This is a genomic window from Trichocoleus sp. ST-U2 (genome assembly GCF_039961875.1).
In the GTDB taxonomy this organism is placed as follows: domain Bacteria; phylum Cyanobacteriota; class Cyanobacteriia; order Cyanobacteriales; family FACHB-T130; genus FACHB-T130.
Window position 1 is genome coordinate 1 of the sequence record NZ_JAMPJY010000039.1, and the last position, 57,671, is coordinate 57,671.

A 57,671-nucleotide genomic window follows, 5' to 3' on the forward strand; every position below is an offset into this window, starting at 1 on the left:
TGACGGGCGGCTTGTCAGCGTTACTGTTAAACCGAAGGTCTTTAAGAAGCTAGAACAGGCACAAGCCGAGTACCCCATGTGGGTGGCGGCGATCGCTGGAAAGATGGGTCAAACGAGTGAAAACGGCTTTGTGCTAGTAGAGCCAAACATCCAAGTTTTTGAGAAGAAGCCAAAGGAGCCGAAAGAGACACTTGGGACGGAGTGAGGAGCGAGTGCGACAAACATTAATTTAAGAATTGGTCGAAAAGCAAGCGCACGGTTGATGAAATTCTTGCTACATTGAAGCGTCAATCTTCACCTTCGCGCGATCGCCGCTATCAGGACGTAGTAGCGAGATCGCACAAGAATTTAAACATCTAGATAAGTCGATCGAGATTTCAGATACTGGGCAAGAGATTCTTCAACAATCTGGCTCATCTCCTGTTCATCCGACACCGCGACGGACTTCAGTTGCCGATGTAATTCCTTGGGAAGGTAAACAGTCGTGCGGATATAGTTGGGGTCTTTACTTTTAGATAGTTTGGTACTTTTGGTCGGCTCGGTCTCAGGCGCAGGTACCTTTTTAGCGGCATTGAATAGCTCGTCAAAACGGCTCATGGCAGTATCTCCTTCCCAACAGCGGTATAGCAGCGCCAAGCATTTTTAGCATAGGGATCTTTCACATCGCAGACTGGAACCCCTTCTAAGGCAGCCCGTTGGAAGACTGCTAGCCGTCGAATTTCCGATTTAAAGATAGGTAGAGAGGCATTTTCAATCGTAGCTCTCGTTTCTACTCCAACTTTGCTGGGATGAGGAGGAATCAGAGTTAGCAAAATTCGGTAGTTAGAAGTAAGGGCATGCAGCGCCGCCACCATTTGCAGCATGGCACTCAGAGCCAGCGCATCAGGCGAAGTGGGCAAGACCAGTAGGTCGCAGCCCTCAGCCAAGGTTTTGAGTTCCTCTGGAGCAGGTCGGGCGGGTGTATCAAGCACAATATGTTCGTACTGTTTGGCAAAGCGGATTGCCTGCTTTTCATCCACAACCTTAAACGGCAATTTCTCTTGACTAGCCCACTCACTAGCACTGCGGTTAAGATCCCCATCTACCACAAGAGTTGGAGCATGCTGTTGGAGGTAGGCAGCCAAATGTAAGGCCGTGGTTGTTTTCCCCACCCCTCCTTTAAATGAAGCAACCGTCACAATCATGGGATGCGGCAATGAGTCCTGATGGACAGATTCTATCGCAGTTCAAAGTGAAAAGCCTCTAAATGCTTAAATGCTTGAATGTTTAAAAGCTTAGAGCAACTGTCACAATCATGGGATGCGGCAATGAGTCCTGATGGACAGATTCTATCGCAGTTCAAAGTGAAAAGCATCTAAATGTTTAAATGTCTGAATGTTTAAATATTTAGATGTTAAGATATTTGAATGCTTAGATGTTGAGCTGCCCATGACTGTCTCAAGTCTCAGCAGGAAGCGATCGCACGGCAAGATAGCCGCCGAGACTGCCGCTTCAATTCGCACTTCAAGACGCTTGACTCTGAACTTTAAACACTTCTTAAAGATGAACCATTTCTCATCCAGTCTCGAACCATCTATAGCCAAGTACATCGGGCACCTTCCTCGTCAAAGCCTTCTGAAATATGCTCAGACAGAAGACCAGAAAGCTTACTGGGGTCATCTAGCTGCTTTCTATTTCTTTGTTTCTCACTGCTGGCAGGCAAAGCTTCAAGGAAATGACCCTTTCATTGAAGCGGTTGAGGACCAGACCGTCAACCAGTGGTACTACGACGCGATTTGGGCACGGGCGAATTTACTCCAGAACTTGTGGAAGCTGATTGAAAGCGGACACCCGTGGATTAGTAAAGCGTTCGCTAACCAGGAATATGACTGTCCCTTCACAAGTGCACCTGACCTGTTCTGCCACATTATTGAAATGCAGGCCAATTATACTTTCAGCCGCTGCCTCAAGCCTTATCACAACGTTTCTACCCCAGAACGACTTAAAGCCTGGAAAATTCTTTGTAAGCTTGTTTCTACTAACGAGCTGAAAGCTCCCCAACGTAAAGTACTCAAAAGTCTCACTTCTCAATATCATGGCAATTCCTGGTTGCTGGTTTCCTTAGCAGTAATCTGCACTGTTGCGGATTCTGGCAACCAAGAACTTCTCCAGAAGCTAAACGATTACTGCACAGCAGCAGTGCGAGACATGGAAGTGACTGTCACGGGACTATCCAGAAAACGCAGTTCTAAGAATTTTGAGAAATTTTACTCCTTCACTTGGCACCACGGAAATATCGTTCCCGCCAACAAGACTGGTGGAACTTATTCGCTTTAACAAAACTTTACAACAGGGTGCAACCTAGTTAGGACTAAACAGTTGCCCCTTAGAATGAGTCAGTCGCTAAAAAATTTACTTAAGCCAACTTCAAGCTTCCTTCTTAAATCGTTGATTCTGCACCAGGGAAATTTTGCCAAAAATTTTCCTAAATCGCTGCGGCGATCTGGGAATTCAACCGGGTTGCTTAAAGTCCAAATTGTCTGTCCAACCCAAAAAAAGCTATCAACTCTAACTCAGGAGAATCTCATGAAAGTCAATCGAAACGGTCAGGCCAAAGTTTTAACTCCAGAAGAACGAGAACTGCTGCTAACTAAGGGATTCCTTTGCCAGCGAGATCGGACTCTGAATGAACTTTGTTATTACACAGCTTGTCGGATTTCAGAAGCACGACAAGCTCGATACACAGATATCTTTGATGGAGATAAAGTTCGAGAGACTATCGTCATTAGGAAATGCATTACTAAAGGTCAACAGGCTACTCGCTGCATTCCCACTCATCCGAAGCTAATCCCATCTTTAGAAAAATACATCCAAGACTCTATAGAACTTATAAAGATTAAACAGATTATCGGACAATGGGATTACAAGAGCTTGCATTGTGGTCAGGTTTTTGACAGCGAGCAGAGAATTATTTGCCCGAAATGTGCTAGTTACGAGATTACAACCGCTGGAATGAGTCGGGATAAACAAATGTATAAATGTAAAAGCTGTTTGTATCGCTTTCAAACAAAAACAGCTTTCGTGGATCATCCTGAATTGAGAGATAACATAATTCGTTTGGGAGTTTATAACTCAATGAGTTACGGTTTTCTTTTCATGAACCCTAACAACCCTTATTTATTCCCTGGCGCAGAAGGAAAAGGGTGTCTCGCTTTGAACACAGTCACTGGAATCTTCATGAATGGTTGTAAGCGAGTGAATGTAGTTGGAGCTTCTACTCATAGTTGGCGACGGACAGCACTAACAGAGATAAATAAAGCTGGGGTGCCTCTCAGAGTGACTCAAAATATTTCTGGACATACCCGGCTCACCCATCTCCAAAAATATTTAGAAGTTTCTAGAGAAGAAGTTGAACAGGCTGTGCTTCTTTTACCTTAACCTGATGCTTCGGTTCAATGAAGTAATTGTGCCATTAAAAGCTCTGTAAAATTACCCCAAGTTTTTTAGGAATCAAGGAGCCATAAACTTATGTTGATTGACAGAAATGGTCAAGCCAAAGTTCTCAGTTATCGAGAAATTTAACAGGTTAGATGAAGTAATTGTACCATTGAAAGCTCTGTAAAATCGCCCCAAACTTTTTTAGGAATCAAGGAGCCATAAACTTATGTTGATTGACAGAAATGGTCAAGCTAAAGTTCTCAGCCATAAAGAAATTCAACAGTTATTTGAGCAAGGATTCAGATTAACGAGAGATAAAGCTCTATTTGCCACCTGCTTTTATACAGCTTGTCGAGTTTCTGAAGCCCGCCAAATGCATTTCGTTGACGCTTTTCATCAAGAAATCGTGCGAGATGACATTATCATTCGTAAAGCGAATACCAAAGGAAAACAAGCAACTCGGACAATTCCTACCCACCCTCATCTTAAAGAGATTCTCCAGCGGTATCGGCAAGATTCTTTAGAATTATTGCGACTGCGAGAATTATTTGGAAGATGGAGCCACCGGAACTTAAATTCGGAAGGAAAACTGGTTTTGAACAATCTACTTCAATGTCCTGTTTGCGAGGCTAAGCATTTTAGTAAGCAAGGATGGTATAGAGATAAAGAACAAGTTTACCTCTGTAAAAAGTGCAACCATTATTTTCATGAATCAAAACTCATCAAATGTCAACTTGATGCCAACATTCCGCCAACCATAGAGTATGACCCTTTAGGGGTAACTAGCACATTAAATTATGGATTTTTGTTCGCCGAACTCAACAATCCATTTTTGTTTCCAGGATGGCAAGGGAAGGGATGTCTTAGCCTCAGAAAGGCTATCAACGTTTTTGAGATGGCTTTTGACAAACTAGACATTTCTGGGGCTTCCTCTCATAGTTGTCGGCGGACATCGCTCACCATCATGCACAGCGAAGGAGTCATCCTTCGAGTGCTACAGGAAATCAGCGGACATAAAGACTTAGGAGCTTTGCAGAAATATCTGGAAGTTTCTCCCGACCAAACACGGGCTGCCATTCATGTTTTGGGGTAAATCAATATCACAGATAAACCTGATTGTCAATGACCAGCTATAAGGCGACTTCTAAGAACACGAGGCTGAAACGCTTTCCCTGTAAGGGTTTCAACTTTAGAGATATTTTTAAGGATATTTTAACAATTCTGTGTCAAATCCAGAAAAGCATACTTTACGGTTAAGAAAGCTTTTGAACAAAAACAACTGGTTTTGTGACAGCAGCTACACAGTTTGATGTTCCGTCAATTTAGTAACAAAACTTGAAGGGGTTAATGATGGGTAATTCTGGTCGGGGTGGTGCAAGAGCGGGTGGGGGTCGTCCTTCACGGTGGAAAAATAAGCCGACAATTACAATCCGAGTGCCGGAAGTTTTCGCTGAAACGCTGTTGGAAATTGCTGAAAATCTAGATCGGGGAATTGAGGATACCCTTGTAATTGACTGTAAGTCAATGAATGTTAGTCGGCAAACCAAAAAAGAACAGCTAGCTTTATCACAACTCCGTATTTACAAACATTCTGGGCACAAAGTCCTACGATTGGAGGAATTAATTAGTGTCTTACAGAGCAGTCGTGACTAACGCTGCTTCATGACTCCAGGCAGAATAAAATTGAAAGTCATTTTCTGACGCAGTAGTTAAAATTGCTTCTAAAAAGAGTAACGTGTCTAGTCTAATTTAGTAGGCTTACTGAGGATTGAAAAGCTGGAAAGGTAGGTTTTTTCACATTTGTTTAACCTAGCTACGACACGCTTTACCGATCTTCACAGGGTTGGCACCAAGGCTAGTATAGTCTATTGCCCTAGTGGGAGTATTTGCTGGGAGTAGTAGTACTCTCTGCGTACCGGGAGTTCGAGCAACGGGTTTGGTTAGTAACCTCAGTCATGTTATGCGACACGATGGCTAAATGGCTCAATTACGACAAATCACAGCGACGTAGCTGGACAGACGTTCCGATTGTTCTCCAACTACAGGACTTACAAAGCGAATATTCAGAGATTTATCAGCAGGAAAAACAGCAACTTACACAGAAGAAATGGAAGCATAAGAAGCTAACTCATGAGGAAGCTCGGCAGGCTGTTCAATACATCCAAAGCCTGTGCGCTCCAAATTATGGAAAACATAATCAACAAACTGGAGAGTTTCTCAGCCACGGGACTCGACGTCTCTTTTGTGCCCTCAGTTCAAGAGGTTCAACAGAGGGTCGAAGATCGAGGCGGCGATCGTCCTCTTGACTTCACGACATCTAGGAGCGTGTTGTTCCTACCAAAAAATTCGCAAGCAACTGTTTCCAAAGGCGGAAAGCAGCATAACCGGGCATTAGCTCGGCTACGAGTGCGAATCCCTGCATGTGATTCGCCACTTTAAGGTTTTTCGCATTTTTTCAGGTCGCTATCGTAACCGCCGCCAACGGTTTGGTCTGCGTTTAAATCTGATAAATCTGATTGCTGGCTTGTTAAACTACGAACTGGCACATGCTTCACGATTTATGCAGGGGGTCTATTGTATGTAGTAATTTTTGGTGATTTCATAGGCAATGGTTATTAATTGCTTGACGAATTGGTGTGTTGGGTCGTCCATAATCATCGAAGGGAAAAATTTTGAGATGGAATTGTGTGTTGGAGTGTCAACAATACAATTACCTAAGTTGGTTATGTGATGCCATGAGTGCTGCGTGCAGAATGAACTAATGCGTTGCTCTACCTTTTATCTGGTTCAGGCGACTTCTTTTATCCGAAGCGTCTTTTTGTTACGAAACTTTATACTCAAAAAGTCAAAGGTTCCTAAGGTCAACGTTATGGCCTGTAAAGGAAACACCCAGAATCTTTGAACAACCTAACCGGACGCTCTTGGTGGTTCTGCTTTGGCACTCTCAATACTCACTTATACTTGATACGGACACAGACGCTCCCCGTGTTTGAAAGTCTTAAGTGCCTGAGTGTCACGGCGCGTGACCTGAGTCTAAGCCACCTGACGGAAATTCGGACTGGTAGGTAATTACTGGCAAATCATCTTCGGACTATCCTCTTCAAAGAACGGTGCTCTCTTAAGTCTTAGCTAGACTCAAAAGCTTCCGCAGGAATTTCTCTCAACAGCAGTAGTTGACACAAGATCGGATGTTCCGCTCGTACTAAGTGCCTTTGAAAATCTTATGTAACAATAAACGACGTTTTGCATAAAATTCGTGTTTCGCATCTGAGAAACAAATAGAGGTTCGTATCGGCTGTTCAATAACCTTTGGTGTCTTAAATGAATAAGACGGCGTTTGATGAACTAGATGAGCAACTTAAACAACTAGCCAAGAGCGCCCAGCAGCATCCACCGTTGGCTCAAGGACGGCAGCTAGCTTTAAGGAAGCTCCTGAATGGAATTCTACAATCAGGCAGGCTTTGCCGTCCGCAGGGGGGTCAATTTTCAGGTGTTTATGAAGATATTTATGATGAGGCACGACAAGAACTGTTACTTTATATTTGCCAAAACATTGACAAGTACGACCCGGAACGTGGAGGCGTGATGGCATGGGCCAATGTTCTCTTGGAGCGGCGATTTTTTAAAGAAGCCATTCCGAAAATCTTAGGCAGCCCCGGCATTCAAAAAATGACCCTTGCAGACTTGGATAATTTTGCAGTACCGCAATCCCCTCCAGTTCTCAATGAAATTCTTACCGAATATATAGAATCAGACCCAGAAAAGCTTTTTCAAAAGGAACATATAGAAAATCATCCAAAAGCTAACTTCCAAGCCTTAGTAAGACGGCGACTTTTGGGAGATTCCTGGAAACAAATTTCAGCAGAGTTTGGCATAAAAATTCCAACCATCAGTAGTTTTTACTACCGTTGTTTAAATAAATTTTCTGCGAATTTGAAAGAATATTATCTCAATAATATTGTTTAATTCAGAGACAAAAAATGATGGAAAACCTATCGGAATATTTAACTTTCACCGTACCTCTAAGCTCGGATGCCCACCGCTTCGCCGAACAGTTTCGCAGACAACAAAGCAATCAGAAGAAAGCCAAACAGGTTTATCTCAATACGTTGGCGGTATCTGCCGTGAATTTCTACCTACGTTGTATGGGAATAAAGACTGATTGGGAAGCTAGTCAGAGCCGTAACCCAGTGATGCAAACCTTTATGGATGTCGCCGATTTGTCCATCCCCAATAAGGGTAAATTAGAGTGTTGTCCCGTCTTGCCAGATACCTCTGTCATCCAGATTCCGCCGGAAGTTTGGTCAGATAGAATTGGTTATGTCGCCGTACAGTTTGACAAATCGTTGAGAGAAGCGACGCTATTAGGATTTACTCCAACGGTTCCAGAAAGCGGTGAGTTACCTGTGGAGTGTTTGCGATCGCTTGAAGATTTGCTCTTACACATTCATCAGATTGGGCAATCCTTAGAAGCAGAGAAAAAACTCGCTTCAATTGTTGCTTGTGACTCTCAACCAGTTAACCTAAGCCAATGGTTCCAGAATATATTTGAGACGGGTTGGCAGTCTATATCAGCACTTTTAGGCACAGACGAACAGAATTTAGGCTTTAGCCTGAGAAGTGCATCCAGTGCGAGTGAAACTAGCGTGAAGCGGGCGAAGCTGATTGACTTGGGGCTAAAACTAGGGAGTCAATCCGTAGCACTGTTGGTAGCTCTAGCACCGGAGGACGAACAGAACGTGGGTATTTTAGTGCAGGTACACCCAATAGGGGGAGAAACTTATCTGCCACCCAACCTCAGACTAGGTTTGCTCTCTGAATCAGGAGAAACTCTTCAGGAAGTACAATCTCGTTTCCAAGATAACTACATTCAACTGAAGCGATTTCAGGGAGGAGCGGGAGAAAGCTTTAAACTGCAAGTGGCTTTCGGTGATGTCAGTATGAAAGAGGCTTTTGTAATCTGACCGCTCTTTTGCCAGACACCAATGAATAAGTTAGTTGTTTTGAGCCTAGGCAATGGTGATTTGGGGAATGGCTTTGGAGCCGTTACAGCCCAGCTTTGGGAACAAAGCGATCCTAATCCTATGAAGTTCACAGGATGTTTATCAGCAGCGCCAGAAATTCCCGAACTCTACAGACATTGGCAGTTGCTCTATAAGGCTCTGTATCAACGTCTGGATTGGTGTCCTCGTATCAAAATTCAAGAAGCCGATGTAACTAATGTTTCTGAGGTTGAATTTAGCGATTTATGCCAGCGGTTGTCAAACAGCATCAATGCTTGGCTCAACTCGGAACCGTTTGGCAACATTAACCAGCAGTTACGAACGCACTTAGACCGAGACGAAGAAATTCGTTTCATCATTGAAACTAACGATAACCTTTTGCGGCGGCTTCCTTGGCATCTATGGAAATTCTTTGAAGATTACCCCAAGGCTGAAGTCGCCTTGAGCGCCCCGGAGTATCAACCCCCAAAAAAATCTAACGTACAAACTCCCGGTTCTAAAGTAAGGATTTTAGCAATTCTTGGTAATAGCCAAGGAATCGATACTGGAAAAGACCGGGTTTTTCTAGAACAATTATCAGATAAGGCATCAACGAAATTTTTAGTAGAGCCGCAACAAGACAAGTTAAATGACCAGCTTTGGAAACAAGGTTGGGACATCCTCTTTTTTGCCGGTCATAGTTCCAGCAAAGAAAAAGGGCTGCTTCAGCTGAATCAAACAGACGCGATTACACTAGACAGATTAAGGAATGCCCTAAAAAAAGCGATTGAACGCGGCTTACGCTTAGCGATTTTCAACTCCTGTGATGGCTTGGGCTTGGTGCAGCATCTGGAGGATTTGCACATTCCCCAAGTAATTGTCATGCGGGAACCAGTGCCAGACGTGGTAGCTCAAGAATTTTTAAGGCATTTTCTAACAGCTTTTTCGGGTGGACAGTCTTTATATGCTGCGGTTCGAGAAGCACGAGAAAGGCTGCAAGGACTAGAGAAGCAATATCCCTGCGCGGCTTGGTTGCCCGTAATCTGCACCAATCCTGCCGCAGAACCTATGACTTGGCCAGAAAAGGGCAATGGGAGAAAGCGCGATCGCTCTTTGTTGCCCAAATGGCATTGTCTGCAAACAGTGCTTCTTTTGGGTGTGGTGGCAACATCTGCGATTATGGGGGTGCGCCATCTAGGGATGCTGCAAGCATGGGAGCTTACAGCTTTCGACCAGTTAATGCGATCGCGTCCAGATGAAGGGCAAGATCCGCGCCTCCTCATCGTCACTATCACCGAAAATGATTTTCAGCTAAAAGAGCAGAAGCAGAGAAAAGGCTCTTTATCGGATCTTGCCCTAGTTCAACTCTTGGAGAAACTCAAGACACTCAAAGCGCGAACGATTGGTTTAGATATCTACCGCGATTATCCTGTAGACCCCAAACAGGCAGATTTAGCCGCTCGGATGCAAAGTCAGGAGGACTTGTTCGCAATTTGCAAAGTCCGCGACCAAGAAGCCAACCATCCTGGGATTTCGCCTCCTCCTAATGTCCCGACAGAACGCCAAGGCTTTAGTGATGTTGTCAAAGACCCAGACGGCGTTCTACGTCGCCATTTATTAGCGATGAAACCAGGCCCCGCATCCCCTTGTACTGCGCCCTACGGCCTCAGCGCCCAGCTAGCATTTCATTATCTAGAGGCGGAGGGGATTTCTGCCAAGTATACTCCTCAAGGGGATTTGCAAGTGGGCAACGTCGTCTTTAAGCGCTTGCAAACTCATACTGGCGGCTATCAAAAAGTGGATGCGTGGGGCTATCAAATACTTCTCAATTACCGCTCCTACCACCGCACCCCTCTAGAGGTTGCCCCAACCGTCACGCTTGCAGAAGTTCTTAACGATCAAGTCAAACCCGATCGAGTCAAGGGTCGAATTGTCCTGATCGGTGTCACTGCCGAAAGCGCTCATGATTATATTCCCACCCCGTACAGTGGTAGCCAGGGGTTCTATCAAGAAATGCCAGGAGTGATTGTGCAAGCGCAGATGGTGAGTCAGATTTTGAGTGCGGTCAAAGATGGGCGACCCCTATTACGGGTTTGGCCTATTTGGGGCGAAATTCTTTGGGTCTGGAGCTGGTCTTTTGTGGGAGGTATCCTTGTCTGGCACTGTCAGTCACGACTACACCTGGGACTGGCGGCTGGAGCTGCACTCTCGGTTTTATACGTTGTTTGCTTTGGTCTGTTCACCCAAGGCATCTGGATACCCCTCGTCCCGTCAGTTTTAGCTTTGGTAGTTACTGGCGGTAGTGTAGTAGTCTACGCGACTTCCAGAGCCACAGCGACAGTAGCATACACTGATAACTTTGAGCGATCGCCCAAATGAAGTTGCCTGTTCCAATGATTAAACTTACCTTTGCTATTAGTTGGGCGCTCCTTGCCTGTACACGATTACAGGCGCAGCCTGTTGACTCGGTATTACTACTTGTGCAACGCCCGACCTTAAACCCCAGCGGACAATCAAATGGATCGTTGATATTTGCCGCACCGCCTCCACCCGCCGACATTGGGGAACCTGGTCGTCGCTTTGAAGCAGGAAGCCGTCGTGTCTGTGAGGAAATGGACGGACAGCGCTCTATGTCTGAGAAAAAGCTGCTTACTGCCTTGGTTCCGGTTTATGCGGATTATCAGCCTCTGAATGCGGAATTGGTCTGGGGAGCGACGACCGCCGAGCATCCCACTTTCTGGTTTTATGTACCTTATCAGCCCCCATTTACTGGAGAGTTTGTGCTGCGGAATAAAGATGGTAAGTTAGTCTACCAGACTGATGTCACGCTACCCAAGACGCCGGGGGTTGTTAGCCTGCCCCTTCCATCCACAGCTCCCCCGTTAAAGCTTGGTGAGCGGTATCGTTGGTATTTCAAGATTTACTGTAAGCCACAACAACCACCTGTTTTTGTTGAGGGGTGGATTCAAAGAAACTCAGTGAACCCCGCCCTGGAGAGCCAGTTAGAGAAAGCGACACCACGCGATCGCGTTGCCCTTTATGCCACCAACGGTTTTTGGTACGAGGCGTTGACTGTTGCCTCCCAGCTTCGCCGTACCGATCCGAAAGCTCTTGATTGGGCTGCCCTGTTGCAAAGCGTTGGCTTGGATAATATTGCAAAAGAGCCAATAGTAGAATGCTGCACCCCTACTAACAATTAAGAATTAAAAAAATGAAGAAATTTCTTCGTTTTTTAATTTTTTAAAGCCAATTACCCAATAAAATGTAGGGTGCCCAAAACATCGGACGTTGAAATTGAGGATTCTTTAAAAGAGCCAGCTGAGCGCGACGCAGTGCTTCAGCTTTAGGTAGTGCTTGATTATTAGTTAACTCTCGGTAAAACTGGCTCATCAGGAGAGCGGTAGACTCATCATCCACGTTCCACAGAGAAGCTAGGGTACTACGCGCTCCCGCCCGCACCGCTACTCCAGCGATTCCTAAAGCTGCCCGGTTGTCGCCAGCAGCTGTTTGACAGGCGCTAAGAACGAGTAGTTCAATAGCATTGTTGGGCTGGCTTTGGTCTCTAGTTCGCAGTAAGTTATTCAACTCGTTGACATAGATGCGCTTATCCCAAGCGACAATAAATGTCTTTGAAGCCTGAGAGCTGAACTGACCGTGAGTTGCAAGATGAACTACAGGGAAAGGCAGCGAGTTAACCCGATCTTGCAGAGCCGTGCTGGTAAACTCCTGATTAAGAAGTACCTTGCTGGATACTTCAGACTGAATTTCCTCTAATTCGCGCTTCACGTTGGGTAGTGCAGAAAATCCCGAACGTGGTTCACTCACTCCGGCGACTATTGCTTTTAATTGTCGCTGCTTCAAAGGCTTAGGGTCTATCAGATGCAAGCCAGGGGTTAAGGCAACGCTGTAGTTTTCCACGAGATACTGTTTACCGTCGTAGAGAGCCGCCATTGGGATATTCCGCAAGGAACCATCTAGTACAAAAACTAACTTTTTGACATTACTTTGGGCTAAATTTGTCATAGCAGGTTCGATCAACCAGTTATATACCTGTTGGGACAAGGATTTAACTTCTTCAGTTGCATCAGGTTCTATTAGTTGTTGCCGTAGCTCCTTTAAAACGCTTTCCGCTTGGCTCTCGGCTACAGGAGTGGAGTAGTGGTACAGGTTTTTTTGCTGGGATACTTTGAGGATAACCTCTAGTCGGTCTGGCAAAATAATTGGATAGATGACTGCTGTTGAATTCTCTTGGTCAACTACTTTGTCAATCTCCACGGTTGCTTGTAAGCAGGCTTCCCGCAAGAAGTTGTCTAGTTCTGCTAACTGGAGAGCTTCAATGACTTCACGAGCTTTTATAAAATTGTTTTGACTGGGTTCGGAAGTTCCTACAGGTTGCAAGAGCAAATCGACAAGCTGTCGATAGACAGGTTCCACACTTTCCCGAAAGGAAAACTGAACCTCTGGGTTGATAGCGACCAAGTCGCGACGGAGAGACTTGAGAGTGTTGAATGCTTCCGTGTAAGCTGCGATCGCTTGTTGAATATTTCCCTGAGCCTTGAGTAGACGTCCTAATTGCCATTGCCATTGATAGGCAATATCCGGAGCATCAATACTTTGGGCTAGAAGCCGGGCTTGCTGGGTGAGGTCAAAGGCATTAGATAACTGCCTTGTTTGTTCGTACAGCCCGCCAAGAGTGCCTAAGGCATAAGATTCTGCTCGCTGGTCTTTGAGGCTTTTGCTCTGCTGGACAGCTGTAGCTAGCAGCTGAGCGATGTCCGTTGTTCGTTGTCTGTTGCTCCCGGAATCCCGCAGCCCCCCAGTCCCTAGCTTCATCAGGCTTTGGGCAAAGTTAATCCGGGCGTAAACCGCCATTCGACTAGCGGGTAGATTGCTAATTTGAGACTGGATTTGGGGCAACAATGTATAGGCAGCGCTCGATTGCTCGTTTTCCAACAATAGGCTCAGCTGATTCATCTGAGACTGGATCAGCGTAGCGGGTGAGACGGATGTGAGGACAGCCTGCTTGTAAAACTCTAAAGCGGCTTGGGTATCTTGTTGGGCGCGGGCTGTGTTGCCCAGACTGAGCAGGGCATCGCTGATAGCTTGAGGAGATTGCACTCGCGTAGCCACTTCTTTACTCTGCTGCAAGATTTGCCGGGATTGCTCTAAATCGCCGACTACTCGGAGGACGTTGCCGAGGCTCCGCAGCCCTGTAACCTTGAGAAGAGAATCGGGTTGGTTTTCCAGAAGCTGGGTAGTTTCGGTTAACGTCTGCTGGGCCAGACGGTAAAGCCCCAAAGCTTGCAGGGCTTGGGCTTGGTTAACACGGCTACGAGTTACCCCTAAGGTGTCGCCTACTTGTGCATAAATGTTAGCTGCTTGTTGCCAGGTAGTTAAGGCTTCTTGAGATTTCGAGAGTGCTAGTTGCAGGCGACCTTGAACATCTAGGGCTTGGGCGAGGAGAAGCGATCGCTCTTTCGAGGTGCCGAGATTTTGTCCAGTCTGTAATAAATTTAGACTTTGGGTGATCGCTTGAGATGCTTCAGTCCACTGTCCAAGTTGCTGATAAGCTAAGGAGAGATTGCTTAAGGTCATGGCTGCTTGAAGTCCATCTCCAGTAGCTTTGAAGTCAGTAGCTGCTTGTTCCCAGAGGGAAGCTGACTCAGAAAACCGTTCTGCTTCGTAGAGTTTTCTAGCTTGTTGATCTATCTCTTGGGCATCGGATGTACTTTGGACAATGGTGTTTTCTGCAACCATATAGGCGAAAGCGGGCGGCAATATTGCCGTACCCAAGAACATAGCCAAAAGGAGCGGTAGGGTTAAGAGGCGGTACGTTCTTGCCTGCACGTACTTCAGCAGGCGACGAATTCTACGGAAAAATACAGACCGTTTTCTTGTCATGTTCTTGCCTTCCTTCGCAGAACGTCTTTGCTGGAAAAAGCAGTGGTGGCGAAAAGAATGCTCCAACTGCAACAAGTTGTGAATTTAGTTGCTCAACTACTAGACATCTCCAAAAATTAAATATCGACTCAGGCAAGGCAAGGGTTTCAGATTAATTTTCGGAGATATCTGCTACATCAAAGCTTAGAATTCGACTGAAGCGCACTGCACTCAGGTGGCCTCTGCCAAGAACGATGGGGCGTGACGGTGGGCGCATTCGCTGTGAGTACCACTTTGCCATTAGCACCCCTTACCCACCCCTGAGCTTCTACGAGAGGAACTGGTGTGGGTCTAGTTGGATTGGTGGCTTGAGGTGGAATAGAGCGGTTCTCTATTCTAGGGTTGAGCGTAACCAAATCTACCTGAACGGCGTCACTGTTGAGTACTTCGCCCGGATTGGGTGGTAAACCACCGCGACCAGTGACAACAAATTCGCTCTGGTCTGGACGCCCACTTGTTTGACAGACTTGGCTAATTTCGACATTCGCAAATTCCGCTGGTAATTCCTCAAGTTGTCTATCCCGCGTGTTGATTTCCAGCGTCCCGTCTATCCCTAACTCAGAACTAGCCGTAAAGTCACTTTCGGGGGTGCGGCGATCGCGAAACTGTCTGAACCCAAACACTCCAGTCGCTGTGGCGCGGGACTTGCCCCCGTTTCCTTGGTTGGCACTCGCAACGATGTCGCTATTTTCGGATAAAAAGGCAAGCACAAAGCCATTTGGAGCCTCAATCTCGATATTGCCGCCATTTCCAGGACCCACCGCCGATGCAGAAATCAAACTGTTGTAGCGCATTAGTATTTGGTTTCGCACCTGCAATCGAATGTTGCCACCATTGCCCGAAGCGATTTCGGTAGTAAGTTTTCCTCCTGTGTTCAGGAAGATTGAACCCGCTGCGACTTCTAAATCGCCTGGATTCCCTGTCCCTGTACCACTAACCGTAACTTGTCCTCCGTTTTGGACAACTAACCGTCCAGTGTTTATCCTGATACCTCTAGCATCACCGGAACTGCGGCTATCGAAATACAAGCCACTATCTTTACCAACTGTCACGGACTCAGTGGCATTCACTTCTAAAGTTCCAGCGTTGCCTGTACTCTCGGTGAAGGCTGAGGCTTGCGCTCCATTATTAACAATCAACTGCCGGGTATTAATTATCACGTCTCCAGCAGTTCCAGACCCCTGAGTGTCGGCAGACACCTGACTGGGAGAGCCTCCTTGACTCTGCCCATCTATGAGAACCGTGTCGGCTTTTTTAACGATTACACTACCTGCCTGCCCCATTCCTACAGCACTAGCCGTTACGACAGCACCATCAGTCACAAAGAGCAACCTTGCTTGGATAGTGATATTACCTCCATTCCCTCGATCTCTGTATGTATTGGCAAACAGTCCACTTGCAGGTCCTGCACCCTCAACTACGTACTTACCAAATTGGGCAATCTTAGCAAAATATGTGGCGTCGCTGCCAGAAAGAGTAACGCTGTCAGCCACATTAAGGGTGATGTCACCTGCTTTGCCACTGCTGCGGCTGGTGGTAACAACTTGTCCACCGTTAAGTGCCTCCAGTGTATTGACGTTAAGGGTGATGTTACCCCCATTCCCCTGTCCTGTAGTGCTGGCACTTAGCAGAGCGCCATTGGTCAACGCAAGCAACCCAGTCGTGATGTTGATGCCGCTACTGTTACCCACAGATGTATCTTCCACAGTACTCAGTGCCGCACTCTGGAATTTACCCTCTCGACCTACCCCATCAAAAGAAACTCTATCGCGGGCATTTATATTCACACTTCCGGCATTGCCTTGTCCACGAGTCAGAGCTTCCAGTTGAGCGCCATTTGTCACCGAGAGCAACCTGGTCTTGATATTGATGCCGCCACTATTGCCCACAGCATTGGTATTATTTGTACGTTCCACCGTACTAAATGCCCCGCTTGGAATAAATTGACTGTTTTCCTCATCAACTCCATCAAAGGAGACCGTATCGCGGGCATCTATATTCACACTGCCCGCACTTCCCTGTCCGCGAGTGCTAGCAATCAGCCGAGCGCCATTCGTCACCGATAGTGACCCAGTTATGATGTTGATGCTGCCCCCGTTGCCCACGGCTCCTCTTTCCACAGTGCTGAATACGGCACTCTGGACTCCATTCTTGCTACCCATCCCATCAAAAACGACTGTATCGCGAGCATTTATATTCACACTTCCAGCATGTCCCCGTCCATGAGTCAGAGATAGCAGTTGAGCACCATTCATCACCGATAGCGACCCAGTCGTGATGTCGATGTTGCCTGCGTTGCCCACAGTTTCAGATTCTTCCACACTGGTGGATGCATAACCTCTATTGAAGGAAACGCGATCTCTGGCATTTATAGTCACACTGCCCGCATTTCCCCCTCGTCCTGCGCTGGATGTATATAGCCCAGCACCATTTGTTATCGAGAGCGACCCAGTCCTGATATTGATATTGCCTGCGTTGCCCACGGCTTCTTCTTCTACATTGTTGTAGATGCCACTGCGGTCTGCAATCGTTATTACCTCTGTAGCCTTGAGTGTAATATCTCCCGCCTGACTGCTAGCTGACCCTAAACCTTCTCCTATTCCAGCACTGATAGAGCTTCCTCCTAAAACATTTAAATTGCCAGCGTCGATCACAATACTGCCGCCACCCCCAGATGTTACATTCACGTCCGCGCCATTGATGAGAGATATGGCGGTTCGTGTTACACCATCAAGAGAACTCAATCTTGGATTATTATTGCCCTCAAAATTCAGCCCTACTGTTCTTCCTAGTGTTACGCCGCTTAACTCGACTCGACCACCTGGAGCAGTTAGAGCGCCGCCATCGATTAATATTCCTCCAGTGGAGGTTGTATCTGGAAATAAATTACCCCCGACCAGTAATAAGTTCCGATTCTCAAGAACCGCTAGATTTCCTCTGACTTCAATTGAATTAAGCGGCTGGGCGGCAATTTGATTGAATAGGAAGGCAGAAGGATTGACACTCAGCAAAGGATTCTGAGAATCGACCGCTGAAGTCTGCGAAAACTCTCCATCACCGGAAAACGCGATCGCATTCGCTGTTGTCGCGACAAATGAACCGCCAATATCTAGCTGAGCGTTGGGTCCAAATATAATGCCGTTGGGATTGATCAAGAAGAGATTGGCATTCCCTCTAGCTCGAATCAGCCCTTGAATATCAGAAGGAGAACCACCCGTAACTCTGGCTAGGATGTTGGCGATCGCAGGAGCGTTGAGGAAATCAGCAATGCCTCCGTTGGGAATGCTAAAATTCTCAAAACTGTGGAATAGATTGGTATCGCCAGCAGTTGTCCCCCCTGTAATTTCCAAGGTTGTGCCGTTAGGAGTAACTACAGTTCCTAAAGAAGGGTCGGGAGTGACCTGGGCAAAAGCGCCAGTTCCCGAGAAAGCGATCGCCCCAGTCATCGCTAACCCACTCACTAGCCCTAACTTCCAACTCCGACCACTTTGAGCTATCACAGCAAAAGCCTCCTCAAGAGCAACAGTTGTTGAGTGGATTACAGGTCGTTACCAATTAGGATAAACAGGAAAGCAAACGGTAGGATGCTGGCATAATTACGAATAATTGAGATCGCAGCTTCAGGAAAGTTTAGCTAGCACTGCACTCAGGTGGTCTCTGCCAGGAACGATGGGGCGTGACGGTGGGCGCATTTGCTGTGAGTACCACTTTGCTATTGGCACCCATTACCCACCCCTGAGCTTCTACGAGAGGAACTCGTGTGGGTCTAGTTGGATTGGTAGCTTGAGGTGGACTAGAGCGATTTTCTATTCTAGGGTTGAGAGTAACTAAATCTACCTGAACGGCATCACTGTTAAGTGCTTCACCGGGATTAGGGGGCAAGCCGCCGCGACCAGTGATGATAAATTCGCTTTGAGCTTGACTTCCACCTGCACTACAACCCTGTGCTACTTCAGTATCAACTGGTATAGTTGGCAAGTTGGTCAATCCACGGCTGGGGTCAACATCGGGCGTATTGATTTCCACAGTGCCGCTAAACTCAGGTCCAAGTTCAGAAGTGGCTGTGATGTCACTTTGGGGGGTCTGTTCTTCCCGGAATTCTGTACCTAAAATGCCTTGAGCGGTGATAATGACCCGACCCCCAAAGGCATCTTGAGCATTGGCACTGATGTTGCTATCTTCTAAGGCGGCTATGACACCAGTATCAATGCTAATATTGCCGCCAGTAGCTGTGCCAGTGGCGTTGGTGGTGATATTGCTGCCACGACGCAACAGCAATTCTTGAGAGATCAGTGTGATATTCCCCTGCCCCTCTGGGCTGTCAGGCTTTTGGCTTCTGGTTTCAGCCTCAAGGCGTGCAGCAGTATTTAGACGGATAGAGTCAGCTTGTATCCAAAGGTCGCCTGCATCCCCTGACCCTTCAGTACTTACAGCGACTTTACCTTCCTCGCGGACAAGCAACTGTTCAGTCGTAAGGATTACGTTTCCCCCCTCACCTGTGGGGTCAAGATCAGGAATTTGAATTGTATCAGCAAATACCCCACTAGCCGCGTCAACCTGATCGAGCTTTGACGGATCGGCCTGTTGGGCAAGTCGGTCATTGAAGGTGGGGTCAGAGCCAGAAATGGTAATGTCGTCAGTCGCATTGACAGTGATGTTACCTGCTGCTCCAGTGCTGTAGGCGGTTGTGAGTAATTGTCCGCCACCACTAAGCTCAAGGTTGTTAGTATCAACCGTGATGTTACCGCCAGTAGAGAGGTTCCAAGTTCGCGCACTTAAAACGGCTCCATTCGCTAGGCGCAGGACATTAGTAGTAACTGTGATATCACCGCCCTTACCAGTGGCTGGTGTTTTGGTGCCACTCAACAACCCGCTTGATAATCCATTGCTCCCCAACCCATTAAAGAAGAGGGTATCCGAGGCAGTAATCCTGATACTACCCCCATCCCCCCGTGCAAAAGTCTCAGCGGACACTACAGCACCATTGGTCAGTGAAAGGAATCCCGTTGTGATGCTGATGTCCCCCCCGTTGCCTACAGCGCCATGCTCCACAGTGCTAAATACACCACTAGATAATCCATTGCTCCCCACCCCATCAAAGGAGATGGTATCCGAGGCAATAATCGTCACACTACCCGCATCTCCTTGTCCAGAAGCGTTGGTAGTCAGTCGAGCGCCATTAGTTCCAAACAGTGACCCAGTCGTGATGTTGATGTCCCCTCCCTTACCCACGCCTCTTACTAAAACACTATTAGAAAGCGAGCTGCCATCAGTAAGGTTTATTGCTCCTGTTGTATTAATTTCAATATCTCCCGCCTTGCTCTCAGGCGACCCTATCTCTGAATCTATTCCCGCCTGAAGTTGGCTTCCTCCTGCCATATTCAAGTTCTGAGCGTTGAGCGTAATACTACCGCCACCACCAGCACGTACATTCACGTTTGCACCATCGGTAAGAGATATATCAGTTCGCGCTACGCTATCGGGAAAACTCAAACGTAAATTATTTTCATCAACATTTAGTAGCCCAACGGTTCCTACTCCTAATAATCCTCCCAGTTCCACTCGACCTCCTGGAGCGTTTAAAGAACCGCCTTCAATCGAGATTTTCCCGGTTGAAGTGGTAGTTGGAGACACATTACCCCCGATTAGGAGCAAGCTTTGATTTTCATCAACTGCTAGAGTTCCTCTGACTTCAATGGAATTAGTCGGCTGGGCGACAATTTGATTGAATACCAAAGCCGAAGGATTAACTATCAGCAACGGATTATCGGGGGAAACGGCTGAAGTTAGGGAGAATTCCGCACCGCCAGGAAACGCGATCGCATTCGCGGTTGTCCCGACAAATGAACCACCAATATCTAGCTGAGCATTGGGTCCAAATATAATGCCGTTGGGATTAATCAAGAAGAGATTGGCATTGCCTCCAGCTCGAATCAGCCCTTGAATATCAGAAGGAGAGCCACCCGTAACTCTGGCTAGGATGTTGGCGATCGCAGGAGCGTTGAGGAAATCAACAATGCCTCTGTCGGGAATGCTAAAATTCTCAAAACTGTGGAATAGATTGGTATCGCCAGCAGTTGTCCCCCCTGTAATTTCCAAGGTTGTACCGTTAGGAGTAACTACAGTTCCTAAAGAAAGGTCGGGAGTGACCTGGGAAAAAGCGCCAGTTCCAGAGAAAAAGATCGCCCCGCTCATCGCTAACCCACTCACTAACCCCAATTTCCAGCCCCACCTCCGGCTAGTTTGAGCTATCACAGCAAAAGCCTCCTCAAAAGTAACAGTTATTGAGTGAATTACAGGTCGTTACCAATCAGGATAAATAGGAAAGCAAACGGTAGGATGCTGGCATATTACGAATAATCGCGATCGCCGCTTCAGGAAAGTTTAGTTGACACTGCACTCAGGTGGCCTCTGCCAGGAACGATGGGGCGTGACGGTGGGCGCATTCGCTGTAAGTACCACTTTGTCATTGGCACCCATTATCCACCCCTGAGCTTCTACGATAGGAGCTAGTGTTGGTCTAGTTGAATTCGTGGAAACATTTGGACTAGAGCGGTTCTCTACCTTAGGGTTGAGCGTAGCTAAATCTACCTGAACGGCGTCACCGTTGAGTGCCTCGCCGGGATTGGGTGGTAAACCACCGCGACCAGTGACAATAAATTCGCTCTGGTCTGGACGCCCACTTGTTTGACAGACTTGGCTAATTTCGACATTCGCAAATTCCGCTGGTAACTCCTCAAGTTGTTTATCCCGCGTGTTGATTTCCAGCGTCCCGTCTAGCCCTAACTCAGAACTAGCCGTAAAGTCAGCAATTTGATTGAATAGGAAGGCAGAAGGATTGACACTCAGCAAAGGATTCTGAGAATCGACCGCTGAAGTCTACGAAAACTCTCCATCACCGGAAAACGCGATCGCATTCGCTGTTGTCGCGACAAATGAACCGCCAATATCTAGCTGAGCGTTGGGTCCAAATATAATACCGTTGGGATTGATCAGGAAGAGATTGGCATTCCCTCCACCTCGAATCAGCCCTTGAATATCAGAAGGAGAAGCACCCGTAACTCTGGCTAGGATGTTGGCGCTCGCAGAATTGTTGATAAGGAAATCGGCAATGCCTCCGTTGGGAATGCTAAAACTCCCAAAACTGTGGAACAGATTATTTCCTGCTTGGGTTCCACCCTCGATAGTGCAAGAAGTATTACAAGGTAAGAAGGTAGAGGAGTTGACAGTAGTTCCTACTGTTCCATCAGCTTGGATCTGAGCCAAAGCGCAATCTTGCAAGGAGACAAAGAAAGCGATCGCTCCACCAATTGCTAACCACCTCGCTAACCCTAACTGCCAGCTCCGATGACCGCTTGGAATCATCTTAGTTACCTTGCCTAAAGCAATACTGATCGAGAAAACTTCCCCCTTTGCCCTCGATCGTAGATGCAAACCCAACGGTAGGAGCGCTCTATATACGTTACGAATTGTTTCGGAATAAACCGAAAATCAACTTTTCTAAATCTGCAAGCCTTCCAGTAAAAGCAAAATCAATCCAAAATTTAAAATCTAAAATCGATTTACCGTTGAACTAAATGTGAAGTTTTGTAAAACGTCGCATAATTCTGGACTTTTGAGTCCGAGAGGTAAATAGAGGTTTGCTAGTTTCATCTTGGTAATCGAACCTAAATTCTCACTTCTTTACCCGAAAACCAGACTGATGAACTTCAAGCTAAGGCACCAAAAGCTTGCGCCAGCTCCATACGTCTTGAGAGTACAGTCTTTATGCCCAAAAATACTGCTACTGATGATTTATCCGCCTCAGTAAATCACCCAATGCTCGGCAGGTTACTAGATGGACGCTATCAGATAATTGACAGCTTGGGCAGAGGTGGATTTGGTCAAACCTACATTGCCCAAGATACTCGTCGCCCTGGAAACCCAACCTGTGTCGTTAAACACCTCAAACCTGCTAGTAGCGATTCCGAATGCTTGCAAATCGCTCGGCGTCTATTTTGTAGCGAAGCCGAAATCTTAGAAAAATTGGGCTACCATGACCAAATTCCCCGGCTGTTAGCCTACTTTGAAGAAAACCAAGAGTTTTACTTAGTACAAGAGTTCATTGAAGGGCAACTGCTCAGTGAGGAACTACAACCCGGTCATTGCTGGAGTGAAAGCCAAGTTATCCAACTGCTCGGTGAAGTCTTGAGCATCCTGGAATTTGTTCACAGCTACGAAGTCATCCATCGCGATATCAAACCTGATAATCTTATCCGACGTAACCGGGACAAAAAATTAGTTCTGATTGACTTTGGCACCGTAAAACAAGTGCGGACACAGCTAGTGGTGCCACCAGAACAGCCAAACATAACGGTAGCTATTGGCACTACAGGGTATATGCCCACAGAACAAGGGCAAGGCAAACCTCGTCCCAACAGCGACATTTATGCGCTGGGGATTATTGGCATCCAAGCATTAACGGGGTTGAATCCGACACAATTTCAGGAAGACTCTGGGACTGGTGAACTCTTGTGGCAGCAACAGGTTCAGATTAGTTCTGGGCTGAAAGCGGTTCTAACCAAGATGGTGCGCTATCACTTCAAGGATCGCCACCAGTCTGTAGCGGAAACGCTGCAAGCTCTCCAACAATCAACCAATATAAACTCATCAGCGCAAATTGCAAATCCCCCTAAATTTCAACGAACAGAAATCGCCACTCGCCCAAGACTACCAACAGAGATAGTCACCTCTCCTCAATCACCAGCACCTTCAGTACCTCAACCTGCACCGGAATTATCTGATCAAAATGCACCGCCGATTTCTAATCAGCCAAGCGAAAAAATTGATTCGCCGATCGAGCATCCTCGGATTTTGCTCCGGCCTTACAAAGTTAAGAGCAAGAAAGACACTCGTAGATTCCCTAACCTGATTAAAGGTTTTACCGCTTATCAAAAAATTTCTCTACTACTTGGGGCGGGATTGATTACAGCAGGAATCGCTATTTTTTCAATCTTTATTGTTGGTTTTGGCTCTAGGTATCAAAGTAGAAACTCCTCGACGCTAACTGTCCCACTAGAAGAATTTCTAGTAGATACACTTACTAGCGCCTCCACGAGCGAGTCGGTTGCCTTCAGTTCGGACGGAAAAACGCTTGTCACCGGTAGCATAGACCAAATAGTTAGGGTTTGGGATCTAAAGGCAGAAAACTCAAATCAAACTCTTTCTGACCACTCAGGAAGGGTTTACGATGTTGCCGTTAGCCCTGATGGTCAGACTTTGGCGAGCGGCAGCGAAGATAACACCATCAAAATTTGGAATTTGCATACAGGTGAACTGCTCCGTACTCTTAAAGGACATTTATGGTCAGTTTTATCAGTTGCTATTAGTCCTGATGGTCAGACTCTTGCCAGTGGCGGTGAGGATAACACCATCAAAATTTGGAATCTGAAGACGGGTAAATTACTTAATACGCTTTCCGGGTATACATCTGCCTTCTCTTCTGTTGAAATTGGTGCAGATGGCAGGCTCCTTGCCGGTGGCAGTTTGGACAATACTATCAAAATTTGGGAGTTGCATACGGGGAAACTCCTCCATATTCTTAGAGGGCATTCCGGGCAGGTTAATTCAGTGGCGATCGCTTCCAATAGTGCAATTCTCGCCAGTGGCAGTACAGACGGCACAATCAAAATTTGGAACCTCCACACCGGGGAATTACTCCATTCTCTTACAGGGCATTTAGACTCAGTTGAATCAGTCGCCATTAGCCCTGATAGTCAGAAGCTTGTCAGCGGTGGTAAGGACGGAATACTCAGAATTTGGAATCTACATACTGGCGATTTGATTCACACTTTCTTTGGGAATGCGAACCCCATTCATGCTGTAGTTTTTAGCCCCGACGGTCAGACTATTGCTAGTAGCAGTCAGGACAAGACAATCAAGATTTGGCAAGTGCCGTAAGGAGCCAAAGCGTTTCCGAGTAGGTACTTAATTGAGGAAAGCAGATTTCAGGAGCTGTACAAAGCAATGTCACTCAAATCTGATAAATTGGCAAATCGCCTTCAGGAAATTCAGCAATTTGTTGCTGCTAGAACTGCTCAAAATGAGACATTTCAAATAGTTGAGCAAGAATTGGTAAAAATTGGCGATTCTTTGAGGCAAGGGAAACTTACGATCCAAATTGTTAGTCATAACCCAGTCCCGGCTCAAGCGCTACAAAACTTTCTTAGTAGTTACAAGCCTCTGCCAGAGTTCTACCATTTTCAGAGGATGCTATTGCTTGGGGAGCCTGAACAAGCTGCTCCCGAACCAGCTGCTGCTCTGATTCTTCAACTCTCCTCTGCCAGCACGACTGGATTGCAGCAAACTCGTTATGAGCTTCCTATTAATCACACAGTAGTAATTGGACGCGATGACTCTCAGTGTCAGATTTGTCTGCCAAACCAGTACGCATGGGTTTCTGGGCGTCATGCCGAAATTCAATCTGTTTTAAATTCCGAAGTTGATTCTAGCCGTCCAAATTGGCAAATTTGCAACCTCAACAGCACCAATGGCACTTATTTAAATGGTCAGCGGTTGGAGGATCGTCAAACGGTACAATCGGGAGATCGCATCACTCTAGGTTATGAAAATCCGACTGAAAAAAGTCCAGAATTTATCTTTGAGTGTCAATCTCAGTTGGATAGCGACGTTTCTTCTAAGGTAGATGAGTTTTACAGGCAGCTGGTTGACTGCGATATTTTGTGTTTAGTGCTTGAACCCAACCAGATACTAACAGCCGATGAAAAGCAGCTGATTGAGAAAGCTAGTATTAGCCCAATTTCCTTACTTGTAGTACTCGTAGAACTCGCAGAGCCTCATCACCCGGTAGCTCAAGAAATTAAAACTAGTATCGCTGAACTTAAGGCTCGGCTTCAAAATCAAAATTCTAGCTTATCTCTTGAGCTAGTTCCTTTGCGATCGCACCTTGCCGATCCGGATGCAAAGGAACTAGACAGTTTTTGCAAGTCCCTAGAAAAATTAGTCAAGCGTAAGCCTGAAGACATTTTGATAAAACGGCTGACTGCACAGGTGGTATCCCAAATTGCTTTAATCGAAAAATTTTTCAATAATCAAGAAAAAGCTCTGGAAGCCGAAATTCAGCAAGATGAAGCAAAATTACGAGGAGGAAAAGGCGAGGACTTACAAAAGAAAACGGATAGAAGTATTAGGAAACTATCCGATGATAAAATAGAGCTTTTTAAGCAAGCTAAAGCTAAACTTAGCCAATCAAGAGGAAACTTATTAGATGAGTATTTGAGCGAAAGCCTTACCTCTAAAATCAGCGAAGCTGTAGATAAGCTAAAATCCCAGGTCATAAAGAAAGAGGGTTGTAAATATATTGAGCTGAGGGCAATCGTCACTAAACAGGTGACAGAGCGGCGAGGGGTTAAAAGTAGTAAATCTAAGGAGAAAATTATCGATGCAAATACTGCCTTGATAGACCTCTGTCGTTCCGAATTAAGTCAGTGGGCTAATGAAGAATGGGAACGAATTTGTACTCAGTATAGTGACGGGGGATTGAAAGGAATTTTACAGAGGAATTCTGAAACACTAAGTTCTATTCCTGGTTTGAACTTGAGCCATTCCGCTTTGCAGCCTAGACAAACGATAGACTTTCAAGAAATCTTTGCTTCGTCACTCAAAAAACCTGCTTGTGAAACTCGATATCAAGAAGTTTCTCCGTTATTCTATCTTCTTAAGAAGGTCAGAAGCCAATGGATGCAGTTTATGTTTCTATTCAGCTTCTTGAGTGTTCTAGGGATTGCGGGTGGTGGTGGTAGAAGGCAGTTGATGCGAAGCATTACTCAACCGATACGTGGAGCGTTTAAAAATTCCCCTTTTGTATCATTTCTTTTCCTAGCTGGTCTTGGTTACTTCTTATTTAAATTTTTGAAGCGTACTTATCAAAATTTCAAAGAAGCCGAACAAGAAAAAGCTGTAGAGAAGATGAGAAATGAGTTGCGTAGTTACTATCAGTCTCTTGTAAAAAATCGCTTGGTAGAGAAAATTAGCCAAAAAATCATGCAAGCTTTAGAAGCAGAAGAACAACGGTTGGATGAACTTATTAAAACCGTTAAGCAGCTTGCCGAGCAATTTATTACAGAGGCAGAAGGTAGTCAGTTGCCACTCAAGTTGCGGATGAGTAAACGTAAAGAACAACAGAATAATTTGAGGAAGGAGCTGAGTGAGTTACAGAAACTCAAGCGAATTTGACTTAAGTACGTAGACATTAAAAGATATAAAACAGCTCCCTGCTTGGCAATGAGGGAGCTGTTTAGTAATATTTTGATTTGATTCTGCCTACCTACTTAAACCTGCGCTAGAGCATCTTTGGCTTCTGTCAACAAATTTGTCGCTGTTTTAAAACCAGTATTTGTTAAATCGATGCCATCGACCAAAGTAGCATTAGCATCAATCACGCTTGCACTTGCTTCATTAACTGCATTGGTCAGTATCTCCATCAGTTCCTCAATCTTTTGAGTTGTACTCCTAAGTTCTTCAAATAAGCTATTCTGACCCTCGCTTACCTGGTCAACTGTCTCCTGCGCCGCTTGTTCAGTTGCATCTCCTACCGCTTGGAACTTCTCTGTAAAGTGTTCTACCACTCCCTCAAGCTGCTGGACAAATTCGGTCGCTTTCGTAGTGATTTCAGGTATACACTGCTCAGAAATGTAGGCTTGTAGAGCTTCAACTCGTTGGTCTATAGCTGTTTGATGGCTTTCTAGTTCACTATCTACGTCTTGTAAATAGTCTGTCGTTTGAGAAACAGTTTCTTCGAATTCTGAGCCGATTTCTTTTTCTTGCAGAGAAGTTAAAGCTTCCTCAGCCTCTTTTACGTTTTGTTCTAGTTCTGGTGTTAGTGCTTCGATCCGCTCATCTAAAGTAGAGATCGCACTTTTCGTTTCCTCTAGCTCTTGCGTTAGCTCACTTCCCAATGCTTCAATTCTACCCTTGAGTTGCTCTAGCACCTGACTCACTGACTCAGCCTCTGTAGCCAGTTCACTTTTGCCACTTGTCGCCTGCTCTAGTAGAGACTGAGCCTGGTCATTCAATTGCGTCCAAGCCGTCTCAACTTGTTCTTGAACTCTCGACACCTGTTCTTGCGTCTCTTGTAAGTTTGTTTGTGCTTCTTCAGTTTGCCCAAGCAGCGTCGTTAATTTAGCTGTTGTCTCTGATGTCATTGTCTGAAAATCAGTCATTTCTCCCCCTTCAACTTTTTCGGTTTATGGTAAACTCCGCCTGGAATTTAAGTTCCAGACTAATAACTAGAGTCCGGTAAACGGACTAGAAATTTAAAGTTTTAGTCGGATTTATCCGACTTTGGTTATTAGCCAGGGAATTGATTCCCTGGTGGTTTAGCAGCGTAGCCGTTATCTGATATCTAATTTATTACCCAAACTGTCTAATTCATCAACCAAACGGAACTCCCACTTTCTCAGCGACTTCTTTCACGCACTCAATTCCTTCTTCTAGTGGTCTAATCAATTCTTTCAATTCATTGATAAGTGGTTCCAATTCCTCGCGCTCACTTACGGCATCATCTTTTGCATCTGTAAGTTGACTACTCGTATCTCGAACTGCATCTACTACCTTCTGAACAGCAGTCTCAACCATCTCTTTGAGTTCCTCTGTCTTCTGCTGAGCAGTTTCTACTAATTGCTCAACCTCTCCTTGCACAATTTCTGTTTGCACATCCGTGACTTTTGTTTCTAACTCTTCTTGCAAGTCAGTAAAACTGTCGATGATTTCTTGAATCTTATCGCTGACTTCTTGTTGAGTTTCCTTTATCTCCTCAGTTAATTGGTTAATTTGGTCATTAGCAGTCGTCTTTGCCGTTTCAAGGCTCTGTTGTAGCTCATCAACTTCCTGTTTAGTCGAATCTACAGCACTGACTAGCTGTTCTTGACTAGAATTAATTTTTTCCTGAGCCTCATTGAGTGCTGTCTGAACTTCTTCACTAGCCGTCTCAACAGTTGTCTGCCCTTCATCTAACTGACTTTGGAGAGCCGTCAATTTTTCTTGAGCTTCTTGAATTTCACTAACTAGCTGCTCTTGCGCTTCAGTGATTTCACTCTTTAAAGTCTCAATATCGCCTTCTAACTCAGTTACCGCTTGTTCTGTCTCTGTCTTCTGGGTGGATACTTCTGTTTGAAGTTCATCGAGAGCAGTGTCAATCTGACTAAGAAGCTCTGTCGCTTGAGATTGCTTCTCTTCAAGGCTAGTTTCTAAGTCGTCTACACCAGTCTGAACTTCTTTTGTTTCCTCAACCAAAGTGTTCAGTTTTTCTGGTACTTCAGTCGCCATTTGTTCTAGTGATTCTGCTGTTGCACTCATGTTTAGATGTCCTTACGTAATAAATAGAGCTAAACCGGCAGAACTTCCTTCAAGATTCATAATCTTGACCTAGTGTTCTCCGAATAAAGGCGTTTCTAAGTGGCTTTATTGGGGCTCCTGCTTCTTGTGCGCGAGATATCGCATCTTGTACTAAGTGAATTCTTTCCTCGTCGGAAAGCGAAGGTGCATGCCTTGCAGCGTGATAACTCGCTCGGAACTCGTCTCTCCAATCTCCAGGTTCTAATTTAGTGCCGCGATAATTCTGATGCCCAAGTTCATGAGCAAGAGTAGCTCTCGTACTCATTATTGAGCGTGGATGACTTTCGTAGAGAGCCGGTAGAACATTTCCACGAACATATATTTGGTTAGTTTCGTCACTGTAATGTGTCGAATTCCCTTCATTGATTCTCAAGGCATCAGGATTACCGCCAAGCTCTTCAAATTCCTGCCTTAAACGAGCAGCATCTTCATCTCCAATTACTTGTTGAATAGGTCGTCTTTGACCTGCTATCTCTCTAGCTGTAGCCTCACCAGCCCTAGCAGCATCTGTGACGTTATCGACAGCGCTAACGGCATCCGTAGCTCTGTTTGCCAGCCTAGCAGCCGTAGCCGCATCACCAGCGATAGGAATAGCACCCATTGCAGAAAGACTAGCATTTGTCCAGTCTCCTTCCACCGCATACCAAACGGCATTAGCCCCATCAGCAAAAGCACCCAGACCTGGAATCATTCCGGCTCCATCCAGGAGAGTATGACCAACGTCACTCAAACTGAGATTCCCGAACAACCTTCCTCCTTCCTCTTTGGGTTTTGGAGCCTGTTCCTCAGGCTTGTCCAGCATTCCTCTGGCTTCTGACAACTGCTCTTTGGCTGCTTGGTGACGATCCCTAGCTCCATCAATCCGAGGTATCAGGTCAGCCGCTCCACTCATAATTCAAATATCCTTAACGTAATGAATGTCGCCAAACTTGCAGAGTCATCGAGCTATCAAGCAACCGCAATTTCTTCAAGCACATCATTAACCGCAACCATTGTTGTTTTCGCCGCCTCTACACTCTGTCAAGATTGGTTAAAGAAGCGATCGCAGATTCTCCTAAAATCATTAACATTGCCAATAACCGTCTCTACAGTTCTGTACTTGCATCTTTCAACGGCGATTGCTTACTCTGAGTAACCTTCAAACTTTAATCTTGACTTTAATCTTGCTAAGCCGTTTTAAGGTCATCCCAATAGCCTTGAATGCATCTCCTTAATTTGTGGAGCTCCCCAAGTAGATTGCTCAGTGTATGTAACTTTTCATCATTGACTAAAGAAATCACTCTAAGAGAGATTCCGTATTATCACGTAAGTTAAGAATGCTCTCACCATAATCTGGTTTTTGATTGACTTGTTCTAAAGTCAGGTCTCCCCGGTTATATTGGGTAGCTACCGCCACAAATTCCTCATCGGTCATGGTTTCTGGCTGGTTATCTAGGTCTAGGAAGTTTTCTGATGTGTTCTCCCGAAGTTGAGCCAAATATCTAGCAGCAAGGTCGATACTACTAGCTGGATCTTCTAACTTCGCAATAATTTCTTTCTCTTGCGCTTCACTCAGATTTTCTGGATTCTCGTACCCCAGTAATTCTGCGGCAGTGCGTATTTGCATTTGAATCTCTCCAAAAGAAGTTTCTTCTGGAGACCCAAAAATTCGACCTATAACAGGAATATCATTCAACGGAGACTCAGGATCGATGTCAATCGGGAGCCAGTTTCTTGCTTGGTATATGGCCGTATCAACTATACCTGGTAGCACACCAGCTTCCTGCCAAATCACTCCTGCAACTAGCTCAGGTGGCAAGTTGTATCTATCGGCAGCTTCATGTATTAGTTGTGAGTGTTCTCTAACCCACTTATCCTTAAATTCTGCGATATACGGACTATCCCAAGTACGCTCTAGACGCTCGTCGTTAGGATTTTGATCGGAACGTATAAAATGTTCCAAAGCCCCTGCTAACATATCTTCAGTTCCCCATTCCAAGGGATCGCCAACGTTTCTAGCCACTGTAGTTCCAAGATCGGCCAGCGTATTGCCAACTTCTCTAACCACTAGAATCAGATCATTGACCAATGACAACAGATTGTTAGCTGATTGGAGACGCCTCCTAGCTTCATCGATCCGAGGCATTAAGTTAGCTGCTCTGCCCATGATTCAAACCTCCCTAACGTGGCAAACGTTGCCAAACTAACAGAGACATCGTTTCTATCAACCCACCGCAATTTCTTCCAGCGCATCATTAACAGCAACCATCGTTGTTCCTGCCGCCTCTAACTCTGCCAAAATTGGCTCCAATTCAGCCGTCGTATCTTCTCCTGAATTCATCACCGTTGCACTCTCATCCACCTCACCAAGAATTGCCTCAACTACCTCTCCAGTTACCTCCTCGACAGCCGTCTCTATTTCCTCTTGGAACGTGTTCTCACACTCCTCACCAAGATCGGAGAGAACTTCTGAACTCTCTTCTTTGTAGTTGTCAGCAATTTCTTCAACTTCCGTCTTGAACGTGTCAAACACTTCTGTTACTTCTGTTTCACAATCGTTAAAAGAAGTTGTCAACTCACTCTCTCCCTGACTCAATTGCTCACTAAAATCAGTTAAGGCAGTTTCTACTTCTTCTTGGCTCTCAGTAATCTCACTAATTAATTCCTCAAAATCTGTGTCTACTTCAGAAAATGCTTCTACTTGTTGCTCAAGGTCTGTAACGGCTTCATCTAGATTATTAAATGACTCTTTTGTTTCATTCATTGCCTCAGTTAGAGACTCTTCAACCTGATCAACGGCTTCTACCATCTCAGCAAAAGCTTCTTCAACTTCCGTCATCTCTCCTTCAAGTTTAGTTTTATTCTCATTAATCTCTGTCTCAAAAGCGCTGTGAATTTCTTCGAGGGTTTGTAGAGCTTCATCTAATCCTTCGGCTCCCTCAGTCGTAACCTGTTGCAGCCCTTTTAACTCCTCTATTACTTCCGCTTCAGCACTCTCAAGATTATCTTCAGCTTCTTGTAAAGTTTGGGCTAATGCTTCCCAGTGAGTTGCTATTTCACTCCCTTCATTCAGAGCATCACTTTCTGATTCAATTTCTGAACAAACTTCACCAAACTGAGTACAAGCTTGCTCAAGAACAGCTAAAAGCCGCTCTAAACTTTCACTGGTTTCTTCAACGGTTTGATTAAGCTCTACAACCTCTGCCATGACAATTTACACCATGTCCATTGGGAAACAATTTTCGTTTCGATACCTGCTCTGGAATGCAATCTCTTGCTGTAAACTAATGCAATGTAAATCCAACTGGTTTGAGTGTAGTAGGCGATCGCTTGCGTCAATAACTAACTGCCGCCTGCACTGCCGCCACCGCAGTCACCACCAGAGTTACCGCCGTAGTCGCCACCGGAACTGCCACCGCAGTCGCTACTAGAACTACCGCTGTAATCGCTACTGGAACTAGCGCTGTAATCGCTACTAGAACTCCCACCGTAATCGCTACCAGAACTACCGCCGTAATCGCTACTGGAACTAGCGCCGTAGTTGATGTAGCTGTTGTTGGTGCGTCCACCATGCCTACTAGAACCACGGAAGTTTTTGCTTCCATTTGCACCAGCGATGAGTATCGCAAATCCAACAACGATAAAAACCAAGAGTAATACTTCCATATCTTTTACTTCTCCTTTATCTGCATAGTCTATGAACTAGCCCAATTTTTCCTCCACCTCTTCTAGAATCGGCATAACTTCCTGAATAATCTCAACTACATCAGCAATTTTGTCTATAACTTCACCAAATTTGTCATTCATCTGTTCACAATTGTCTGTACTAGATTCACCCAAAGTTGATAAAGCCCCAGCCAATTGTTGTGCTGCATTAGTAATCTCACCGCTAGCTTCCGAAAACTTTTGACTCATCCCTATAAGTGCCTCATTAGAGGCTGTGTCCAAAGCATTATCGAGTTCCGTTAACTGGTTGCTACTCTCCTCCATCAATTCACCAAAATCTTCCATTACAGCTTCTAGCTTTTCACCAATTTCCTGCTCAAATGTGCTGAACTGTTCCGTTAATTCAGTCTGATGTTCATTGAAGCTAGTTTTCGCTGTCTCAACGGCTTTACGCACCCCTTCAATGTTACTAGTAGCCGTGTTCTCCAAACTATCAGCTTCAGACTCAAACTCCTGAGACTGTTGAGACAAATTACTTAAATTTTCTTGTGTTTCTTTCGCCTTATCTTCAATTTGCGAAAGCATTTCTTCTGCCTGACTCCTCAAATCACTCAGTTGGCTTTTTATCTCACTCGCCATTTCCTCTAGCTGAGTTTCTACGGCTCCGGCTTTCTCCCGCAGTTCGTTCAAGTCCTCTTTGGCACTTTGTAACTCAGTCTCAAGGCTTTGCTCAGTTTCTGTAAGCTTATTCCCTAACGTTTCAAAACTGTCTTGAGCTTCCTGCTCTGTATTAGTAAGGCTTTCCGTTAAGGTGGTTAAGAATTGCTCAATCTGACTTACTCCGTCTAAGGCACGGTCCGCTTCCTGGGAGAGGTCTTGCATTCTCTCCAGACCTTCGTCAATTAAGGCATTGATGTCTGACATAACTACCGGAACCTACGCTTTAACGATCAAAGAGCCAAGGCGAACTCTCTATCTTTGTCTCAGGTATGAAGCCGCAAAGTTATGCCAAATGAAACTTTTCGTTACAAAACTCTTCAAAGGAGTTGGTACACCTCTTCCTGGAAAGCTAAGTTTTGTGGAATAGAGGCCGAAAAGTATTGCTCTAGCGTTGGTTTAAAGATTTCGGATTGCCGGATTCAACTGGGCTTATCAATCCCGCTGTATCCGCCTTACGAAAGAATTAGGGTTTCGGGCGCAATCGATGATTTTGCTTATGCCTGCGCTGTTATCACCGTCATCAAGCACAATTCGTGCCCCTGAATTTGTAATTAATAGTAGACTTGCCATAGATGCCAGAACCAGCTTCCCTCTAGTGTCCACAGTTCTTCCGATTCAGCAAGGAATTGGAAATCAAGACAGCGATCGCTGTCTGAATCCCGTGGGATGCATGGCAACACTATAAAAGGATTACGAAGATCGAGCTAAAGCGCGATCTCAGCTTATCTTTCCAAGACTGATCCGGCTGCTCTTGAAGGGTGCGAGATCGCACCCTTCAAGAGCAACGCCGCAAGGTAGAAGCGAAGCTTATAGGGTGCGATCTGCGCGAGGTGTGGCATGACTTATGGCTTTGAAGCAATAAACCTTATGGAAAAGTCGCAGGTGGGATGGTTGCAGCCGGGAAAATCATGTTTACCGTTGTGGATGCAACCATTCTTGAACGTTTCGGAAGACGCACAAATAGGACATGGAGACATGGAGGCATGGAAGGAGAGCAACAAGAAACTCCACTTCTCCATCATTACATCTTGAACACTACCCCTTCTAAATCTGCAAGCCTTCCAGTAAAAGCAAAATCAATCCAAAATCTAAAATTGATTTACCGTTTAACTAAATGTGAAGTTTTGTAAAACGTCGCATAATTCTGGACTTTTGAGTCCGAGAGGTAAATAGAGGTTTGCTAGTTTCATCTTGGTAATCGAACCTAAATTCTCACTTGTGTAGTGCTCAAGATGTAATGATGGATGGTGGATAAGTAGAGTTTCTCGCTGCTCACCTTCTATGCCTGCCTGCCCAACTTGTGCATCTTTTCACACGGTAAAGAATGGTCATATTCACAACGGGAAACAACGGTTTAAGTGTCGGGAGTGTGGACGACAGTTCATTGAGCAACCCACGAAAAAAGTGATTGACCAGACCACACGAGACCTGATTGACCGATTGCTCCTCGAACGAATTTCGTTGGCAGGGATTGCTCGTGCAGTCCAGGTTTCTGAGCAGTGGTTGCAAAGCTATGTGAATCAGAAATATGCTCTTGTGCCTCGCCAAGTTCAGGTGACATCAAAAAAAAGGAGAGGCTAACGATGCAATGTGATGAACTCTGGTCATTTGTAGAGAACAAGAGGAATAAGCAGTGGATCTGGTTAGCCCTCGATGTGGACATGCGTGAGATTGAGATGTCGGGGTGTACATTGGTGCACGAGATAAAACTGCTGCTTAGTAACTGTGGGCATCATTACCGCCCGTCTACCGACAGTGTGCAGTTGCATATACCGATTTCTAAACAGCTTATGCAGCAGTTTTTCCAAGCAAGCGCCATCAAGCGGTAGGCAAAGAAACTGGCTTAACGAGCTACCGAAGAGCGATTCAACAACACCTTACGCCAGCGCGTTTCCCGGTTAGTGCGGAAAACCTTATCGTTTTCAAAGTCGTTGGAGAATCACATTGGTGCAATTTGGTACTTCATCCATCATTACAATGCGTCATTACTTCTTTAGGACTACCCCTTTATAAACTCTAGGAGCAATCTACATCATGTTTTCCCCACGTAATCTGCGTTTGGGTCTATTCCTAATGGGCCTGACAGTGAGCTTAGGAATACTAGCCATCATGCGATCAACGACAGCTCAAGTCCCAAACAACTTAAAAAGTGTGGCGCTGCAACGGGTGAGTAAGCTTAGCGGACTACCGCTTAATCGGTTGACTGTAGTTAACTCAGCCACAGCTAAGTACCAACGTAAGGGCGAGACTGTCTTCAAGGTTAAGGTGACTGATAATCAATCTGGGAAAATATACGGTCTGACTTTGGATAACAGTGGGGAGGAACTTAGCGCAACGCAACTACAAGCTAGCGAACAGGCGGCTTCTGCTGCACAGTACGGAAAGCTTGAGCCAGCTCTTGCTCAGCGGTTAACAGGTATTCCACAAAATCAGCCACTCCGGGTGATAATCTGGCTCAAGCAACCTTCAAATACTGGAGCATCACGTCCTGCTCCCAACCCCAGTAGCGCTTCCCGTGCCTCACAAGCACAAGTAAATGCCTTCTTTGAGCAGGTAGATGCACAGCGAGCTGCTAAAGTGCAGCCTATTGTTTCCCCAGTAGCTAACAAGCTGAAGAGCTTTGGCTCCAACGTAAGAACAGAAAAATATTCCCCTGTTGTTTATGCCAGTCTGACACCCCAGGCAATCAAGCAAGTAGCACAGTGGGGCGAGGTTGACCAGATATATCAGGAGCGCCAAGTTCAGCCCAATTTAGATGTGGCGCGTCAAGTCATAGCTGCAAATGTTGTAAATAACCGAGGCTTTACTGGTTCGGGTGTCAAAGTGGCACAGATTGAAGTCGGTGGGATTATTGCTACAAATAACCCTTACCTCTCCGGCACAACTCAGGATACAACTTACGGATGCTTAAGTAGTCACAGCACAGGAGTGGCTGGTATTATTCGTAGCACCCATCCGAAAGCCCGTGGTATTGCTCCAGGCGTTTTACTGTGGGCGGGCGGCTCGTGCGGTGGCTGGCCTAGCGAGCTTCAGAACCGCTCAACATCTGCCGCTGATTGGGGAGCTGAGGTTTTCAACCTCAGCTTGGGAGGCGACTTCGGGGTTGATAGCTTTGCTAAATTCTATGATGACATGGTAATCAACCGCTATCGGACAGTCGTTATAGCCGCGGGCAATTCCGGGAATACTGGCAACGTTTCGAGTCCGGCAACAGCATACAACGTCATCTCTGTAGGCAGCTTTGACGATCAAAATACTACCAGCTGGACTGATGACATAATCAGCCCGTTTTCAAGTGGGAAAGATCCCAGTTCAACTCATGGCGATCGCGAAAAGCCAGAGGTGGCGGCACCAGGCCAGAACATCAACAGTACAACCAATTCATCTCCTTGGACAGGCCCAATCGGGTCTGGGACAAGTTACGCTTCGCCAATGGTGGCTGGTGTGGCAGCACAGATGATTCAGCGCAACAGCAGTTTGGGTTCCTGGCCCGAAGCGGTCAAGGCAATCCTTATGACTACTGCCGTACACAATATTGAAGGCAACACGCGACTCAGTGAATTAGACGGTACTGGCGGAATTGTTGCCGATCGAGCAGACGATGTAGCTCACGGAGTAGGTGGCAGTTGGGGAGGACAGCCCTACTCCTGTAGTGAACCTAGCTCAGTTGACGTGGCAACAGTAGACTTAACGGGCGGGCAGCGCACTCGCTCCACAATAGTTTGGAATCAAAACCCCAACTATTCTAGTTATTCCTCTCAACCTAGTGCCGACCTAGATTTTCAAATAGTCAATTCATCAGGCAGCGTGGTTGCTGGCTCCTACAGCTACGACAACACTTCCGAGATCGTTGACTTTACCCCCAATAGCAGTGGTACTTACAAACTGCGCGTGAGCAAGTACCGGTGTGATATGAGTCCTCAATGGCTTGGATGGGCGTGGCGTCAAGGTAATTAAGCCCAAGCCGTTTTTCAATCCTATCCAACGGCTTTCCTGGGCTAAAACAAGGTGTGCTTGGGTGAGTTTTGAGGTTGGGTAAGCGCGATTGCCCTTTTTACTAAGAGGGCAATCGCGCTTTGAAATTTATGGAAAAAAGTGCGGAACCCTAAAAAAATATGCAGACTTCTATTACTTTTCCCTCCGCTTGGCAACAGTTAAAAAGTCATAAAATTACCTGTGAGGAAGCCGTAAAGCTTTTGGTGGACGAGCAAGGAGTCGTCAACCTTGATTTGCTAGATTCAGAAGTTAACTTGCGCTTTTTTCGGAAAGCTTCTAATCGCCAATCTTTCCCTCCCCTCATGCCCTTATTGCTCTGGCGTAACTGCTACTACTTAGGCAGTACAGTTGCTCTAAAAGAAGAGGAGGTCAAAAAGCTAAGCCACTGCACGCTCACCGATATCAAAATAATTCCGATTGCAGAGAAAAGCTATCGCGCTTGGTATGTCACCCAAACCTTCAACATTAATAGCATCAGCGCCACCTCTCTAATCAATCCTCTTACAGGAGAAGCCGAACCAGAAGACATCACAGAAACTACAGAACTTTGTCTATCACGAGCTGCTGACCAAATCGGGCGTGTAAAAACCATTATTTCTGGTGCCTTACGCAATCGAGCAAGCGATATCCATTTAGAACCAATGCCAGAAGGTTTACGGGTACGTTATCGCATTGACGGCGTTCTGCGGAACATCACCACTCTACCGCTAGATGTAAGTCGAAAAGTCGTGGTTACTCTCAAAGTTATGTCAGAAATGGACATTTCTGACAGCCGTCGCCCCCAAGATGGACGAATTGGGGAGAAGTATGCTGCTGGTGAGTTGTCTGATGTGGGATTAGATATGCGAGTTAGTACCCTTCCCTGTGTGGGCGGGGAAAAGATAGTAATTCGCTTACTCCCTTCTCGAAATCCTTACACGGATATGAATAAACTCGGCTTCTCCTCATCTAGCCTGGAAACATACACTAGATGGTTAAGTCAGCCACAGGGAATGATTATTCTCACGGGTCCTACTGGTTCGGGTAAAACCAGCACCCTTTACACCAGTCTGCAAGAGGTGGCAAAAGAGTCGGTCAATGTAGTTACAGTAGAAGACCCAGTAGAGTATGTGTTACCTGGTATTACCCAAACTCAGGTTCACGAAACTGCTGGAATGACCTTTGCAGCCGGTTTAAGGGCAATTCTGCGTCAAGACCCAGATGTGATTATGTTAGGAGAAATCAGGGATGCAGAAACTGCTGAGACAGCAGTTAGAGCTGCCTTAACTGGACATTTGGTGTTTACAACTCTGCATACTAATGATGCAGTGGGAGCGATTCCCCGGCTGAAAGATATTGGTCCTGACCCTGGTTTAATTAGCGATGCTTTATTAGGAGTGGTTGCTCAACGTTTGGTGCGTCGGGTTTGTCCTCACTGTACAGAACCTTATACGCCCATAGAGAAGGATTTGCGGCTTTTGGGTATAGAACCGACTGCTTCCACTACATCTGGCTGGCGCAAGGGAAAGGGGTGTCCCAAGTGCTTCCATTCCGGCTATATGGGGCGGGAAGCGATTGTAGAACTGCTGGATATCGATCATCAGGTGCGATCGCTTATTTACGATGGAACAATGACGGCACTACATCGCTATCTTAGGGAGAGTAACTTTATTTCGTTTGGGATGGCAGCTGCTCAAAAGGTAACAACTGGGGTAACGACGGTAGAAGAAGTGCTACGAGTGTTACCCCACAGTGCTTTATCCCGAAAATAATGAAGCGTCAATTGGGCGGAAAAACTTGGGGGTGGGCTAAACTGACAAGTCATCAGAAGACGTAGATCGCTCAGTTAGCGCCTGATCCAAGTTCTTCTCCAATCCGGGAAAATTACTTTCTTTGTCTGTATAAACTTCATAAAATATTTTGGTATCAATAACTACACAAAGTTTTGATTCAAGTTTCTGTGTAGAAGCAGTCGAAAATAGGTTTTTATGACCGTTGTCGAACCACCAATATGTGAGTCGCTTTCCATCCTTACTCCTTCCTTTTTTCTCATGTTTGGCAACAAAACCTAGCCGAGACCACATTTTTGCATATTTAAAATCCCGACGGCAATGTAACCCAATCCCATTAGATTCTTTGGCTACTTGTTTAAGGTAATCAATAAGGAATTTGGCTACCCCTTTACGGCGGTGTGCTGGAGCGACACACAGATGAACTAAGCTATGGCGATTGAATTTTTGGGCATACCGATATAACACATAGCCGATGCACTCCGCTTAAGAATCGAGAGCTACAAATATATTCCCGCGTCTCGCATGATCAATAAAAGCAGTATGACCAAGAAAGCCAAGAGTCTTTTTATTGGCATCCCCCAGTGCTATGACAGTTTGTAAATGTGGGGATTTCTCGTCAATTACTTCAATTTTCACTTTCAATATCTCTCTGCTTATAATTGGGTGTCTCTGCATCGTGCTTGAGAGTAAGTCACTACCTCTCAAGTTCAGAATACCCAACATCCATATTCTGATTACGCCCCACGTGGAATGTTTGATTGAGAGCCTGATTGTTGGGTTGGTTCCATCGGGTGGGCGGCTTGAATGTCTAGGTCAAGGTTCGGATGCTCGTCATCGGAAGAAATAGGTACTGCTCAGCTATGCGAGTACCTATTTAAGCTTGAATTCGGGTCTGCTTTCTCAGTATGGCAACCAGGGGTTAGGAGTTTAAAATCACAGAAAAAGCGCCCAACCCGCGTCCCCTCATCAACATTGGGCAACCATAGAACTCTACGTTGCCGCACCACGGGCGAGGAAAGCTTTGAGCTGGTATAATACCTTGGGGTTTGGTATCCCGTTACCAACCAGCCTAGTAGCCACGGAACTCTAGTCATGGCTCTCGCGAGAAAGCTGCCAAGTCAATTTTCAGTGGAATACGACGCCCGCGCCACAACTTACGAGAGGGACAGAAATCAACCCTTGTGTTTGAGTGGGCATTGGTATCCATAAGGCATGGAAATTCTGAGATGGGGAAAACGTCATCAGGCTGATTCCTGAACTACTTCTGGAGGAGTATGTGGAGCAACTGGAGTGACTCAGTAGGGAGGAAAAAGACGATGAATGAACTCCAACTACAGTAACGGCTCCGACAGTGGATTTGCTACATAGCTTAAACTTGGTAAAATCTCAAGAAATTTCTCTGCGATCGCGTTACCCAGTTCCTTCGGCTCCAGCTTATGCAGTCCACCCCCATACACTCGACCCTCACCCATCAGTGTCTCATCATCCATCTGATTGAGAGCCTGCCACACCAACCGTAGCAACTCAGGCTTCTTCAAGAGTGCCTTCTCCAGAGCTGGTTTCGGATACAACATCAAGTAGACATTGGTTGCCGTCGCCATTGAGTGATTCAGGATAAATCGGAAGGGTCTACCTCTGCTGGTGTTCTGACGCCCCATATAGGTGCAGAGGAAAGGGGAAGGCGGACGCTTTTCCTGCAAGTACCAAGGGGAGCGATGCTTGCACAGGTAGCGATCGCTAATTCCATTCTCTACTCCCATCTGGAAATATTTCCAAAGCGACGGATACTTGGCTTTCACCTCGTATAAAGGCAAGTTGCACGTCAGCAGGAATAGCTTGCTTTCCTTCATGGGATTACCAACACTATCAGCTTCAATCTCATCAACTGATAAAAACCGGGGACTCGGCAGAATCGGCTTTAAGAACTCAAGAGGCAGTTGGTGAGTAGAAACTTGCTCTGGTGTCAGCACGAAGAAATGGTTAGCTCCAGTCGCCAAACCCCGTTTAATCGTGAATAAATCTGACAATTTCAACGGCAGAAATTCGGAATTTCTGCCATCAGGGGAAAGCGGCATTCCCTCAGTAGAGGCGGTGTCCTTAAGCTTCAACTGCTGACTATTGGAATTCCTGTTACTATACCCCAGCCCAAACCTAGTCCACTTGACCGTATGGCGTAGCACCTCCACTGAAACCAACTCTCTCACTTTTGGTGCTGTCAGACTCCCGCCATAAGTGAACTCAACAGCATGATTTACTGGTGGCAAAGCCTTCCTGAACCAAACAACTGCACTAGACACCAGTGCATCTTCAAACTGCACATCATCAGGATAAAAACGATGAACGCGCAGCAAGGTAACGCGATTGAGCAGGTACTCTTTTACTTGCTGTCCATAATTCACATCCATAAACCCGCTGGGGATTAGCCACCCAGCCAGAGCATCAGAAGCCATCCAGGGATCTGAAAGACAGAGGAAGTGGCAGTAGAGTCCGGCTAACCCGCTCAGCTTTATACCGGATGTCTGCTCCGTTGCCCTTTTGAGCCGCAGCTTCTCAAGCTTGGTCAAATGATGATGTCGGACATACGGCGGGTTGCAAATGAGCAAGTTAGCTAGAGCTTCGTCACAGTTGGGAGGTTTAGCTTGGGTGAAGTCAGCGATAGAGAGTTGTAGCGGCGTGTCACCCCAAAGCTTAATCGCTTCATCCCCGTAGTGCGGATCAATTTCGTAACCTACTGCCGAAACAATTTGTGATAACGAAAATCGCTGCAATAATGCGGAGTAGAAAGAACCAGTACCAAAAGCCGGGTCAAGAAAACGAATCTTGAAGTTTGATGGTAATAGCCCTCTGGCATATTCCAGAATGTCTGTTGCCAGTGCCGTTGATGTGGCAAACTGACCAAGCTGATTTCGCTCAGTTTGGGTTTTGGCAGAATCAAGTTGCTTATTTAGCAATGCTCGTGTTAATTCAGTCGTTGACATTCCGCTTATGTTTTACACTCCAAACAACGCCAAGTCATCAATGCGATGTTCCCACACCCAGTCAATTCCTTCAGCTGCTTCATAGCCCAAATAGCCACTATCAAAGTAACCGCAAAGGAACAGAATAAAACGAATATTATTGCCGTAGTTGAGTCTTAATTGAGCGACTTTAATGGCTTCTTCTTTGCGTCGCTTGTTGGGATTGGTATAGTCCCCAGCGGATTTTGCTTCAATCAGTAACGGTAAGTCACTAGGGCTGGACTGAAGCGGCTTAATTACAGTGTCAATCGGGATATTAACCTGTTTAATGCCTCCCTGTAAGCTCACCGGAATATTGAGGCGAAACGAGAAAGTTCCAGGCTGCATCGTCTGAAAGCTTAACCCAGCTCCTCCCCTAATGTATGAATAGCCATGCTGTTCCAGCCACTGCCTAATTGTAGCCAGCTGTCTGCGCTCTTGGGCATTGCGAACAATGGGGTCAGCAAGCGCACCACATAGACGATCTGCAACAATTGTCGCTGCTCGGTGAACTTGTGTATCGGTCGGTTCCTGCCCCGTGTCCAACCATGAAAAGATGTCTTTGTCTGCCAGTCTTGCAATGATTTGACTAATTTTATGAAGTTCAGCATCAACTAATGTACTGCTCATCCGGGGTGGAATTCGCTGTTTCTCTTCCATGTTTTTGACAAGGTTGGGCGGAACTCCCGCTAGACCAATCAGGCGATCGCGGGCGATAGGCGGTGCTGTCGCCATGCGTAGGATGGGCAGAACTTCTGGATGTTGCCGTAACACAGCGGGTGTGATGTTGGTGAGATTAGCTGTCCGGGCTAAGGCGGATTCGACAGAGATAGTGGTGGCAATGCGAGTATCGCGGTATGCGGTGGGAGCGAACTGCATGAACCAACTGTTGTAGAAGTCTACTGACTGGGCGATATCTGGCTTCCACAAGTGGGGTTTATCGGCATTGACTGACACTGCGTTCCCTCTACATGACCTGAGTGAGACAACCCTTGATTCTCGCCTGATTTCAGTCGGTATTGTCCATTCAGAGGTCACAATCACTGTTATTTACTTGTCTTGGAGGCGGATTAGGCTGTCTACAGGATGTGTTCTCGCTTCGCTGGTTGGGGTTGATGGAAAGAGGCGATCGCGCTAAACATGACGGGGAATTTTTTCTTTGAGACACATAGCCACTTTGAGCGTCGCCGGTGGAAGACAAGCGTCGCGCTGGCATTCGTCCTGGGGGGTCACGTTTCTAGAAGAGAGCCATCTAGGTGAACAACACCCAATGCCGCCAAACTACTTAACAAATTTTCGGATAAATATCTATGCAAATCTAGATATGCAAATATAGTATAGGAGCAGAGTTGAGGGAAAACCAATTTCAGAGTTTGTTAGTCCGAAAGAAGCATCGGAGCGCCTTGGGGTTAGCGTGGATACTCTCAGGCGTTGGGAGGCGGCGGGAAAGATTAAGGCTATGAGGACGCCAACAGGACACAGAAGGTACGACATGACTTCATTAGTTACGGGTAGCGAGGAAGTCCAAACGCTTGAAAACGGGAGTCTGCTAGGAGAGGATACGCTGCAACAGATAGCCAAGGGTTTATGTGAGTATGAACAGCAAATCCCCAAAAGCCTCTGGGCATATCCGGCTGCCTTGCAATTAGGGGTAGAGAAGCTGGCACTTGCTTGTTTAATAGCGGGAGTGCGTCAACCGATACAAGGAGTTCCTGATTTTGTTTCCAGATGGGCACAGCTCCCCTTAAAAGATTGGGATATAGAAATTCCTTGCCCTGAAGAATGGCTCGATAAGAAACTGATAGAAGACCAGAAACCAAGCGGGTTTTGTATTGAAACAGCAGGGGAATACTTCGATGAATGGGGGAATTTCCAAAAGAAAGTGATTAATGAGGTAATGACTAAAGCTGCACAAAACCCTGAACTATATACGAGTTTTAGGAAGTATTTTATTGAAAACCCTGTAGTAACAAAGGGACAAATCTTTGTTGATAGTGCAGTAGATTTTAAGCCAGTGCAAGACCTTCTGATAAATAGCTATGAAAAAGCTCCAGAGTCTTACAAGTTAGGTGAAAAATTTTACTGTTGCGGTCATTGTGGTGGTCTAATGTATCTGACCAAACATGATGAATTAAAGTGTGAAAATAAACATTGTGATAAAGAAAAAAAGAATCCTGTCCCTTTAGCCGATAATCAGTATGATGAAATCTTCTGGCTTAAGAAGGATTTGCGATATTTTATTCATCGTCCTGGGAAAGCAGAACTCAGGCTAGAAGAGAGATTAAAACAGTTAAACCTACTAGAAGTTAAGTTATATCCAGAACTCGACCAATATGACTTACATTTAGTTTTTCCAGATGGAACAGTCTGGGCAGTTGACGTAAAGTTTTGGGAATCTGCATATAACTTAGCAAAAAAAGTCAATCAGCCTATTCGTAAACTCAAGCATCAGCCCTACGATGAATCCTTTTTTGTCTTTCCTGATGAACTGAAAAGTTATGGTCAGGAGTACATTCAAGAATTCAGGGGTTACTGTACCGTGCCGCTCAAGAAATCTCAGGTAATGTTTGAAGGCTCATTTGTACAGAAAGTTATCAAAAAACTAGGAATTTAAAAATGAGAAATACTGCTCAATGGTATGCATCTCTTAAAGATGATTTAGATAAAGATTTATGTGAGGTCGAGTTAGGGCTGTACTTGTTGAGCGTCTTGGTTCCTGACGCTAATGCTGACAGTCTGTGGGTTCTACTGACTGGTTATCCTTCCTCGCATCCAGAATGCCAAAATTGGACGGAAAATCAGTATCGAATGTTGGCGATCGCTCGTCATCTCTTGCCACACTTCGATAGTCCATTTATCTGGAAAGAAGCCCTACAGCGTTATCGATACTTTCCGTCAGATATTCGTGGGTATGAAGTTTATGAAGAAGGGGAATCTTGGGAATATCTAAGGCGAACCAATATTACAGTTGCCAATCACCGATTCCAGATTTATAACGATGCCTTAAATAAGTCAGTAGAGTTATCACAAAGAAAGGCGCTTGCCTGGGCAAAAGCTGGAAATTATAAGTGCGAAGTAAAAGGAAAAAAGGAAACCGTTGCAATATCGCCTCTGATTGCTAATTTTCAACGTCCACCAAGTCACAATGTAGCTGGTGTGCAACTGAGGAATCCGCTACCAGTATCTTGGGCTGAACTTAAGAAAACAGCCGAATGGATGGATGAGCAAAGGCGTAATAGGGGACTAAACCCGGAGTGGGTAAGCCGTTTTAGTAAAGTCAAGTTACAGGTATTTAATGACACCCAAGAATTAGTTGAAGCTAAGACTTTAACCATCAATAGAATACTGCATTTAGTAGGGATGGTGTCATCCGGCAAGTCCAACTTAATGAAAGTTTTGGCAGTCTATGCGTGGCGTAAGAAATTGCACGTCACGCTGGTAGTAGCGGATGTGCTACAAATCTTTGAGTTGACTAAGATGTTTGCCGAAGTTGGAATTACTGACGTGGCTCCTATTTTGGGGAGTTCCAACAAAGCCAGCCACTTAAATAGATTACACAAAGCCGTTTACAACTCTCATCCAAATGAAGCTTTTAACCAAGACCATCCGGGGTTCCAATGGCTGAGTAATACTTGCCTATTGACACCTTCAGTTAAGCCTGAGATGACTACATCATTTGAAATTGGTACGCAGCCATGTTTTAACTTGGAACCTATAGAGACAAACAATGAAGAAGAATCAGAGCCATCATCCAAGAACAAAGCTTGTCCAGCTTACGGTGTATGTCCCTCTCATAAAAAAGACTGCGATCCAGTTAACGCTTCTATCTGGATTGCCACACCAGGAAGCTTAGTTTATAGCAGGGTTCCACGAGCAATAAACCGAGAGAGCATCCTGTATTTTGAATTGGTTTGTAGGCGCAGCGATTTGGTCATCGTGGATGAAGTTGACCAACACCAAGCCTATCTGGATAAAGCATTTAGCCCTGATAAGACATTGTGCAGACCTGCTAGAGATGCTTGGTTGAACAAGCTTCACGATTATGTTGAAGCCAAATTGAAGCATGAAAAGTCAATACTTCTTGAGAATGAGATTGTCTCAGATTGGTGGGACGCTTGCCGTATAGCCAACGGAACAGCCGATAAAATATACCACCTATTGAGCAATGAAAATGACTTAGCTAAATGGCGAGACTCCAAGCATTATTTTACGGACTGGCTATTGTTGCGAGAGGTCGCTACGTTACTAACAATAACAGACCCGGATAATAATGCAGAACAATCTCAACAATGCGATGCCTTAATGAAGGGTACGTTTGAGCCATACATCAGAAATTTAGACAACGAGCATAATCCCTTATTTCCGTTGGCGAAAAAAGACAAAAAACGTGCAGCTATTCAGCAATGGGTTCAGCAAACTGCAACTGTTGCCTTGTCCCCGGAAAAAATCAAGGAAATTGCCGTCAAACTAGAGTTTGCCTTGCTAGTTTGTGTTCTGCAAAGCAAGCTCTCCTTTATGATGAGCAAATGGCGACAGGTGCAAGGAATCCTCAATCTGGATACATCAGATTCAATGTGGTTTGATGCTCCCCCACCAGACTTTAATGCGGTTATTCCAGCAATGCCAATGGGGAATCAATTGGCGTTTCAGTACCACAAATCCTACAGAGAGTCATTAGGCAGCTTACAGTTTTTCCGCTGCACGGGCGTTGGACGTTGGTTGTTACTGCATTTTGATGAATTATTCAAAGGAGATAATATTGCCAGTCCGCACCTATTGCTAATGTCGGGAACAAGTTGGGCGGGAAAATCCCCTGCATACCATGTTGATATACCTGTTTTTGGAGTGCTTGTACCAGATACATCAGAGGAAATAGTCATAACCTCAAAGTTTTTAAAATTTTCTGATAAGCATCAAAACCCTATCTCTGTGTCGGGAGCTGGAGATAATAAGCGTCGTAACCTAGAACAAATTGTTACCAATTTAGTAAAAGAAGACTATCTAAATGACAATATCAAAGAATTGAAGGGTAGAAAAATCTCATTAATGGTTAATAGCTATAAACAAGTTAGGTGGGTTTATGATTGCCTAAAAAATTTAGGATGGGAAGATAATATCGTAGCTCTTTCTCCGGATGATGAAGACTCGGAAATTTGGGACGACAACCCAGAGAATTATAAGTTGTTGCAACGGGGGCGTTCGCCGGATTTTGCTACAAGACCTGAAGCAATTCTGATTAGTCCAATCAAAGCATTTGAGCGAGGGCATAATATTGTTGATGAGAATGGAATCGCGGTAATTGGAGCGGCTTACTTTCTAGTTTTACCTCACCCTGTTCCTGACGATTTATCTTATGCGATTCACTCCATCAACCGTTGGGCGATCGACAATTATAAAACGGCAACAGGGGAAACATTAAAGAAACTAGGTAAGGAGTTTCGCGACGCTGCGTATCGTCAATGGCTTCACCTGCTGCACCTCTCGCTGAAATTAAGGACTCTACCCGAAGAGGATCGAAAGGCTGTGCATTGGGATATTCTTGTTTCTCTTTGGCAGGTAATAGGGCGTCTGATTCGTGGCAATGCCAATGCACAAGTTTTTTGGTGTGACGCCAAGTTTGGGATAAATACCGCTAGAAACCAAGATGGTAAAGAAGATATTGCTGCCAGCAGTGTCATTGTGGGGATTGTAAATTTACTGCGTCCTTATTTTGAAAATGACCCGCAAATTCCCCTACCCGATCGCTTGGTAGTGCAATCTCTCTACCGTCCTTTTTATCATGCGATCGCAAAAACTAAAAACCTTTCTGGTTTACCCCAAGTCAATCTCTAATTACTGATAGGTTATCCCTTATGGTATATCTAAAAATTCGTTTATGCGCTTTCAGATTAAAATCTGACTTACCCCTGCAAGGATTTTATGTGATGAATTTCCCTGAAGAAGCAAAGGAAGTCATCAGACGGATTACAGCCAAAAGGGATAAGACACCAATTGATAAAACAGCTCTTCCTGTCAAGTCCCTTTATAAAGGATTAAGACTAGTTCCTGGTTTAATTCACATTGGCAAAGTATCACCCAAACCAGAAGAGTTTTGGTTATACAGTCCTCACCAACTACCCCAAAAATATTTGTCAGCAATCTTGTCTTATTGGATAGATACAGAACTTCCCGACGAACCTTGCAATAGAAGGAAAATTGGCATCACTGCTCAGGAACGACAATTGGCAATGAGTTATCTGTCTGCTGACAAATTGGTTTGGGAAAAGAGAGAGGTATCCTATAAAAATCATTTTTTGACTCATCCAAATGGAACTGCTAACCTCTCTGGCAATGACTTTATTTTGTTGCCTCACATTCTAGCGACAGAACTAACCAAACCAGGACTAGAGTTTGAAGTGGATGGCAAAAAAATTCAATTTTACCGAACTATACCATCAAGTGGACAAGGAGCCGAGTTAATATCTTGGCAGCCATTAAATTACACAGAAGACGGACAAAGTTACTATTATTCAATAGTTTTAAAATTGAGGATGGTGCAGGAGCCTAATTTACATTACCCCCGACTAGATGTTAAGCCAAGCATTAGGCGCTGGCTCAGTATCAAGGATTCTAAATTGTCAAAGAGTCACGGCAGTAATGCTTACATCCGTGCCAAACTGAATTGGGGACAAGCACTAAATCCTGATGAGTTGACAGAATATTTCCTCTCTTGCCGGATGGTATTAAAGAACGGTGTAGCCGACTGGGATGAAAACTTAGCTATATTGCTGAAAAAATTAGACATTCTTTCGGTGACTCCGCAACAAATATTGGCTAATTCTTCTGAAGCTTTAATAGGTAATCCTAACATTGGCATTACCTATAAAGAAGGGATGAAACCCAAGCATAAAGTATCTAAAGGATTACCTACAGTTAATACTCACCAACTCTTAAGCAAAATAGCTGATGTATTAAAGGATTATTGGCAACCAATAGATTGTCAACGTAAAGATTATAAGACAAACAAGCAGTCAAGTCAGTTCTTTGACTTGAAAAAGCCAGAAAATAATTTTGACGAGCCTATTCTCAGGAAAAAAGCCGAAACTGATAAGCAATTTGCAGCCAGAAAAAAAAGACTGTTACGCAAACAGGAAACCGAACTGAAAAAATGTGTTAAGAAAAAAAGAGAGTCAGAATCAGATTACCAGTTGCGTCGCGAAGGACTCTTGAAAAAACAGGAGTTAGAGCATCTTAGCTGGCAACCAAATCTAGAAGAAACGGAAAAAGCTTTTCAGTTGAGGCTGGAGCAGTTTTATGAAGAACGTAGTAGCGAACAAGCAGCATTGCGGCGTGCAATTCGTTCATCCGTTGGCGAACATTTAATAATTTGGATTTGGTACATCAATGAAGAGAATCTGGTAGAACGTCTCAAAGCTATAAAATACTGCTTAGGGTTGCCTGAGGCAGCACCGGGAAGTTACTCCTTTCCGGAAGGTTTAACAGTGGCTATCTGCGTACATGAAGTTGCTGGCTTAGCACAGCGCCTAGATTTATCTCCGGAATCCAAACCGAACAGTACAGAGCGAGGAATAGCTATAAAGAAGCGAAGGGATGAGATAGCTGCTCTTGTGCAGCCTGTTAAATCTAAACTACTTGGAAAAGTGGGAGTTTGGTTTGAACTTTATGAGAAAAATTATTGGAAATTTGTAGAAAAAGATAAAGAGGGTAAAGAAAATGAAAAAAAATCTTTGCTAGCACCTTGGGGAGACCCCAAAAGTTCTATTCGTCTTGGTTTTGCTGATGAGGGACTTGTCAGCCAATTTATTACTCCCGAACAAAAAAATTATTGCCAAAAAGCTATCTGTAGCTTGATCGACCTGTTGCGCTCTTTAGGAGTGCGAATGGCTCCATCTCACATAACACTTCCCAAGGTAAACAAAGATACCCCTATCAATGAAATAGGACTATGGCTAGTCAATCGAACTTCCGAAACTAGCGGTGATGGGAAACCCCAAGTAATTCCCGTCATTGTCAAAATGTCTTCTGTGACTGCTGAAATTAGTGCTATTTTTCCCGGTCTAGAATCATGGATACCCTATGATGAAGCCTTGACCCGCATAAACAAGGAGGGAGAAGGCTTTACCAATGACGATAAAGGTAAAGCTAAAATCCGAACATTTATTCAGGAGACTCTCAACAAGAAAGAGTTAAGGGGCAAGCCGACATTACTGTACTGTTTAGCTCAGAATATCCGTCAGCAATGGACGTGGCTACAGGACACACAAATTTCAGTCAAGGGATTATCGTTTGCCGAGCGAGACAAACCCGTTTTTGAGGAATTCGCTGGACTGCGTGTTATCCGGCTGCGCTCTGGGGATGAAACATCAGAGTGGTTTGGGATGGATGGGGAAAAAGTATCTGGATTTATTACTGGTCTATTCAAAAATCTAGACAATGACCGTGTATTTTTTAGTCTTGGTAATAAGTCTTCGACGATGAGTGACATTCCCAAAGATTTATCTAGGATAGAGCAGCCTGGGAAACCTTGGGTACATCCTTCTCTTGTGGAGATTGCCATAGGCTACTATCAAGAGGATGACAAGGATAACTTACTAGACTTAGCTGCGATCGCTCACGAATCCCGTCATGGAGTTTTGCAATATGAAGACTTCTTGGAAGTGCCTAGAGTCCTTCATTACGCTAAACAGATGGCTGATTATGTCCTCATGCTAGATGACGATGATGACGCATCTGATAACTGATGTATCTCGAACAAATGCATTCTCGCAGCGGGTGAGGAACTCCCGACATACGCCTCGTAAAGCGTGGGAGCCTGCCATAGTACTGGGCTATTTGGTAGTTCGACCTTTGCTAGGAATTGATAACTTCTCCACAGCTTTTCGTTTAGTTTCCTCTCCCCGACGGTCATATTTAGCCACCACCTCCGGCGAAGAGTGTCCCGCCAAAGCAGCCACCGTCACAATATCAACTCCCGCATCCAATAAATCCGAGCAAAACGTCCGCCGAAAATCGTGAGGAGAAAACGTATCTACCTCGGCTTCTTCTGCCCGTTTGCGAAGAATCATCAGCACTGCTTGGGGCGTCAGCGGTCTGATATGGATGCGACCCTGTTTCCAAGTAGGACACAACAGCGCACCCGGAGATCGTCCCCTGACCTTCAACCAATCTTCCACCAGTGCAATAGCATCGCTTGGAAGATACACCGTGCGGTTTTTCCCGCCTTTACCCCCCCGTACCTTCACTTCCCCCGTACTCGCCTTAAAATCTTTTAATTCTAAAAACACCACCTCAGCCCGACGCAACCCCACCCGAAGAATTGCAATCAAAGCCGCATCTCTAACACCCGCAGGCGTCGAATCATTATGGCACGCCTCAAATAACGCCGCGATTTCATCCTCGCTTAAGGCACGGCCCCTGAGTTCCGGATTGCTCCGAATCTGAGGTAAATCAATTGCCTTGGCATAAGCAGTCGCATCCATCAAATCCAGCCGCAGCGCTTCTTTAAGTACCCGTCTCAAGGCACACATCATCTTTCTGACCGTCTCCGGCTTTCGCGAGGCCAGTAACGCTCCCTGCACCGCTGCCGCGTGCTGATAGCGCAACGCCGCCCAATTGAGCGTCATCGCGTCGCACTGACCGTTCGTGAGCAGAGACGCGATCGCATCGAGGGACTGGCGCATCGTCGGTCGAGAGCCGGGAGCCAAAAGAGAAAGGTACACCGCTGCTGGGTGAAGCGTCAGAGGCAGCGGCTCGGTCAGTATCAACTCAGAGGTGTCCCAAGAGACAATCCGGGGCATAAATTTATTAGAACAACCCTTCTCGATAATACTCCCAATTGTCCGTCATGCTGTGCATTCAAGCCAATGTGGACGAATAAAAAAGTTATTCTGTGAAAAAGTTGTACGGCGAATAAAAAAGTTGTACAAAATTAGGACTGGCATCACCCACCACCCGTCGCCAATACACTCTCGAAGCTGGGAGCACCCGCTTATACACGAAGAGCCATTCAGGGGGAAAGCTTTGTGTGATTCATGTCCGGGATTGAGCGATCGCTATCGCTCAATCTTCTCCTTTTCGCAAGTGGCTCAAAAAGCCATTATTCCAACGTATTCCGGATTGGAGGAGAACAAAGCTCAAGCGCCAACTGACCGCTCCAGGTTTCCTGATGGCAAGTCACTTTAATCTACGCCGCCTCATCATATCGAGAAAATCACAAAGTCCGACAGATTTGAGTAACCGAATTGTTCGAGTCGCTCATGACCAGTTTAGCCATGTTGAGCAAGGAGGCATCTAGCTGGCGAGGGCGACCGCTTTTGTGACCTCTAGCTATTGGAACAATGAAGTTGGCAGGTGAGCAAGTTCGGCTTCATCGGTTTACCAGCTTTGTGCCGACACTTGAAGCAATAGGACAAATCGATAAGTTACCTTTCCTTGCAGGTCAGGGAGTTGGCTTGGTGCATTAGGTCAGATCATCGATACCATCATGACAGAAGCAGTAACTGCGCTATCACCAATTTTGCTAAGTAACTCAAAATAAGTTCCATCTAACAACCGCGTGTATCAGACTTACAAACCCCTTGGTACGGAGTTCAACCCATCGGCAGCCGGTGACGCTAGCCGTTAAACGTGACCATTTCTAAACATAAATTCTAGTGCGATCATTTTCCCTGTTATGTTGTACTCCTACATACTGAATCAGTTGGGGGCGCTTCTTACGTCAGGAAAATTTTACATTGACATTGGGTATCCTACCAAGCAAATCAGCATTGGGAAGCCCTTTGTAGTTAACTCGAATCCGACTGTAGCGGAAATTGGTCAAACGTTTAAAATTTCCTTAGCAACGTACTATCGGCACATTGCCCCCCGGAAGAAAACGGGTGATGCGCTCCCCCGTTGCGCTTTTTACCCCTTTGGGCAAAAATGCTGTTATAGAATCCTACAGCCTAATATCTATGACAGACAAAAATTATATTTATCAATATGCCGAAAAGCTACGCACAGCAAGTAACTTGAAACTTATAGTAATAAAACAGTTACTTATTGAAATATCATGCCAATATTTGTCGTGGACAATAAACCCCACAATACATGAAAAAAAAATAAATTTTCATTCTCTTAATTTATCGTGTGACCCAGTCATAGCTACAGCAAATATAGAGAAATTACTTGAAGAGTATTTTATAGATAAAGATTTTTGGACACAGAAAGCTGAATGGATTTTAAGTAGAATTGATGCTTGGGTAAAAGGCAACAAAAATCCTGAAGAATCAAAATTAATCTTCCGTCTCCAACGGGGTATATTAAAAAAGGACTCAACCCCAGAAGACCGTTTAATCGCCGTCTGTGCGATTGCTACCAGTCGGGAATTTATACAAAAATTTAGAATTCTCGAACTTTCACTAGAGGAATTGGAAAAACTGTTAGGTATCAAAGCTCCTGGAAACTTAACCTTAGTTCCAGAACCTCGATTGTATCAGAATTGTGATTTTGAAGCTTTTCCCACTTCAGCTCCTTACAGTACATGGTTTAGAGTTGCTCCTTATCCTCATAAGTGGCAAGAAAAAGGTATTCATTCTAAGTCATTCAGTAAGGGGCGTCTTGTTAAGATTCAAATAGTGGGGACAGATTTAAGAACTGGTAGGGAAACTATTTTAGAGGGAGATCCAGCCTGGAACATTATTAAATCTCTCAACTGGGACACTCTTAAGCTAAATTTAATCCTTTTAATGTATGCATTAAAAGCTAAAGGAAATTCTTTTATTGTCAAAGGAACGGATATCTTAAAAAGTTTTAATAATAAGCGGACAGATTTAAATATTGAAGTTAAACTAAGAAATCTAAAACAGCAATTTGAAATTCTTAGAACACAATCGGTAAAAGTATTATGGCATATAGGTAGCGGAGGAAGTCAACAAAATCTAAATTGTGATTTGGCAATAGAAAGCGCTGGCTTAGATGACATTTTAATGTGGATTGTACCTCACATTAGGTATCAAATTATGCCAGAAAAAGAGTTGTTTGTCGAAGTCATACCTGGTAAGGTTTTCTCTCTATTTTATGTCAATGATAATCAAGCAGGTCATCAAATCAGTTACCTTCCCAAAGAGATTATAGAGCTAGATACTTACAAATATTGGAGAGAACTAGCGATTGGAATTTACACACTTCTTGAATATCGTATCCGTCGGAACAGACATCACAGAATTGAAACAATTATTAGGGAAACAATACCATCAGATGAAATAGAAGCAGCTTTGAGCAATCGTGTTAAGGGAAGCAGACTGAAAAAGCGTATTCTTAAATGCTTTGACTTCTATAAAGCTAAAAACTGGAGTGTTACCCTAGATTTTCCCAGCGGTGGTTTTTCGGAGTTCTTAGAAGGGACAGTCGATATTATTCCGCGATCGCCTATTCCAGAATTGCAATCACGGTTAGAAAGACGAACTCAACCTAAGCCTGAGACTCCGAAGTTACAACCAGCCCCAAAAAATAGTGATTCTGGAAACTGGCTGCGAGAAGCCAGAACAGAAATGAAGTGGAGTATGGGTCAGTTAGCAAAATACTCCGGTGTAGATAAGAGCGTGATCTCTCGGATAGAACAGGGTAAGCGTAACGCAACTCCAGAGACAATGACCAAACTTAGACAGGCATTAGAGTCTGGCTCTTGACTAACCCTTGCAGAAGGCTCCAGAGATAATGACCAAACTCAGACAGGCATTAGAGTCTGACTCTTGACTAACCCTTGCAGAAGACTTTCGGAAAAAAAGTGTTGTCAGTTGGTCTAGAATCCTGCAACGTTTGCTCTAGAATCTTGTAACACCCAATTTTTATAACCTTTACACTGTAAAGGTTGTAGAGGTGTTGTCAACTCAAGATAAGTATTTTAGATCCAGATAAATTAGCTGACAACTCCAAGTTGCCAAGTTTTGGCAAAATTAGTTTATGCCAATATTTCCACTGGGATTTAACCGTGCCAAAGAGCAGGAGAGCTATTGATATGACAGACGAATAAATAAACAACCCCTGCTCGACTCACAGGACAAGGGTTATGCAAAAGACAAAAAATAAGGGAGTTCTATCCGCACAATCGGAGCAATTGACTGCACCGGATGCGCTTCGAGACTCCCCGACAAAAAAAACTTAATTAAACAGTGGTTGCGGGTAGAGCCACCAAACCAGACAGTACGGCTAAAAGTTTTTCGCCGACCAAGCTAATCTTTGCACCGTGCTGACTGCAAAAAACCAGTGGAATAACCCGCTGGTTCCATTTTACCAAGGTTTTAATCTATGCAGTATAGATTGAAAAAATCTTGGGTTAGGGGGCCTCTAACTCGCTCCACGCTTTGCGACACAAGCGTTGGAGTATTTTTATGGTTGCATCAGCTTCTAAAGCCGCTTCTAGGAAAAAGCTGCCTTTACCACCAGCCGACCCACTGGGAGCAAGATTTTGCGAATATTTTAATCACCCGTGGAATTTTCTATCAGCTCCCGTGCCAGAGCCGGGGAGTAAACCTCAGTGGACGACACAGAACCGCTACCCCCTCCAACCCCGCAATCTCTGGGCAACGTACAAAGACCCGAACATCATCCTAGGATTGCGATTTGGCAGCGAGACTCGCTACGCACTCATCGATATCGATAGAGGCAGCGACTACCACCCCGACAATGACCCAGAGAAATTTCAATTAATCCTTCAAACAGCCGAGAAAATTGGGTTATGTCGCCACTTACCCGTCCAGTCCAGCAGTAGCGGCGGGTTACATATTTACTTCTTCTTATCAGAGCCAGTACCCACCCTAGGGTTAGCCAGTGCCATTAAATTCGCCCTCCTAGATGAAGGATTGCAACTAAGCGCCGGACAGCTAGAAATCTTCCCCAACGTCAAACCCTACAGCAAAGGAAAACCCACCAATTACAACGGACATCGCTTGCCCCTCCAAGTAGGCTCCTACCTGCTGGACACTGACCTCCAACCCCTCACCAACGACATCTCCCGCTTCCTGGACGTGGCTTCTATGCACGCCACAAAGCAGGATATGTCCGAGTTGAAAGAAGCGATCGCTGCCGCCCAACAACGTCAAAAACTCTCCTACCTCCCCCACACAACGAATAGGGCCGAAGTTTGGAAACGACACTTAGAAACTCGGATTCGCGAAGGTTGGACAGCCTCAGGGCAGACGAACGAATTCTTGAAAGACATTGGCACTTATGGTGTTGTATGGCTAGCCCTCAGCGGTCAACAACTCACAAACTACATTGAAAAGACCGCAATCAACGCCCCAGGTTATCAGCAATACTGCTCCCATCAACATGAAATTGGAGAAAGAGCAAGAGAATGGGCCGTTGCAGCAGAAAGCTTCTACTCTCCTTATTGCAGCTATCCAAAGCGGTCTCGTACATACTCTGACACATTCAATAAGGACACCAGCTCCGGCGCAGCCAACAACGCAGTACCGTTTGGCGAGCGCATTAACGAGCAACGTAGCACCCAAGCCCAAGAGCGGGTAAAAAACGCGCTCTCCCACCTAGATGCGACTAATACCCTGCCCACGGCTGCCACAGCAAGAGCTAAAGCCCTGATTGCCACAACCAAGCAACTTTTCGGAGTAACGATTAGTCACAAAACTTTATATAAGCCATCCTATTTAAACTTGTGGCATCCCAAATTCCACAATCAAAAGTGTGAAATAAACCAACCAGAGACAGTTTCAAACACTTCTACTGGGGCAGAAATCCTTCTAGTTGAGCCATTAGAAAACCTGATTGAAGAGCCAGAACCCTCATCTGGACAGGATTCTCAAGAAATTCCTACACCCCCCCCATATATGAAGGTTGTATGTGCACTGTCTGCCCCGGATGCCCCTCAAAGGCATCCGGGAGCAGCCGGATCTGATTCCAAAGAGGGGTACGGGGAAGAAAAAACTGTTGAGCCGTCTTCCAAAGAGGGGTACGGGGAGCAAAAAGCTGTTGAGCCGTCTTTTGGGGTGCCGTTGTTTATGCGGGTGAAGGTGAAGCGTCTTGAGTGGCAGCGAATACCGAAGAATCGGGGCAATATCGAGAGGTGGGTCAGAGAAACCCCAGGCGTGGTAATGACCTCTAACGGTCCCGTGCTAGAAACTAAAATTGTGCAAGCTGAAGTTGTGCAAACTGAAGTTGTGCAAACTGAAATTGTGCAAACTGAAATTGTGCAGCCGCCGCCTGCTTTAGAGGAGGAAGCGATTTCATCCTCCTCTCCCATGAGTGAAAATCCTCGCTTGATACCTGTTGGCGATAATCTTGACAACCCTGATTTATTGGAAATATCCCCTAGACAGAATGGCGCTGCACCTATTGGTAAAAAATGCCTGATTCAGCAAATTACGGGTACGCATTTAGACCAAACAATTGAATGGGTAGAGGCGGTGATGGTTTCAATCCCTAATCCCCCACGGCAAGGGTACTGGGCTTTTAAGTTGGACTCTGGGGAGTGGGTACCGATATTTGGTGAACAACAGTGGCGGCTGCTCTGATGATTGGCATATTTTAAGAAGCACGATTCCTTTCTCGTTCTCTGTACCAATTGGAGCAGCTCCAAAAATTGAAAAGTGTCAGTAGCGGCTCACAAATTGCTCCTGAGATAGTAGAAGAGGGCAGTAACTACCGTCAAACCTTATGAGTATCGGCTGGTGATAGACCGCTCTGGCAACCGTGCTGTGTTGATGGAAGTCCTTGCTCTTGCTCAGGAACGGCTTATTTTAGTTTGTCCGTGGCCCAACAATTACGCCGTTGATTCCGAAGTGATTCGGAAACATGAGGAACTAATGAAGCGC

At 45.4% G+C, this 57,671-nt stretch carries 39 protein-coding genes and 2 pseudogenes (1 of these 41 running past the window's edge); 23 read left to right on the top strand and 18 right to left on the bottom strand.

Going from position 1 to position 57,671, the window contains the following annotated elements; genetic code table 11:
- Positions 1-205 (top strand): annotated as a pseudogene (locus tag NC996_RS21275) (fertility inhibition FinO-like protein); the annotation flags it as partial.
- 143 nt (positions 206-348) lie between these two features.
- Here NC996_RS21275 and NC996_RS21280 read toward each other — a convergent pair.
- Both NC996_RS21280 and NC996_RS21285 read right to left on the bottom strand, forming a co-directional pair.
- Positions 349-597: a hypothetical protein gene (locus tag NC996_RS21280; RefSeq protein WP_190429645.1), complete on the bottom strand. Its 249-nt coding sequence runs from the start codon at positions 595-597 to the stop codon at positions 349-351.
- On the bottom strand, positions 594-1,184 hold the full coding sequence (locus NC996_RS21285) for a ParA family protein (protein ID WP_190686590.1): 591 nt from the start codon (positions 1,182-1,184) through the stop codon (positions 594-596). The genes NC996_RS21280 and NC996_RS21285 overlap by 4 nt, the downstream gene beginning before the upstream one ends.
- A 244-nt stretch (positions 1,185-1,428) precedes the next feature.
- Here NC996_RS21285 and NC996_RS21290 point away from each other — a divergent pair, with 244 nt between their 5' ends.
- The 8 genes from NC996_RS21290 (at position 1,429) to NC996_RS21325 (ending at position 11,599) form a co-directional block, all read left to right on the top strand.
- On the top strand, positions 1,429-2,316 hold the full coding sequence (locus tag NC996_RS21290) for a hypothetical protein (protein ID WP_190686593.1): 888 nt from the start codon (positions 1,429-1,431) through the stop codon (positions 2,314-2,316).
- Between the two features lie 249 nt (positions 2,317-2,565).
- A complete protein-coding gene (locus NC996_RS21295; RefSeq protein ID WP_190686596.1) occupies positions 2,566-3,417 on the top strand; it encodes a tyrosine-type recombinase/integrase in 852 nt (283 codons plus the stop codon).
- A 226-nt stretch (positions 3,418-3,643) separates the two neighbouring features.
- A complete protein-coding gene (locus NC996_RS21300; RefSeq protein ID WP_190686599.1) occupies positions 3,644-4,510 on the top strand; it encodes a tyrosine-type recombinase/integrase in 867 nt (288 codons plus the stop codon).
- A gap of 254 nt (positions 4,511-4,764) precedes the next feature.
- Entirely contained in the window at positions 4,765-5,070 is a 306-nt protein-coding gene (locus NC996_RS21305; RefSeq protein ID WP_199303142.1) for a hypothetical protein, read from the top strand.
- A 1,668-nt stretch (positions 5,071-6,738) separates the two neighbouring features.
- Entirely contained in the window at positions 6,739-7,383 is a 645-nt protein-coding gene (locus NC996_RS21310) for a sigma-70 family RNA polymerase sigma factor (protein ID WP_190686601.1), read from the top strand.
- Between the two features lie 14 nt (positions 7,384-7,397).
- Positions 7,398-8,381, top strand: a complete 984-nt coding sequence (locus tag NC996_RS21315) for a DUF1822 family protein (RefSeq protein ID WP_190686604.1) — start codon at positions 7,398-7,400, stop codon at positions 8,379-8,381.
- Between the two features lie 21 nt (positions 8,382-8,402).
- Entirely contained in the window at positions 8,403-10,778 is a 2,376-nt protein-coding gene (locus NC996_RS21320) for a CHASE2 domain-containing protein (protein ID WP_190686607.1), read from the top strand.
- Positions 10,775-11,599: a DUF928 domain-containing protein gene (locus NC996_RS21325; RefSeq protein ID WP_348260018.1), complete on the top strand. Its 825-nt coding sequence runs from the start codon at positions 10,775-10,777 to the stop codon at positions 11,597-11,599. The genes NC996_RS21320 and NC996_RS21325 overlap by 4 nt, the downstream gene beginning before the upstream one ends.
- 40 nt (positions 11,600-11,639) lie before the next feature.
- On the opposite strand, the gene NC996_RS21330 is transcribed toward NC996_RS21325, so the two are convergent.
- The 5 genes from NC996_RS21330 to NC996_RS21350 form a co-directional block, all read right to left on the bottom strand.
- Positions 11,640-14,300: a CHAT domain-containing protein gene (locus tag NC996_RS21330; RefSeq protein ID WP_190686613.1), complete on the bottom strand. Its 2,661-nt coding sequence runs from the start codon at positions 14,298-14,300 to the stop codon at positions 11,640-11,642.
- A gap of 176 nt (positions 14,301-14,476) precedes the next feature.
- Positions 14,477-17,839 carry a filamentous hemagglutinin N-terminal domain-containing protein gene (locus NC996_RS21335; protein WP_339380363.1) on the bottom strand — a complete coding sequence of 1,121 codons (3,363 nt, stop codon included), beginning with the start codon at positions 17,837-17,839 and terminating at the stop codon, positions 14,477-14,479.
- Positions 17,840-17,969: 130 nt separating this feature from the next.
- The gene (locus NC996_RS21340) at positions 17,970-20,594 is read right to left on the bottom strand and encodes a filamentous hemagglutinin N-terminal domain-containing protein (RefSeq protein WP_190686616.1); all 2,625 of its coding nucleotides are present in this window, start codon (positions 20,592-20,594) and stop codon (positions 17,970-17,972) included.
- Positions 20,595-20,723: 129 nt separating this feature from the next.
- Complete coding sequence (locus NC996_RS21345; protein WP_199303144.1) at positions 20,724-21,191, bottom strand: S-layer family protein; 468 nt, start codon at positions 21,189-21,191, stop codon at positions 20,724-20,726.
- Positions 21,192-21,218: 27 nt separating this feature from the next.
- Positions 21,219-21,704 (bottom strand): filamentous hemagglutinin N-terminal domain-containing protein, encoded by a 486-nt coding sequence (locus tag NC996_RS21350; RefSeq protein ID WP_199303146.1) that lies wholly within the window; start codon positions 21,702-21,704, stop codon positions 21,219-21,221.
- 402 nt (positions 21,705-22,106) lie between these two features.
- Here NC996_RS21350 and NC996_RS21355 point away from each other — a divergent pair, with 402 nt between their 5' ends.
- Together NC996_RS21355 and NC996_RS21360 are read left to right on the top strand one after the other, a co-directional pair.
- On the top strand, positions 22,107-24,278 hold the full coding sequence (locus tag NC996_RS21355; protein ID WP_190686619.1) for a serine/threonine-protein kinase: 2,172 nt from the start codon (positions 22,107-22,109) through the stop codon (positions 24,276-24,278).
- Between the two features lie 66 nt (positions 24,279-24,344).
- The gene (locus NC996_RS21360) at positions 24,345-26,573 is read left to right on the top strand and encodes an FHA domain-containing protein (protein WP_190686621.1); all 2,229 of its coding nucleotides are present in this window, start codon (positions 24,345-24,347) and stop codon (positions 26,571-26,573) included.
- 95 nt (positions 26,574-26,668) lie between these two features.
- On the opposite strand, the gene NC996_RS21365 is transcribed toward NC996_RS21360, so the two are convergent.
- From NC996_RS21365 to NC996_RS21395, 7 genes are all read right to left on the bottom strand, one after another.
- A complete protein-coding gene (locus tag NC996_RS21365; RefSeq protein ID WP_190686623.1) occupies positions 26,669-27,559 on the bottom strand; it encodes a hypothetical protein in 891 nt (296 codons plus the stop codon).
- Positions 27,560-27,770: 211 nt separating this feature from the next.
- Positions 27,771-28,694 carry a hypothetical protein gene (locus tag NC996_RS21370; protein ID WP_190686626.1) on the bottom strand — a complete coding sequence of 308 codons (924 nt, stop codon included), beginning with the start codon at positions 28,692-28,694 and terminating at the stop codon, positions 27,771-27,773.
- Between the two features lie 49 nt (positions 28,695-28,743).
- Positions 28,744-29,625: a hypothetical protein gene (locus tag NC996_RS21375; RefSeq protein ID WP_190686627.1), complete on the bottom strand. Its 882-nt coding sequence runs from the start codon at positions 29,623-29,625 to the stop codon at positions 28,744-28,746.
- Between the two features lie 384 nt (positions 29,626-30,009).
- Positions 30,010-30,735 carry a hypothetical protein gene (locus tag NC996_RS21380; protein ID WP_348260019.1) on the bottom strand — a complete coding sequence of 242 codons (726 nt, stop codon included), beginning with the start codon at positions 30,733-30,735 and terminating at the stop codon, positions 30,010-30,012.
- A 201-nt stretch (positions 30,736-30,936) separates the two neighbouring features.
- Positions 30,937-31,920, bottom strand: a complete 984-nt coding sequence (locus NC996_RS21385) for a hypothetical protein (RefSeq protein ID WP_190686632.1) — start codon at positions 31,918-31,920, stop codon at positions 30,937-30,939.
- 134 nt (positions 31,921-32,054) lie between these two features.
- Complete coding sequence (locus NC996_RS21390; protein WP_190686635.1) at positions 32,055-32,378, bottom strand: hypothetical protein; 324 nt, start codon at positions 32,376-32,378, stop codon at positions 32,055-32,057.
- Positions 32,379-32,414: 36 nt separating this feature from the next.
- Positions 32,415-33,302 carry a hypothetical protein gene (locus NC996_RS21395; protein WP_190686639.1) on the bottom strand — a complete coding sequence of 296 codons (888 nt, stop codon included), beginning with the start codon at positions 33,300-33,302 and terminating at the stop codon, positions 32,415-32,417.
- 292 nt (positions 33,303-33,594) lie between these two features.
- On the opposite strand from NC996_RS21395, the gene NC996_RS21400 reads away from it, so the two are divergent.
- From NC996_RS21400 to NC996_RS21420, 5 genes and pseudogenes are all read left to right on the top strand, one after another.
- A complete protein-coding gene (locus tag NC996_RS21400) occupies positions 33,595-33,783 on the top strand; it encodes a hypothetical protein (protein ID WP_190686642.1) in 189 nt (62 codons plus the stop codon).
- A 182-nt stretch (positions 33,784-33,965) separates the two neighbouring features.
- Positions 33,966-34,130, top strand: coding sequence for a hypothetical protein (locus tag NC996_RS21405; RefSeq protein ID WP_190686647.1), 165 nt, complete (start codon positions 33,966-33,968; stop codon positions 34,128-34,130).
- A gap of 249 nt (positions 34,131-34,379) precedes the next feature.
- A pseudogene (locus NC996_RS21410) lies at positions 34,380-35,095 on the top strand (IS1 family transposase).
- 112 nt (positions 35,096-35,207) lie between these two features.
- Positions 35,208-37,055, top strand: a complete 1,848-nt coding sequence (locus NC996_RS21415; protein ID WP_190686650.1) for a S8 family serine peptidase — start codon at positions 35,208-35,210, stop codon at positions 37,053-37,055.
- Positions 37,056-37,213: 158 nt separating this feature from the next.
- On the top strand, positions 37,214-38,845 hold the full coding sequence (locus tag NC996_RS21420) for a GspE/PulE family protein (protein ID WP_190686653.1): 1,632 nt from the start codon (positions 37,214-37,216) through the stop codon (positions 38,843-38,845).
- A gap of 36 nt (positions 38,846-38,881) precedes the next feature.
- On the opposite strand, the gene NC996_RS21425 is transcribed toward NC996_RS21420, so the two are convergent.
- From NC996_RS21425 to NC996_RS21435, 3 genes are all read right to left on the bottom strand, one after another.
- On the bottom strand, positions 38,882-39,340 hold the full coding sequence (locus NC996_RS21425) for a GNAT family N-acetyltransferase (protein WP_339380364.1): 459 nt from the start codon (positions 39,338-39,340) through the stop codon (positions 38,882-38,884).
- Between the two features lie 857 nt (positions 39,341-40,197).
- On the bottom strand, positions 40,198-41,844 hold the full coding sequence (locus NC996_RS21430) for an SAM-dependent DNA methyltransferase (RefSeq protein WP_190686655.1): 1,647 nt from the start codon (positions 41,842-41,844) through the stop codon (positions 40,198-40,200).
- A 12-nt stretch (positions 41,845-41,856) separates the two neighbouring features.
- Positions 41,857-42,819: a XamI family restriction endonuclease gene (locus NC996_RS21435; RefSeq protein ID WP_190686658.1), complete on the bottom strand. Its 963-nt coding sequence runs from the start codon at positions 42,817-42,819 to the stop codon at positions 41,857-41,859.
- Positions 42,820-43,225: 406 nt separating this feature from the next.
- Between NC996_RS21435 and NC996_RS21440 the strand changes: the two genes are divergently transcribed.
- The 3 genes from NC996_RS21440 to NC996_RS21450 are packed head-to-tail and all read left to right on the top strand — an operon-like array spanning position 43,226 to position 50,603.
- The gene (locus NC996_RS21440; protein ID WP_347277791.1) at positions 43,226-44,476 is read left to right on the top strand and encodes a MerR family DNA-binding transcriptional regulator; all 1,251 of its coding nucleotides are present in this window, start codon (positions 43,226-43,228) and stop codon (positions 44,474-44,476) included.
- 2 nt (positions 44,477-44,478) lie between these two features.
- A complete protein-coding gene (locus NC996_RS21445; RefSeq protein ID WP_190686664.1) occupies positions 44,479-47,694 on the top strand; it encodes a hypothetical protein in 3,216 nt (1,071 codons plus the stop codon).
- Between the two features lie 20 nt (positions 47,695-47,714).
- The gene (locus NC996_RS21450) at positions 47,715-50,603 is read left to right on the top strand and encodes a DUF3962 domain-containing protein (RefSeq protein WP_190686666.1); all 2,889 of its coding nucleotides are present in this window, start codon (positions 47,715-47,717) and stop codon (positions 50,601-50,603) included.
- A gap of 87 nt (positions 50,604-50,690) precedes the next feature.
- Here the strand turns inward: NC996_RS21450 and NC996_RS21455 are convergent, their stop codons facing one another.
- Complete coding sequence (locus NC996_RS21455; protein WP_190686669.1) at positions 50,691-51,659, bottom strand: site-specific integrase; 969 nt, start codon at positions 51,657-51,659, stop codon at positions 50,691-50,693.
- A 540-nt stretch (positions 51,660-52,199) separates the two neighbouring features.
- On the opposite strand from NC996_RS21455, the gene NC996_RS21460 reads away from it, so the two are divergent.
- From NC996_RS21460 to NC996_RS21475, 4 genes are all read left to right on the top strand, one after another.
- Positions 52,200-52,325 carry a hypothetical protein gene (locus NC996_RS21460; protein ID WP_277879755.1) on the top strand — a complete coding sequence of 42 codons (126 nt, stop codon included), beginning with the start codon at positions 52,200-52,202 and terminating at the stop codon, positions 52,323-52,325.
- Between the two features lie 417 nt (positions 52,326-52,742).
- Entirely contained in the window at positions 52,743-54,530 is a 1,788-nt protein-coding gene (locus tag NC996_RS21465) for a helix-turn-helix transcriptional regulator (RefSeq protein ID WP_348260020.1), read from the top strand.
- A 702-nt stretch (positions 54,531-55,232) separates the two neighbouring features.
- Positions 55,233-57,371 carry a hypothetical protein gene (locus NC996_RS21470; protein ID WP_190686674.1) on the top strand — a complete coding sequence of 713 codons (2,139 nt, stop codon included), beginning with the start codon at positions 55,233-55,235 and terminating at the stop codon, positions 57,369-57,371.
- Between the two features lie 156 nt (positions 57,372-57,527).
- Positions 57,528-57,671: the 5' portion of a hypothetical protein gene (locus tag NC996_RS21475; RefSeq protein ID WP_190430003.1), read on the top strand. 132 nt of this gene lie beyond the right edge of the window; the window shows 144 of its 276 coding nt (coding positions 1-144); it begins with the start codon at positions 57,528-57,530; its stop codon lies beyond the right edge, outside the window.

Excerpts from the sequence above, each read along its gene's own strand:
- NC996_RS21280 (WP_190429645.1), bottom strand. The coding sequence starts at position 597 with ATGAGCCGTTTTGACGAGCTATTCAATGCCGCTAAAAAGGTACCTGCG.
- NC996_RS21285 (WP_190686590.1), bottom strand. The coding sequence starts at position 1,184 with ATGATTGTGACGGTTGCTTCATTTAAAGGAGGGGTGGGGAAAACAACC.
- NC996_RS21290 (WP_190686593.1), top strand. The coding sequence starts at position 1,429 with ATGACTGTCTCAAGTCTCAGCAGGAAGCGATCGCACGGCAAGATAGCC.
- NC996_RS21295 (WP_190686596.1), top strand. The coding sequence starts at position 2,566 with ATGAAAGTCAATCGAAACGGTCAGGCCAAAGTTTTAACTCCAGAAGAA.
- NC996_RS21300 (WP_190686599.1), top strand. The coding sequence starts at position 3,644 with ATGTTGATTGACAGAAATGGTCAAGCTAAAGTTCTCAGCCATAAAGAA.
- NC996_RS21305 (WP_199303142.1), top strand. The coding sequence starts at position 4,765 with ATGATGGGTAATTCTGGTCGGGGTGGTGCAAGAGCGGGTGGGGGTCGT.
- NC996_RS21310 (WP_190686601.1), top strand. The coding sequence starts at position 6,739 with ATGAATAAGACGGCGTTTGATGAACTAGATGAGCAACTTAAACAACTA.
- NC996_RS21315 (WP_190686604.1), top strand. The coding sequence starts at position 7,398 with ATGATGGAAAACCTATCGGAATATTTAACTTTCACCGTACCTCTAAGC.
- NC996_RS21320 (WP_190686607.1), top strand. The coding sequence starts at position 8,403 with ATGAATAAGTTAGTTGTTTTGAGCCTAGGCAATGGTGATTTGGGGAAT.
- NC996_RS21325 (WP_348260018.1), top strand. The coding sequence starts at position 10,775 with ATGAAGTTGCCTGTTCCAATGATTAAACTTACCTTTGCTATTAGTTGG.
- NC996_RS21330 (WP_190686613.1), bottom strand. The coding sequence starts at position 14,300 with ATGACAAGAAAACGGTCTGTATTTTTCCGTAGAATTCGTCGCCTGCTG.
- NC996_RS21350 (WP_199303146.1), bottom strand. The coding sequence starts at position 21,704 with ATGATTCCAAGCGGTCATCGGAGCTGGCAGTTAGGGTTAGCGAGGTGG.
- NC996_RS21355 (WP_190686619.1), top strand. The coding sequence starts at position 22,107 with ATGCCCAAAAATACTGCTACTGATGATTTATCCGCCTCAGTAAATCAC.
- NC996_RS21360 (WP_190686621.1), top strand. The coding sequence starts at position 24,345 with ATGTCACTCAAATCTGATAAATTGGCAAATCGCCTTCAGGAAATTCAG.
- NC996_RS21365 (WP_190686623.1), bottom strand. The coding sequence starts at position 27,559 with ATGACTGATTTTCAGACAATGACATCAGAGACAACAGCTAAATTAACG.
- NC996_RS21370 (WP_190686626.1), bottom strand. The coding sequence starts at position 28,694 with ATGAGTGCAACAGCAGAATCACTAGAACAAATGGCGACTGAAGTACCA.
- NC996_RS21375 (WP_190686627.1), bottom strand. The coding sequence starts at position 29,625 with ATGAGTGGAGCGGCTGACCTGATACCTCGGATTGATGGAGCTAGGGAT.
- NC996_RS21385 (WP_190686632.1), bottom strand. The coding sequence starts at position 31,920 with ATGGCAGAGGTTGTAGAGCTTAATCAAACCGTTGAAGAAACCAGTGAA.
- NC996_RS21390 (WP_190686635.1), bottom strand. The coding sequence starts at position 32,378 with ATGGAAGTATTACTCTTGGTTTTTATCGTTGTTGGATTTGCGATACTC.
- NC996_RS21395 (WP_190686639.1), bottom strand. The coding sequence starts at position 33,302 with ATGTCAGACATCAATGCCTTAATTGACGAAGGTCTGGAGAGAATGCAA.
- NC996_RS21400 (WP_190686642.1), top strand. The coding sequence starts at position 33,595 with ATGCCTGCGCTGTTATCACCGTCATCAAGCACAATTCGTGCCCCTGAA.
- NC996_RS21405 (WP_190686647.1), top strand. The coding sequence starts at position 33,966 with ATGGAAAAGTCGCAGGTGGGATGGTTGCAGCCGGGAAAATCATGTTTA.
- NC996_RS21415 (WP_190686650.1), top strand. The coding sequence starts at position 35,208 with ATGCGATCAACGACAGCTCAAGTCCCAAACAACTTAAAAAGTGTGGCG.
- NC996_RS21420 (WP_190686653.1), top strand. The coding sequence starts at position 37,214 with ATGCAGACTTCTATTACTTTTCCCTCCGCTTGGCAACAGTTAAAAAGT.
- NC996_RS21430 (WP_190686655.1), bottom strand. The coding sequence starts at position 41,844 with ATGTCAACGACTGAATTAACACGAGCATTGCTAAATAAGCAACTTGAT.
- NC996_RS21445 (WP_190686664.1), top strand. The coding sequence starts at position 44,479 with ATGAGAAATACTGCTCAATGGTATGCATCTCTTAAAGATGATTTAGAT.
- NC996_RS21450 (WP_190686666.1), top strand. The coding sequence starts at position 47,715 with ATGGTATATCTAAAAATTCGTTTATGCGCTTTCAGATTAAAATCTGAC.
- NC996_RS21455 (WP_190686669.1), bottom strand. The coding sequence starts at position 51,659 with ATGCCCCGGATTGTCTCTTGGGACACCTCTGAGTTGATACTGACCGAG.
- NC996_RS21460 (WP_277879755.1), top strand. The coding sequence starts at position 52,200 with ATGAAGTTGGCAGGTGAGCAAGTTCGGCTTCATCGGTTTACCAGCTTT.
- NC996_RS21465 (WP_348260020.1), top strand. The coding sequence starts at position 52,743 with ATGCGCTCCCCCGTTGCGCTTTTTACCCCTTTGGGCAAAAATGCTGTT.
- NC996_RS21470 (WP_190686674.1), top strand. The coding sequence starts at position 55,233 with ATGGTTGCATCAGCTTCTAAAGCCGCTTCTAGGAAAAAGCTGCCTTTA.